The organism is Bifidobacterium catenulatum subsp. kashiwanohense JCM 15439 = DSM 21854 (assembly GCF_001042615.1).
In the GTDB taxonomy this organism is placed as follows: domain Bacteria; phylum Actinomycetota; class Actinomycetes; order Actinomycetales; family Bifidobacteriaceae; genus Bifidobacterium; species Bifidobacterium catenulatum.
In genome coordinates this window covers 1,845,484-1,903,154 of record NZ_AP012327.1, presented here as the reverse complement: position 1 = coordinate 1,903,154, position 57,671 = coordinate 1,845,484, and the positions used below count along the sequence as shown (strand labels likewise).

Sequence of the window (57,671 nt, the reverse complement as noted above, 5' to 3'; positions counted from 1 at the left end):
GGACGCGGGCATGTTGAACGTGCGCACGCTGGGGCGTGGCTACGCGTGGCTGGACACGGGCACGATGGATTCTTTGTTCGAGGCGGGGGAGTTCGTGCGCACCGTGCAGCGTGCGCAGGGCCTGCCGATCGCGATCGTGGAGGAGATCGCCTACGAGAACGGCTGGATCACTCGCGACCAGCTCATGGAGTCCGCGGAACGCTACGGCAAGAGTCCCTACGGGCAGCATTTGAAGGGCATCGCCGACGGAGAGATCATGCTCGTACCGAATCAGAAGAGCTGACTTGACGCAGTGTTAAAAACATTGCATCATTTGTCATCTGAACGAGAGATCCATGCAACTCATTCGTCGGTTGTACGGATCTCTCGTTAACGGAGTTTCATCACTCACATCGGACGTGGACGTGCATCGGTCAGCAGAGATTTGGTTATTTAACCTTTCGAGTGAGATTCTAAGTGGACGAAATCGGTAGTGCTTGGATTGTTGTGCGCTTATTATGGCCGTCCGTGGCATAATAACTAGTTTCCACGAGACAGTTGTTGAGTCGGATTGCGTCGTAGCGACACGTGGATCATTCGTTCGCAGTCACAGATCGGATGCGCCCCATGATCCTCTTCTGCGGGTCTTGAACTGCAATAGGTCATGCCTTGTGCAGATGGTCAGTTGTCGTCCCGAGTTTTTCTTGGATTTCTTCTCTCCCTCACTACAATTAATAGAACATATTATCCGTTTGAATTGAAGGCATATGAATACCTATGGCACGAAGCAACATTGGATTCCGGCTGCAGTACTTGGGCGATTTAGAGATTCTCAATCAAAGGCAAAGAAGCGTGTTCGGGAGAATGAAATTATCATTCGGAGACGCGGTCAAATTGGACTTTCAGTGAATAAAGCTGGGGCGATTTGTTTCAAGAAAGGGCTGTATGACATTAATCCTCAGACAGCCAAGATGTATGGTTTGGAACCTCAATCAACAACAGATCAATGGGATTATGAAGAAGGTCTTACCGAGATAATCGACGCCCTTGTGAAGGGAGCTGATTTGATTGATTTGGATTATTTTGTTCATGTTCTTGTTCCTTATGCCTCTGGATTATTCATGAGGGGACTTGACTATGGTGAACGGCAAGAAAATATCGACGTAATACGTTATCTGCGGGATAAAAATACGATTTTGACAGATAATACGGTTTTTTCTCGAATCATACACTTGCAAAGGATCTTGGCCATCGTTCTTGGTGCCGAATGGACCTTATATGAGGCAAGCCCAAGAGGGCAGTTCATTCAAAGTGATATGGGATTTTGTCCAGCGTCGGATCATGGCAAAAGATGTTGGATTGTACCACTTGATCCAAAATTAGTTTTAGTGAAATGTCGACTGTTTTCTTCTTCCATGTTATCAGTGCCGTCAATGCCAAAAATTGCTGTGCTGTTTTTGTAACTTCCATGTATATTGACTACCACAGGATCGACTTCAATGTTGTTGGAAATACTTATTTTGTCATTTTCATCTAAAGGGTCAGTGAAATTAAAATCAAGAATCGACACTTCTGTTTTGTAGTTATTTGGTAATCCCAATTGAATTATTCTAGAAAGCAACTCTTTTGCGCTTTTTTTATAATAATTTTCATGATTTTTCATTTCATAATTCAAATATTGGCAGAATGCTGACTCAAATCTATGGAGCTCCTGCATTAATAAGGAAGAAACGTCCTTTGGTGTCCAGCTGCGTTGATCTCCTAGTAGAGAACGCAGAAAATAAGCGACTTGAGTAATCGGTAAGCTGGATGATGATCTCACAATAATAGGTAAGTAATTATCTGTCGGAATAATTTCTGTGTTGATTTTGTCAGCAACCTTGCTATAAGGAGCAGGTGTAGATTTTTCTGATACTGTCATCCATTTTTTGATTTCTGCTTCAATGTTATACCACGTTTTTTTGTGAATTTGCTTGAAGGATAATGTCCCATACAGTTTTACCAGACCGGTAGTAAGCAGCGGGATCGAGATTGTCGTTACTTCGTCCAAAAATTTCAGCGTAAGAGGCCTTTAGCATATCTCGTACGTTGCATAAACAATTATTGTTAGTCACAAGTGCATCAAAGATATCTAGAAGTTTTTCAGAAGATTCCCAGACCTTGTGCTTGATTTCTCTTTCTTGTTTCTTCATCTTCCGAAGTGTGCGTACGGACTCTTCGAAATCTGTAGACAGGGATTCATCGAATGTGATATTTCCTGAATTTGCAATATATTCATCATGTTTATCGTAAGCTTCGTTGGTTTTATATTCTGCGTCAATGGTTGCTTTTCTGACGGCATACATTTCATCAAGCGCTTGCTGTAATTGTTCTATTGCTGAGCAGATTTTATCGTAATCTGTTTTAGAAACATTTTCTGCAACAGCGCTGTTTTCTGTGGGAGTGGCGTTTCTAAGTGACTCCCTCATCATCGTCCAAGGTCAATATTTCATGAAATCAGAAAAACGAGAATGAAGTCCACATTCGAGGTCAAAGCCGTTGCCAAGAATGATTAATTGATGATTAGAGGAGTATATATTTGTTTGTTGTCTAGATCTTACGTAGTTGTTTGAGATTTCGGACATTCTTTTTCCTGTCGATGAGAAGGTTGTTTTAGCAGAATAGAGGAAATTATAAATGAATCTGGTAGCGCCCCGAGGAGCCGTGTACTTTTGGATTATATCCGTCCGTGCTGCGATGCTCGGTTCACTAGCGTGTTGTTCTTGCCAGAGAAAGCAGCCGGCCGCCTGTGTGTGCTGCCCTGCATGACGAGTTGTAGGAGAAGATGCGTTCCGGCCCCAGGGGAAGTTTCAGCACGTTATAACCGTTATGGACGATGAAGTGGTGCATGAGAATCATAACATCGCGATGATGCGCAGCAGCTCGATGCTGGAATTTCGTTCCGTTGTTTTTTGAGTTCTGGAGTGTGCTGGTGCGGCATGTCTGACGCGTGCGCCGCTGCCGTTTTACGCTTTGGGTGCTCTCGTTCATGATTTTCTCCTCTGCCCTTGTTCACTTGCGTGAAGCGGCGGGGGGGGGGGCTGTTTCTGAGATTGAAATCTTCGGCTAAAAGGGTAATGGAATCAACGGTGGAATCGGCGACAACGTCGTCGTTGATTCCCCAGTGTTCATGGCTTATCAGGAAAGACGTTTATGGCATCGCGTGACATTAACCATCGATGGTTTGCTGGGCCTTACTGGATTGCGGTTTCAGCTGTCGATACATGACCTCGAGATGACGCCAGTAGTAAAAGCGAAATTCCTGCATGATGACGACCACGATAATGAACAGCAGCATGGCGACGGTAACGTCGGATTCGGGGAAGAATGCTGTGATTACCGTCTTACATTGAGGCCAGACACTACCAAGTCCAACCACCGCAGCGGATATGACGTTGAGGGATACGTGCCTGCTTCTGTTCGACTCCACATGAGTCTTAAGAAATTCTTTGGAAGCTTCATTCCATTCCATGACGGGTTTATCCCAGTCGACGCCTTCAGCGGACGTGAGGTTTTCTGCAAGCACGTGACGCCAGTATTGCAATGACAGCGGGGCATATACGTTCTTGTCGAGCCATCCTCCTGGTATGGGAACGGAAGTCAGCAGAAGAAAAATCCCGAGCCACGTTACGATTTCGCCGATATAGGTGAGTATTGAGGAATCCGTACTGTGTGCAATGTGGGAGATTATGATATCGACTGCCATCACACACAGACCGATTAAGATCATCTCACATGCGACTGTTGCCAGTAAATTGCTGTCGCTTTTGCGAAGATGAAGGGCCACGAAAAGCAGGACAAAGACAATGGTAATGTACAGCATTCCAAACCATTCTGAAGCAGTATTTGTTGCTTTGAGGCCGATTAGGCAAGTAAGCAAAAACTCTAAGGAAATGAAAAGGATGATGTACGCTGCTACTTTGAAAGTACTCCGCCAGCAATGGTATTCCTTCTGTGCGATGGAAGGATCCGGCATGTTATTGTGGTCAAGACCGTTCTTTCCCCTGTCGAGAATTGCCTTGTACTCTTTCCTGCACAGTAGTTTTGGAGGAATAAGTAACAATGCCGCGGGCATGACAACAATTAAATAGACCACGAGGAAAATCGTAACCTGCCACGATTGGAATATGAAACCGAGACAAAGCGAAGCAATGACCGCAGCTACGATGAAGCTAATCAGGCCTATGCAAACACGTCGATAGAGTTTCCTGCCCTGTTCTTGCGATTCTTGATTGGATTCCTCATGATTCGCATTGTGGGCTCATTTTCATAGTTCTTCTCTTGAAAGAAAAGTAGGTTGAGTTTAAGACTTTGAACAAAAATATTGAACAAATCCTTCACGATGGCAGGTATCATGAGTCGCTCCTTTCGCAAAAGCGATTAACATTTGTTACTGCAAGAAATATATCGAAGCCGATTTGATAGTGAAGACATTTTTCGTGTCGAACCAGCGAATCGATTCGATGAAGCGCCGTGGAGGCGGCCCATCGAATCGATTCCAGGAGCACAGTGTTCAGGGGAGGGAACTGGCCTCAATCATTTTTGCTGCCATGAGGCACGTTCCTCATCATCCCAGATCCAACAACTCCTGCGCGGTGGTTCGGATACTGTCCATGAGGTTGAAGGTGTTCTCGAACGCCTGGGACATTGGCCGCAGAGCAAAGACCATGTTGCCGATCATTCGCATAAGGCCGAGTTGTTCTCGAATATTTCCGCTCATAGTAAGCGAAAGCACTATGGACTGAAGTGCGCTATCGCATTGTTCTTGCGCCGAGCGTTTCTCGTCACCATCCGGCATTTGCATAATCAGACTTTTGTATGTACGCATGGCATCTGAAACGGTGTGCCATTGGTTGCCGAGCATCGTAATGGAATCGTTCAGGGTGCTTACGCGAGGGTCTATTTTCCGGGAGATGTCCTCACTCCACTGGATCATCTGCTGAGCCGAGGCGTCTGCAGGCATCGGATTGTCGTTCAACGTCTCGACGATGCTTGTCATCGATGACGTCATGGTGTTGACGGATTGATTCATCTTCGGCAGAGCCCTCTCGATATTGCCGAATTGGTGGATCAGATCGTCATGGCTCTTTTGGGGTTGCGTAATTTTCGTGCTGGGTTTTTGGATGGAGGTTTCCAGTGCTTTCCGATTCGCGTTGATGATTTCCTGCAGTTTTCTGGCGATGACTCGTGCCTGCTTCTTATACTCGGGCGAGGACGGCATAAGGTCCTGCAGAGAATCGACATCCAACCATTGCGTTCGCTTGATGCTGTTCAGAACGGGATCGGTACTGTTTTGGTCGAGATTGGGGATCCTCTGCCACATAAGAGGCAAGATTTTCTTTTGAGAGGTCTCTGAAAGCTTGGTCTCAAATTGCAGGTACTCTTCGCGGCAGGCTTTGCTGTTCAGATAATTGGGAGTCACCGCCGGCATGAAGAAATTCGTGGCATCAACGCTGCTACGCAGAGCACGTCGCCAATCGTCTCCCCAGTTGATTGATTCGGAGTCGATGAACAGCGATACATCGTGGCCGGTGATGAAGCGGTAGCTTTCGGCAATAGTCCTTGCCAGGTCAACGATTTTCCCGTCGAGGAAATCGTTGTCTGCGTGGCTGTAGCTGAGGAACAAATTGGCATCCGTCATTCGCTCTGTCTCCAAGATTGTGGCTGCTTGCGGGATCGCGTTCAATGCAGTGGTTTCTTTTTCCATTGCAAAAGCGCCTTTCTCCCAAAGTGCGGAAACCGGTATGGCCCACATGTCAGAGGAATGCTGAAGGATCTTATTTCCCGTGTATACGATGAAGCCTTTCCTGAATCGTGGGTCTTTGTTCTTGAGTGCCTCAAGCCCCTTGAAATCTCCCTGATGAAGCCGGCCCGAGCTTTTTACCTCGATGCCGATCAGCTCGTTGTCATGCACAAGGACAAGATCGACCTCATATGCCTCCTTGCCTGATGTCCTCCAAAAGAACAGGTCCGGATGGATCTGGGACCATTGGACTTCAGGAACGATCTGGTTTACCACGAAAGATTCGAAGAGCATTCCAAAAATCACCGGATCCCCCAAGGGATCTTTGCCGCTCCTTCGAATCGCCTCAACGCTTAGGGAGGTGTCGATGGGGTGTATCTTGGCGCGGGTCAGTGTCTGCTTCTGCCCGGTAAGCGCTAGGTTGGGCAGATAGGTGAGTAGGAAACGCCTCATGAAGATACTGATATACCGTTGAATCGTCCTTTTGTCGCGGTTCAGCGTACTGGCGAGTGCGCTGACGTTCAGCACACGTCCGGGGATGCAGAGCAATTCGTTGAGCAGGTCCTGCGCCAGACTTTTATTGAACTGCTCTTCGGGAAGAATGGTATCGCCAAGGGTGTTTTCGATGTCATCGCGGATGTACAGGCGCCTTTCCGAATCGGACATGATGGTTTGACTGATTGCATAGTTAGGGAATCCGCCGACTTTCATTCTTGCAAACAGGTCTTCCCTAGAGTTGTCCGTCGTCCATTCCAAGTTTGGATTGGCGTCCCACAATATGTCAACGATGCTCGTATCGGCATTACGGTTGATTTCGCGCACGGTCATCGGGCTGAGCGTAAACCTCTGCGAACGCCTTGTTAGAGGATCCTGTCCGTCAAGCCCCGTTCGGGTGATTGAAGCGGATCCCGTAAGAATGAACTGGGGGTCGGAGGCATTGGAGGCGTCTACGATTTCCTTTATGGCCAAGGGCAGGCCGCCGATTCGCTGCGCCTCGTCGATGACGATGGGGCGTGGAAGACGGGAGAGCCAATCATCCACGTTGCGGAGCGCATCATGGTACGTCAGGTTGTCGGCCAGGGTCACATAGTGATAGTTGCGTTTGTTCACCAGCTCGGTCTGGGCGAGCATGGTCTTCCCCACGGCCCTTGCGCCTTCGATGACTACTACTTTACGATGCGACCGACAGACCTGATCGGCAAGCGGCCTGTGGATGTATTTATCTGTCATAGGAATACATTGTACATTCTTGGAAAGAAAAATACATTATATGTATCCTTTTTGGTACATTTGCTAATGGAGGTAAGGGTAAAATGTCTATAAATACCAAGCGTTCCCTTGCTAGCGCTCGCCGGCGGCTTGGTCGGCATGCTGCTGGGCCTGATTCTGTGGGAGCGAAACGTCAACAAACACAACGTCGTCTGGTGGTCCGAAACGGCGGTGGGACTCGTGGCGTGGGGCATGGTGTGCGCCTGGAAATGCGGCCTCGTGTCGTTCAACGGAGCCGGCATGTTCCGTGCCTTCAACCCTGTTATGCTGCGGGGTTTCGGAATCTATCTACTCGCGATGAACTGCGTCACCTTGCTGGTGTTCGCTGCCGACAAGAGAATCGCGCTCGCCAACGGCGATGCGCCCCGGAGTCGCGGCAGGGGAGCGGGATCCGACTGATCTGGCGGAGGCGACCGGAGCAGGGTGCCCGAATCATGGCTGATGGGGCTGTCGTTCATGGGCGGCGCTCTCGGCGACATAATCGCTATGCGGCTGTTCAACCACAAGATCAGGGACTGGTATTTCGTGTGGGGGTTGCCCGTGTTCGTTGTACTGCAGACTGTGCTGTTCCTATATCTTCATGCGGGCGGGCTGTTCTAGGTTGTGCCGTTTTGCCTAGACGGTTGTGGTGCGGTTTGATTCTTCGACGAAAGTATGCGCATTGCTGAATATTTGTTTTCATCTGAAGCCGGTTCAATCCCCAATTCCTCTAAGTGGCTTGTTTGTGGCATCAAAACCGTGATATGGCGGGTATGAGCGGCGGAATTCCAACGCTCATACCCGGTGTTTCCGCGAAACGGTGCCACAAACAAGCGAAGTGGGTTTTCTGAACCCCCGGAATCTGCCGCAAACAAGCCGAATAGCACCCAAATCTTGTAGAAGAGCGAGAAAAGTCCATTCTCTTACATGTAGTCGGCTTCGCTGCCCTCCCGGATTCGTTGCATAGTCGCAGTGGCCATAAATGCGGCCATGGATATCGACGCTCGAGTAGGGTTGGTTGCGGAAAGGGGCGCATGTGATCCGATCGAACAATAGCGAACGCAAGATAGCCGCCAATATCAAGGCGGGCACCACCATTGACAGCGCCGCCGCACAGGTGCAAACGAGCGGCAGGCAGTCGGCAGAGCGCATCGTCCCATACCATCCGCTGCTACGATTCCTGGCAGCGCAGGAACGCAACGTCATTTGGCTGCTGCTGGCCATCGCTTTTCTTCCGATGGACGGCACCACGCTCGGTCTGTACGCGTCGTTCTGGTCGCCAATCAGTCCGGCGCTGTTCGCCGTGTACTGCCTATGCAATTGGCGTCAACTGCGCATCGCAGCCAACCGGTACCTGCCAATGTTCCTCCTGCCGGTGGCCTGCATAATCCTGTCCATCCCGGGATGGCTGAAATTCGGCATCTACCTCAACGCCGCGTTCATGAGCATCACCGGATTATTGGGCGTGCTCGCTACTTTGGGTGCGATCGCCATTGCGTTCGGCATCAAACGCATTCCGTGGCGTACGCCATTGCGGATTCTCATCGCTTCCTACTGGTTCTCCTTCGACGCGGGCGTGGTGCAATGGCTATCCATCCATCTGCATATCAAGCCGTTGACCGACTATTTCGCGCACCTCATGTACCGGCAGTACATCAATGAAAGCTCGGTGTGGGGTGGTGGTCGCCCGCAGTTCCTGTTCGCGGAGCCCAGCTATATCGGCATGCATCTGTTCGACGTATTGCTGCCGCTTATGTGGCTTATGCGTGGGCGCGACCGTATCTATGCCAAGCGGTTGCGCAACCTTATCGTTGTGTATGCGATTGGCGCTGTGCTGATGCAGGCCGGCACCCGGATCGTTCTTTGCGCGAATCTACCAGAGTCTTGACCCGATATGCGGGCTGCTCGCCCATCCGTGGACGGTGCTTACCGGATATGGCTCCGGCAACATCATCAACGCGGTATGGGCTGGTGCGAAGCATGCGGAACGATTGTTGAATGGCCTGGGTATGAATGGAAGTGCTGCGGTGGGATTCGCGACTGGCATGAATGCAGACACCGTATGGACGATGTGTGCGTATACCAGCGTCGTCGTCGAATACGGATTGGTCGGCCTGGTTCTGCTGGTCATCGCTTCCATAGTTTCCATGACGCGCGTCTTCGACACGGCAGCTGCCGAGCATGGTGTTTGGAACAAGACTGTTATCTGCTGGCTTGTCCTGATCGTGTACCTGTATATCCAGTGCGAGAACTACGCGTTCGCTGCGCTGCCATTGTTTATCTTCGCGGCAAGCAAGCTGCGCAAGTAACCATATTTGACGGGGTACGGATGTCTTCTTCTAGATAACTTACAGTTAGAGAAGCCGCTATCGCAAGTATTCTTTAACCTGTTCACAAGGCGGCTGGCATTAGCAATCATTTGGGTAGGTAATGTTCGACTGTTCAGTTTTTTGGGCCTTGCCGCTCTGGAGCTGCCATAAGCGAATGAAATATGTCGCGCAACTAGTGGTGAAATCAGTGATGGGGCCAATGGAATTCGTCGGGCTTGGCAAACGCTGTGCGCAGGTTATGCCTTATTTGCCTTACGGGTGGCGTATTTGGCCGGTGCAAAAATGTCATTTCGCTTATATGTGGCAGATGGTCGGCAGAGCTATACCCTCTAACTGCGGAATATGTACCCCCGAAGTGGCTTTTTCCTATTACGACCTGCCACATATAAGCGAAATGGAAGTTTTCATCTCCTGAAATCTGCCATATATAAGCGAAATGAGACGTGTTTCGTTGCTTAGGGTACAGTGGTCGCGGCCTGTTCGGACCGCAGCTCCTCGATACTTATATGCAAGACGGCAGTCGATGGCCGTCTATGCTGGGTGAAGTGATCTGAAGTAATTTACAAGCTGCGAATTTGCGAACCGAACGGCCACAAGGCCAGCTTGGCCATCTTGAACGACTGGATACCGAACGGAATACCGATGATGGTGACGCAGTTCAGCAGGCCGGCAAGTATGTAGCCAATCGCCATCCACAAACCGGCCAGTACGAACCAGATGATGTTGATCAGCACGGATCCCACGCCGCCGCCATACTCCACGGTCTTACCGAACGGGGTCAGCGTGAGTCCCGCCATCTTGAACGCCTGAATACCCAGTGGAATGCCCACAATGGTGATGCACAACACCAAACCGATAATGGCCCAGCTGGCGGCGAGCAACAACCCACCCAGAATCAGCCACAGAATATTACCAATAAGTCGCATACGCACATGATACTGACATGCCGTGCCGATGCCGACAAGTGGCAACGGATAACAACAAAAGATACAAAAAGCAGCAAAGCCATGTGGGAAGGATGCATTTTGCCTCGCCATAAGCAAAAATGGCGAGGTAGATTTATCGAACCTTAATCGAACCAAGTTTTAATACGGTTGCATTGCTTGGTGATGCCTCCGAATATATTGGCCACAATTTTTACTTTGCTTTCCGAGGTGTTGCTGGCAGCAACGTATTGAATGGATTTTTGCAGGCATTTAATTGATGCGGCTGTAAAAGCAATCGGTATTTTCTGGCTGAATTCTTTGAGTGCGGAGCGGCGGAAAACAAGATCTTTGATAAATGTCATGTAAAACTGCCCGACATCTGTTTGATCGAAAGCCTGCTACAAATCTGCCATAATAACGCAGATAGACCGGTTGAAATGGGAAAAAGCGCAGAGTGTGGGGCGTTCGCCTTGGAAACGGACGCCCCACACTTCTTGTGTGGGAATTTATAGCATTCCGATCAGCCCATGGTCGTGGCCGTCGCGCGCGAAGGCTGGGATTGTGTCTATTCCGGCGTCGACAGTGATTTTCTGCCCACCTTCATACACTTTACCGGTGCGTAGATCCGTCCATGTGATGCTAGCGTTTCCGGGAAGCGTCACCTCACGCGACCTAGCTCCGGCCTCAACTACGGGGGCTACTAGGATATCAGGGCCGAACATGTATTCATCGGCGATATCAGACACCGACTTGTCTTGAGGGAACTCGTAGAAGAGTCCGCGGACCAAAGGCTGGCCATCGATATGTGCTGATTCGAACAGTTCTCGAGTGTAAGGGCGCATTTTTTCGCGAATGGCAATGAACTTTCGGAAGATTTGCTCCATCTCGGGGCCATAGCTCCAAGGCTCATTGTCGGCACCACTTGGCGAACGGTGGTCTCCGGCCGAATTAGTGATGGCCTCCTTGCCGGTTGCCGTATGCAGACTACGATCGCCATGGTTGCGCATGACCGGTAGGAAGCATGAGAACGCACACCAGCGGGCCAACAACTCCTTGAAATCGTCCGAATCAATTATCCCATCATGGAAACCGCCCATATCGGTGGTGAACCAAGGGATACCGGCCATGCCCATGTGGATGGCGCAGGTAATCTGGGCACGGAGGTCGGCGAAGGTCGAACCAACGTCTCCAGACCAAACAAGAGAACCATAGCGTTGCGAACCAGCCCAAGCGCAACGGGTGAGGTTGACGATGTCACCATCCCTCCCTATGGTTTGTTGCCCCTCGTAGAAGCCTTTGTTATAATCTCTTGGGTAGATGTTTGCCACCTGCTGGTTTGGGCCGGCGTAATATCGATAGTTGTCGAAATCGTACGTGCCGTATTCAGGTTCCGCTTCATCGAGCCAGAATGCATCAACCCCAAGCTCGGCATAATTTGTTCGGCACTTCTCCCAAACATATTCGCGAGCTTTTGGATTGGTGGCGTCATAGAACTGGCTGGGACCTTCGAACATCATGCCGACGTCTTCACCCTTATCTGCGCGCACGAGAAGGTTCTTTGACTTCATCTCAACATAATTCTCTGAGGCGAGCGCGACCTGGGGCCACACAGATACCATGAGTTTCACTCCCATGCTGTGCAGCTCGTCCGCCATAGCTTTGGGATCTGGCCAGAATTCATTCTCAAAACGGAAGTCACCCATATGCGGCCAGTGGAAGAAATCTACAACGATGAGATCCAATGGAATATTACGCTGTTTAAACCCATGGGCGACGTCTAGGAGCTGACGTTGATTCCAATATCTAAGCTTGCACTGCCAGAATCCCAGTCCCCATTCAGGCATGTGAGGAGCGTGCCCTGTGGCTTCGGCGTAATGCTTCATTATCGAAGAAGGTGTATCGCCTGTGGTAATCCAGTAGTCAATCTGCTTGGCTGATTCAGCTTGCCATTCCGTACGGTTCTTGCCGAACGTAACGTTTCCAAGTGCCGGATTATTCCACAGGAAGCCATATCCGGCGCTGGAAACCACGAAAGGAATAGATGCCTGTGAATTGCGATGCGCGAGTTCGAGAGTACAACCTTTCAGATTGAGGATGTTCTGTTGGTACTCGCCCATACCATATAGTTTCTCATTTTCCGGTGTGGTAAAGGAAGCGACGATGGAATAGTCGCCTCCGGTGATCGGTTTGAACCATCGCGCTCGAAGATTTAGTGATCCGCCAGATGGTATTTCCTGAATGAGTGGTGTACCGTCTGCCTTATAGAAGCTCAGTAAACAGCGTGGCTCTTCATATCCTGATCCGGAGTACAGGCCGCAGGATGCTTTCGCTTGAACTACAATATCGCCATTGCGTAATTCGGCGGTTCTATTGGGCTTGTCAATGGTGATACCGTAGTTGTGGCTGTCTGAGGCCTGATTGTTTTGTGGTAGCAAAGCTCCTTCTTGTTCTTGTATCTCATGCATTTTCGAGGCGCGGACGCGGACTGAATTCTTTCCCCATGGTTCGATGCGAAGGTATTCGCCGTCCCCAGTCCACAACAGTGCATCTCCATCGATAGCAAAAGTTAGTTCACTCATAGCTGGTCCTTGTTAATTATGTATTTAAGGGTTAGATTAGTCTTTCACCGCTCCGGCTGTTACGCCGGCGGCAACGTATTTCTGCGCGAAAATCAGCAACAGTGCTGTTGGTACTGAGGCCAATACTGCGGTGGCCATCATTGGCCCCCATTCTTGGTTTTGCGAACCGATAAAGTCATATAGACCCATGGTGATTGGCCTCATCTTGCCGCCACCGGAATCGAGGGTCGAAGCAAACATGAAATCCGACCATGCCCAGAGGAAAGCGAATAGCGAAGTCGTGACAATGGTATTACGGGAGAGTGGAATCACGATTTTGGTAAAAACGCCCCACTGTGATGCTCCGTCGATTTGCGCTGCCTCCACCAGCGAGCGTGGCATACCAGACATAAATCCCGTCATCAGAATCACCGCGAACGGTACCGACAAAGTGGAGTCGGCAACGATAAGTCCCGGAATACTGTCGAGAAGGCCGATGTCATTGTAGATCTGGTAGAAGCCTAGAGACATAACGACCGCGGGAATCATCTGAGCAACAATCAACAGGAAGTTCATGGATTTTGAGCCTTTGAACTCCAGGAAAACAATGGCGTATGACGAAGGTAATGCAATTGCTAGAGTCAGGATCACGCATCCTATGGCAACCAGCAATGACGTTCCTAGGTAGGGGAGCTGTGAGTTTAACGCAGAAGCATAATTTTCGAGCGTGAAATCTTTCGGAAACAGATCACCTGAACGGATGGAACGACGTTGCGTGAATGATATGTTGATCATCCAGTATACGGGGAAGAGCATAATCAGCGTCAAAATGATGCCTATAAGTGTTTTCCACCATGATGAACGATGTTTCATTTTAGTTACCTCTTCTCTTCATTTCGCTGGGCCCACAGGTAAATCAGAGCGAAAATCAGTGCTACGACAATGAGAATCGTGCCCACAACGGATGCTTCCGAATACCGGATGGTTGCTGATGTGCCCTTTCCGAAAGCCATCTCATAAGCCCAAGTTGCCAAGGTTCTCGAAGATCCAGTGCCCTTGGTCATAATCCAGATGATGTCTACTGTTCGTAACGTGTAGACGAAACCTAGCAGGAGCGTGATCATCGATACCGGCTTGAGCAACGGGAAAGTAATCTTCCAGAAGCGCTGCCAAGCATTGCAGCCATCCAACGCGGCGGCTTCATACAAGTCGCCATTGATGTTTTGCAAGCCCGAATACAGAATTACGAGGTTGAAAGGAATACCAAGCCAAATATTGGCAATGATAACCGCCCACAAGGAATGATCGGCTTGCAGCCACCAAACTGGGTCCAAACCAAATAGTTTGAGGAAATTATTAATAACACCGCTGTCGGCGTCCATCATCCATTGCCAGATCGTACCGGAAATCATTGGCGGAAGCAGCCATGGTACAAGGAATGCGCCGCGCAAAGCCGCGGAAAGTTTGAAATTCTGATTGAAGAAAACCGCCAATGCCAAGCCGATAGAGTATTGGAAAACGATAGAAGCGAAGACGAAAATCAAAGTCTGTCCGAGAATAGTCCAGAACTGTTGATTGCTTAATATTTCCTTATAGATATCGAATCCAGACCAAGGGGCATCGCCGGTCACAAAAGTGCGACGTGTGTAGCGGTGCATACTCATGGAAATATTCTGAATCAGAGGCCAAACGTAGAAGATAAGCATGTAAATAATCAGCGGGGCCGCGAAACCAATGGCGGCCAATGTGGTTGGCTTGATTCGCCTTGGTTTATCTGCGGTGATTGTTTGAGACATAGTTCACCTGCCTGTTGATGGAAAAGATGGAATGGGGCGTCTGAATATCGCAATGAATGGCGGGCAGATGCCCCAGAAAAATATGAGACCGCGAATCAGCCCTTATTCAAGGCAGCCTGTAGATCTTCAGAAAGCTGTGCAGAAATGTCTTCGTATTCCAGACCAACGTCAGTGGTACGGCCTTCAGCATTTTCTACGGCGTCAACCCAAGGTGCCCAGGCACTGTTCTCTTCCACCTGCTGCTTGCGGACGTCACTTTTGGCGGCAAGATAAACCATCTCATCATTGGTCTTCTTGAGATTATCTCCGTCAATGAGGCACTGAATGACCTCCGCGGTTGCTTTCGTCTTGTCACTGTCTTTGGTTTTCTGGGCTGGAATGGTAATGAACTCGCCACCGCTTGGAACTGGGGCTACTCCGCCATCTTTGGCTGGGATGGAAATCATCTTGTAGCCTTTCTCGACGGCCGACTCCATCTGCCATGAACCATTTTCGGAGAAGCCGTAATCGCCGCCAAGGAACAGATCCCATGCAGCAGATTGGTTGTCCGTTGCGACCGATTTCGGAGCCCAACCTTTTTGGACCCAGCCGGATACCAGATCAAGCGCATCCTGCTCGGCACTGGAACCTGAAGCGTCCTTCAATTGACCGCCGGCTCCCCAGAACCAGGGAAGGAACTGGAATGTTCCTTCTTCGCCGGAAATGCCGGAGAACGTGATGCCCTTATATCCTGCGTTTACTACTTTTTCGATGGCACTGTTGAGTGAATCCCAATCGGTAATCGATTCTGGGTCGACGCCGGCCTTATTGAGGACATCGGGGTTTGTAATACAAGCCCAATGCGTTAGTGCCGTAAGAAACGCCATATTGTACGCCGTCGATGATGCCGGGGCCTTCGATATTCTTGTCGAAACCTGAAACGTCGACTCCTGCTGCCTCGATATCCGTGACAAGTCCTGCGTCGACGGCGGTAGGCATCTTTGGATTATCAATCAGGGCGATTTGGGGCGCGTTGCCGGCCTTGACGGCTGTTGTGAGATTGTTTAATAGGTCGGATTGCGCATAGCCGATGCGTTTTACGTTATATCCCTCAGGAGCACAATTGGTAACGTATTTCGCCCATGTGCTGCTATCGTTCTTCTGAGGGTATGGGTCCCAGAATTCGATTGTTTTGGAATCTTGACTCGAGTTGCTACCGCAAGCGGCGAGACTGACTGCCGCGGCACTTGCGGCGATTAAAGCTATCACGCGCTTCATATTTGAACCGATCATTTGGTATTTCCTTTCATTAACAGCGCACCTATGCGCCGAATGATTAATTTATTGCGTTTGGGAAGTTTTAATCCCAAACTGTTGAACCGGTTAAACAAGTTAAATAATAAACCCTGATCTTTGAAAAGTCAAATCGACGAACTTAACTAATGTAGAATCCCGCGGTTGTTTTCTGTGTGTAATCTATGTAGCTGCGCTGCTACGCGGGCTCTTGGGTTAGTGGATAATCAAGATAGCGGGTGACCGTCGGGGCTTTCGGATTGTTTATTCGACGCAAAAGGGTTCCCACGGCGGCTTCTGATAGTTGCGTAATATCCGGACGCACTGCAGAGAACGATATCTTCATTGATGTTGCTAGCTGTTTCGGGAAAACGGTTACGACCTGCAAGTCATCCGGTGTTCGGAGATTCCTGCGTGCCAAAACCTGAGGGGCAACGATTGTTGCCGGCTCGTTGTGCAGTATCAGAGCGGTCGCTTTGGTGTGCGTGTCTAGTGCCTGTTCAATGAGGGGTGAAGGATCCGAATCGTCGTCTTTCGGATATTCGACATGCATTTTCAGGTCAAGACGTTTGGCGGTCTCTATCGCTGAATCCAGAAAGCGCCAAGCGTAGCCAAGACCCTGATCAAATATTGTGTGTGACCATGAAATAAGAATCACCTCTTTATGTCCTTCAGAGGCTAAGAAATTCAAGATTGACGATGCAGCCTTGGCGAAGTCGGAATCCACCGTATCCAAACCGTGTGAGTTCTTTGGCGAGCCGAATGCAACGGTCGGAATGTTTTCTTTTGCGGCATAGTTGACTCGTGGATCCTCATCTTTGACGTCCATTAGGATGAACCCATCCACTTTCTTTGACGACCATGCTTCATGCATTGCCTCGAAGCCGTCGTTCTCGCCAATGAGCAGGGTGTCGTATCCTTTCTTTGTCGCTTCTTCGGATAGCAGGTACACGTACAGTCCAAAGAGGGCTGACAGATAGTTGCCGTGAAAGGCGGGGGAGACCACACCTATTGTTTTGGTTTTTCTTACGGATAGTGCGCGGGCTGCATGGTTAACCGTATAGCCTAATTCGTCAATCGCATGTTGCACCTTAAGTGTTGTAGCTTGGGTGATCCGAGGATCTCCCGATAGTACATACGAGACTGTTGCCTTGGAAACACCGGCTGCGTGCGCCACGTCAGAAATTGTTACCATATATCACCTGCTCTCGCTCCGTCGCTTCGCTAGGTTAAGCAAATAAGCAACATGAGACAAGTTTAGCGTTATCTGTTTGCGCGCGTCGCCATGATGGTCGGCGAAAGGCAATGACTCTATTCCGCGTTTTTTTCATCCAATGGAGGCGTGGACGGCCATGCGTGCGAGTATCCGCCAAACTACTGATGTTAGTGGTTTGGATTGAGTCCGTGCTATTGGCTTGGCGTATGCCGTTGACGGTGCGAACATTGGTGAGTTTGATTCGCGTCGGTGCTTTAGGCGATTAAAAGTACTTGCGTATGAAGAAAAATACATTGAACGCCGTAAGAAAAGCACATTGAACGCCGGGGTAGGACGAAGAAGCTTGTCTGCGGCTCGCATCTCGTCTATGTATGGCAGATTCGGAGGCCTGACCGGAGACATCTCGCTTATATATGGCAGACGCATGCGGTGAAAACCTCAAAAACGTACCCCCGAAGTGGCTGTTTTCGCAGGCGACGTGCCATATATAAGCGAGAAACCTCCGGACAAGAAGCAAAATCTGCCATACATAACGCAGATAGACCGGTTGAAATGGGGATATTGCGCGAAGTGATCTCGCGCGATTGCACGCTGCGGCTACAGCAGGGGAGCGGTGCGTGGTTTTGCGGTTGAGTTTCGTACTTGCAGCTGAACGGGGAATGTCTCGAATGGTTCCTCGATGGGTTGTCCTTCGATTAGCGCCAGAGCCTTTTGTGCCGCATCGATGGCCATGTCGTATGGGCGCTGTCGAACGGTGGTTAGCTCAGCTTCTTTGGCGAAGGTGCTGTCGTCAAATCCGGTTACGGAAATATCTCCAGGCACGGAAAGGCCGCTGCGTTGAAGGCGGAAGAGCAATGGAATTGCCTGTGAATCCTGATGGAAACACAATGCGGTGGGTGGGTTGTCTTGCGCCATGATTTCGGAAATTGCCGCATCCAGAATGCTGTCGCCTTTTTGCACTGCCAAAGTGCGGGCATTCAATCCGTCAATCGCATCGCAGGCTTCTTGGAATCCGGAAATGCGGTTAAATGAGCTGAATCCCAATGTGGAGGAAAAGCTTTCATATAAATACAGCAGGTTGCGATGTCCCAGCTTGGCGAGATGCCGAACGATGAGTTTGATGCCTTCTTTGTCGTTGATACCGACAGTTGCATCGAATCCTTCGCTGGTGGTATTGATGCCGATAATCGGAATTTTTGCGGTTCCGAGACGTTTGACCTCGTCGGGGCTGATGCCGAATGAGGAAACGAATACGGCATCCGCATTGCTGCGTACGGGAAGTTCCTCGAAGAATGCGTCACGCGCTTCCGACCCCTCGATGGGGTAGATGACCAGATCGTACCCGGCGTCACGCAAAACATCGTTAAGTCCGGCAATGATTTCGGCGGTGAACCATTCGATGACGCCGCTGCCGACCAATAATGCTATGCGATAGGTTCTACCGGATTTAAGAATTCCTGCCGATCTGGAAACGCTGAAATTCAACGCATCGGCTGCGGCCTGCACTTTCAACCGTGTTGCTTCCGACACCTGTTCAGGGTGTGCGAAAGTGCGTGAGACTGTAGCGTTCGATACGCCTGCCTTCAGTGCCACATCGCCGATGCTCGCTTTCATGGTGCCTCCGAAAGTTTTTCACTGTTTGTTTCAGCCTACCATTATTGCCGTCCTCGTGGTGACAAAGTTGAAAGATGAATGAAACGGGTTACGGTACGACACGCCGTATGAAATACAATATGTGCACGCTCACAGCGGTGAGATGAAACGGGTTTCAAATGAAACCGGTTACATTTCAAAAAACCTTGAATTGCCAATATGAAACCCTTGTCGTATGCTATTGCTTGTCCGCAAGGGGCGGATGAAGGCTTACGAGGACGTAAGGAGAGATATGAAAATCAACAAAGGTATCGCAGTGGCAGTGGCGGCCTTGAGCATCGTCGGCTTGGCTGCGTGTGGAAACAGCAATGCCACCTCCGGCACAACCGATACGAAAGCCGACAAAGGGCTTGACGTTATCGGCAATAACATCACCTACGACCCCAATCATCTCGTGAACGATGGCAAGCCAATCCAGCTCGAGTACTGGAGCTGGGGCAGCAAGGGCACGGATCCGGTCTACAAGATGATTGAGTCCTACACGAAGACGTATCCGAACGTCACCATCAAAACGGTGAATGTTTCATGGGATGATTATTGGACCAAGCTGCCGTTGGCTCTGAAAGGCAAAAACGGTCCTGCCGTTTTCAACATCCATAACTCTTACGATGCGTTGATTCGTCCATACGCAGCGGATTACGATATCGACACCAAGTCTCTGGAATCCGACTACTCCACCGCATCCGTACATGAAGATGAAAACGGTAAAGTCAAGTATATCGACTCCGTGATTAACACCGGCAACATCTACTACAACAAGACATTGTGGAGCGAAGCGGGCCTCACCGATGCCGACATTCCGACCACATGGGACGAATTCATCCAGGTCGCCCAAAAGCTCACCAAGACCGACGGCAGCAAGATGACGCAGGCCGGCTTCAACTTCAACGGCGACGCCTACAGCGCCATCTACCAAGGTCTGAACTATCAGAAGGGTGAACTGCTCTTCAGCGAAGATGGCAAGAAAGCCAACTACAACAACGAAGTGACCAAAGAAAACATGCAGTTCCTCAAGGATTTGTATGACAAGTACAAGGTCGGATCCGTTGACTTCGGTAACGATTACACCCAAAGCTTCGGTAACGGCCAGTCTGCGATGATCTACGCTTGGGGCCACATGGAAGGCACGCTGAAAGAAAAGTATCCAGATATTGACTACGGCGTGTTTGCCACCCCAACCTTCTCCAAAGACACTCCGTTTGCATACGACCGTTACAACGGCGAATCCACTCCGGGCGTCAACAAGAACCAGAGCAAGGAGCAGCAGGCCGTTGCTCAGGACTTCATCAAGTACCTGCTCGCCAACGATGATTATATTCGTGAAGCGGTATCCGAACTGAATTCCTTCCCAGCCAAGACCTCGCTGCAGAACGACAAAGACATTCTCTCCAAGCCGGTCATGGCCGCCATCCAGCCGCGCGTAGACCGACTGATCTGGCCGGGACCGGCACCGTCCACCGTTGAATCCAGCGGCACCACTGCTTTCCAGAACGTCTTCCAGAACGGCATGTCCATCGATAAGGCTCTCAAGGAGGCCCAGGGTCAGATGGATACCGACATGAAGAGCTCTGACTTCACGTCAATGGAAAGCAAGTACGCTTACTTCGACGAACATAAGTAATACCGATATATCCAATCCCTTTTCCAATCCGGGCAGTCGCGGTACGATTCTTCTTCCGCGCCGCGGCTGCCTTTTATCTACGAGATACGTTCAATCTTCTTATTCGATTCGATCTGACATTCTGTATTGCGTAACAAAACGGTCGAATCGGCTCACAGAGAGGCGAGATTCAATGAAAAATAAAAATGGTGAATCTCTGGTATCGAGAATTTTCACCCTACGCAACATGGCCGTTGCCTTCTTGGTGGTCTATTTCGCCATTTTCCTGGCCTACCCAATTTTTAAAGCCTTCGCGGGCAGTTTGCATAACTGGAATCCTCTGATTGGCACTTATGATTGGGTCGGACTCGACAACTTCAAACAGATCCTCACTGACAAACTCTTCTGGACTTCCATGGGGAACACGGCGGTATTCGCAGGTGTTTCCACACTCTTCCGCATTGTGCTTGGTCTCGGCTTGGCCCTGCTGCTCAGCGCCAAACTCGTCAAATGCAAAGACACCCTCCGAGGTCTGTTCTACATGCCGACTATCACTCCGCTCGTGGCAGTCTCTTTCGTGTGGATGTGGATGTTCGACCCGCAGTTCGGCATGGTAGACAAAATCACAGGACTCGACATCAACTGGCTGCACGACACCAAATGGGCCATGCCGGCAGTCATCATCATGACCATTTGGAAGGATTTCGGCTACGCGACCGTTCTATATTTGGCCGGTCTCATGAATCTTCCTCGAGACGTGTACGAGGCGGCCGCCATCGACGGTGCCAACTCAGTGCAGATTTTCTTCAAAATCACCCTGCCGTTGCTTAAATCAACCACCTTGTTCATTGTCATCACGTCACTGATCAGCTATCTGCAGGCATACGTTCAGATTCTCGTCATGACCGAAGGCGGTCCGGGCACGTCAACCTACACCATCAGCTATCTCATCTTTGATCAGGCATTCCAGAAATACAACTTCGGCGTCGCATCAGCTCAGGCAGTTGTGCTCTTCCTGTTCACTGGTGTGCTCACCCTCATCATGTTCAAGGTTTCTGGAGATTCGGAGGAACTGGCATGAAATCACGTAAAATTGGCGGCATCATTCTTACGATTCTGCTCTTCATCGCCGCCATCATCACCATTGTTCCATTTGTTTGGATGTTCATTTCATCATTCGCGCCAAATAGCGAAATCGTCAAAGTGACCGGAGGATTATTCCCTAAGCCATCCACGATTGACAACTATGTGAGCATCCAAGAAAAGTTCAATTTCTTGCGATTGTTCGCAAACTCGCTGATCGTAGCAGTACTGAAAACCGGTATTGCAATCTACACAAGTGCGGTGCTTGGTTACGTGTTCTCTAAAATGCGATTCCGTGGTCGCAACCTGCTTTTCGGCATCGTTATGAGCACCATGATGATTCCTTGGGCAGTGACCATCATTCCGCAATACGAAATGTTCACCAACTGGGGTCTGCAAGACACCTACACGTCGCTCGTGCTTCCTGGCATGATCAGCGCATTCGGTATCTTCCTGTTCCGCCAATCCATCTCGGGAATTTCTGACGAACTCATTGAAGCGGCGAAACTCGATGGCGCATCCGAAACCAGAATCTTCCATAGCATCATTCTGCCAATGAGCCATAACACCATCGCGGCGCTCGCCATCTTCACCTTCCTGTGGAATTGGGAAGACTACCTGTGGCCATTCTTGATGATTACCGACGAAAACAAGCAGCTGCTCGCTGTCGGTCTGAAGGCCTTCAACGGCCAATATGGCACCGATTACGGCGGATTGTTCGCAGCAACTTCGTTGGCAATTGTTCCAGTGATCATTGTGTATATGATTTTCCAGAAGCAGTTCATTGCGGGCATTGCGACTGGCAGTGGTAAGTAAGGTAGGAGCGGTATGACAAACAACGCATCAGATAACGCAACCGGCACGGTATTCGTCGACTATATGCGCAAGGCACGTCCGAAAATGCGAGAATCGTCGGTTTTACAAGGGGATCATTGGAGGATTGGCATTCTAACGGAATCGCTGATCCGCTTCGAATGGTCAGACTCCGGCGAATTTGAAGACAATCTCACGCAAATGGTAGTCAACCGCGATTTTGGCGCCGACCCGCAATTCACGGTGACGCATCGCGACGGACTGCTCATTGTTGACACCCCCGCGCTGTATGTGACGTACGATGGCAAGCCGTTCAGCAAAGAAGGCTTGAGCGTGGTCGTCAAGGGCGTGGCCGACACCCAGTTCAATACGTGGTATTACGGCGACGAGCCGAAGCATAATCTCAAAGGCACCGCGCGCACGCTCGACGAGGCGAACGGCGAAATTCCTCTGGACGATGGTGTGATTTCGCGAGACGGTTGGGCGGTACTCGACGATTCCGCCGCAAACGTGATCGTGGAAGCGCATGAAGTGAACGGCAAACCGAATCCGCTTGGTGCATGGGTTATGCCACGCGATCACGCGGAAACCGACTTCTACTTCTTTGGCTACGGCCGCCGCTACACCGAAGCGGTGCAAGACTTCTACAAGCTGGCCGGACCAACGCCTCTGCTGCCGCGCTTCGCACTCGGTAATTGGTGGAGCCGCTACTACCGCTACACGCAAGACGAATACCTGCAGCTCATGGACCGGTTCAAGCGCGAAGGCATTCCGTTCACCACATCCGTGATTGACATGGACTGGCACCGCGTGGACGATGTCGATCCGAAATACGGTTCCGGTTGGACCGGCTATTCGTGGGATAAGCAGCTGTTTCCCGATCATGAGGCGTTCTTGCGCGACTTGCACGAGCGTGGCTTGAAAGCCACGTTGAACGTGCATCCGCGAGACGGCGTGCGCGCGTTCGAAGACGACTATGAGGCGGTGGCCAAACGTGTCGGCATCGATCCCGCAACCGAAGAGGCGGTGGAATTCGACCTGACGAATCCGGATTTCGTAAGCGCCTACTTCGACATGCATCATCGTATGGAAGCCGAAGGCGTTGACTTCTGGTGGCTTGACTGGCAGCAGGGCGGTGTGACCCGTCAGCCGGGACTCGACCCGCTGTGGGTGCTCAACCACTTGCACTACCTGGATTCCGGGCGCTACGCGACTTCTTCCGAACGCAATGTAAATGAGAACTGCGAATGCGAAAAGTGCGCCGAGTCGGGCGCTCGCGATGAGCATGAAATGCATGTCGAGCAATCCAAACGTAACGTGAGTTGCACGGAACGCAACAACCGTTGGCCGCTCACCTTCTCGCGGTATGCTGGCCCGGGTTCGCACCGCTACCCGGTTGGCTTCTCGGGAGACACCATTGTTACGTGGGAATCCTTGCAGTTCCAGCCGTATTTCACTGCTACCGCGTCGAATATCGGCTACGGATGGTGGAGTCACGATATTGGCGGTCATATGTGTGGCTATCGTAACGAACATCTGGAAGCCCGTTGGTACCAGCTTGGCACGTTCAGCCCGATCAATCGCCTACATTCCAGCAATTCGCAGTTCATGGGTAAGGAACCGTGGAATTTTTCCGCGGAAGTGCGCGATTCCATGGTGGGTTCGCTGCGACTGCGCCATATGATGCTGCCGTACCTGTACACCATGAACTATCGCGCCGCGTTCGAGGGCATGCCATTGGTGGAGCCGATGTATTGGGCGGATCCGAACAATCCGCAGGCGTACGAGGTGCCGGATGAATTCCGTTTCGGTACTGAGCTGCTGGTTGCACCAATTGTTTCTGACAATGACGATTCCGCGCAGCTGGGTAGCACGGAAGTATGGCTGCCGCAAGGCGAATGGTATGACTTCTTTGACGGTCGCCGTTACGTTTCGGCAGGGAAGTCTGGTCGTCGTTTGGAAGTGTGGCGTGCGATCGACCGTATGCCGGTGTTTGCCAAGGCTGGCGGTATCGTGCCGTTACAGCAGCTTGGCGAGGGCAATAAGGTGAATGAGCTGGGCAATCCGGAGTCCCTGCAGGTGCTGGTGTTCCCCGGTACGAACGGTTCGTTCACACTCAAGGAAGACGACGGTTCTGTGGCTTCTGCTGCTTCCGGCTCTGCATCTGCCGAGTCTTGCGATGGCCAAACTCATGTTGCCGATACGTGCATGAGCTTCGACTGGAAGAATGCGGGCAATGCCACGCAGTTCACCGTCAACCCGGTGGAAGGCTGTGCTGAAGCCATTCCGGCACAGCGTAACTGGGGGATTGTGTTCCGTGGAGTTGCGCAGCCAGACACGCAGAACGTTCGTATCGAAATTGACGGTAAAGCTTGCGATACTGCAGAAATTACATACGATCAGCAGACGTTGAGTCTGTCGGTCGTTGTGCGCGACGTGCCGTCTGCCGCACGCTTGGATGTTACGATTACAGACGGACTGCAGATTGCCGAGAATTCAGTCGAACAGGACGTGCTTGACGTGCTCTTGCATGCGCAAATGCCGTACATTTCCAAAGAGCATGCGATGCAGGCGATTCGTGAGCAAGGAGTGCGTGCGCTTGGGGCTCTGCGCACCTTCGATACCGCGCCCCGTTTCAGCAACGAGCTGTTCGTCACATCCGGCATGCCCGATTCGGTGATCAGCGCCTTGGAAGAAATCCTCCTTCGAAGCTGATTCTGGGAGTACCGACATCCATCACCCTTCTATGCCATTCTAGGGTGGTGGATGTTACTCGGGGGGGGGGGTGGGTGTAATCTGCCCTAGAAGGATGGAGTGTAAGAGCTAGACTGAAGGGATTGGACATGCGAGGGAACTCCTGCGATTCGGATTCAACGTCAAAGACGGAGGAAATTCATATTGTTTCCTCTAACGCATGGCATCAGCAGCGGGCGCATGTTCAGGATCAAGCTCAAAACGTTTCACAGTTTGAACCGATGACATTCTCGAACACGCCGTTTCCCGTTGATGGGGACGGGCATAGCCGCATGAGAGCCAAGAAGCAGGTCGTTCCGGGGTGGAGGTATTCGTTCGTTGCCTGTCTGGTAATGGTCGACCTTGCCGTCATGCTGGTTTCTCTCGCGTTCAGCCTGTGGGCAAACAATTCTGCATATGAAGCCATCGGTAGTGTCATGCCATTCTGGCTATTTCTTGTTTGCTTCAGTGCCATCTGGGTATTGAGCCTTACGATCGTCGGTGCATACCATAGGCATGTGATGGCGGAAGGCTATGAGCTGTACGCGAAGATCATCAACGCTTCGCTGCTCACTATTATCACGTATTGCTCGATTGCGTTTATTTTCAAACTTACGCTTCCACGAACGGCGCTTATCATTGCCCCGATCATCGCGTTCTTTCTGGAAGTGATTGCCCGTTGGCAGATGCGTCAGTGGTTGCATCGCAGCCGCAAAAAAGGTTCTTACAAGTATAAGACCGTGGTGATTGGTTCTTCCGACGGTATTAACCGTGCGTTGCGTACCATGCAGGATTATTCCAATTGGGGGTATTCGCCGGTCGCAGTATGCCCGATCGAAGCTGACGGCAGCAAGAAAGATGCGTATGTGGTCACTTCGTTCGAGCCGGACCCCACCATTGAGGGTGCCGACATGCTGAAGGTGATTCCGTTTAATTCCGCGTTTCCCCGCACGTGCGAAAGCCTTTGCGCTCAAGAAGTGTACGTTGCCGACGTACTGTCTCGTGATTCCGAAATGCTGCATGGTATCTCTCTTGCAGTGGAATCTTTGGGCATGGAGCTTGCCTTGGCTGTGTCTTTGGCTGATGTGAGCGGGCACCGCTTGTATTTGCGTAATACTGCTGAGCAGCCGGTGTTGTTGGCGAGTCTGCCGCAATACACTACTGTTACTGCTGTGGTGAAGCGTGTCGTTGACATCATAGGTTCGGCTTGCGCGTTGTTGATTTCTTCGCCGATTATGCTTGGTGTGGCTATTGCCATCAAGCTCGATGATGGTGGCCCGGTGTTTTTCTCTCAGCAGCGCGTCGGGTTACATGGTAAGCCGTTCACCATGTACAAGTTCCGTTCCATGGTTACCAATGCAGAAGAGTTGAAGAAGAAGCTTGCGGAAGAGAATGGCCAGAGCGATCGCTTTATCTTCAAAATGAAGGATGATCCACGTATTACGAAGGTCGGCCATTTTATTCGTAAGACTTCGTTGGATGAGTTCCCTCAGTTCTTTAATGTGTTGAGAGGCGATATGTCTTTGGTTGGGCCGCGTCCGGCGTTGCCTGACGAGGTTGCCCGCTATGGCTCCTTGTATTCCACGCGTTTGCTGGTGAAGCCCGGCATTACCGGTCCGTGGCAGGTTTCCGGTCGTTCGGATCTTTCGCAGGAGCAGAGCGAGTATTTGGACGTTTCGTACATCGAGAATTGGTCCATCGCTGGAGATCTCGCGATTCTTGCGAAGACCGTGCTCGTAGTTTTCCGCGGTACCGGTTCCTACTAAGCTGCGTATTGCGTTGCATAAACTCGAAAAATCGCTTCCCTTTCTAGTAGAAAGGGAGGCGATTATTTTGCTGAGATTAAGTCAGTTTTGGTGCTTGCTCTTCTTTCGGCTTTGGCTCTTCTTGCCGCCCTCGTCGTAATAGTAATAGTAGTTGCCGTTCGAGGAGCTGGGAGCTACGGACTCCGCGGTGCGCTGCACCATGAAAAGCTTCACCGGCGACTCTTTGCTGGAAGCGTGCAGCGACTTTTTCACCACATTACTCAAGGATTCCGCCACGCTGTTAGCAATGTCGGAATCCTGCTTTGCGACGGGATTCCATCTTCTTTGATTGCGTTTGCGATGCTGTAACCGTGTAGTGTATGTTCCATTTCAATTGGAGTGTAAAAAGTACCAAGAAATGGCGAAATTTCAATGAAAATTGTTGCTGGGGAAACATTTAAAAAATGAAAATGATTACAAAAAGTGGTTGCGCGAGATGGCCTCATTAAGTTTTTCCGTATTATGTTGTGTTCTTAAAAATACGGATATGTATTCCCTAAGATTCGATTCGTTTTATTGCCGACAATGAGGTACAGTATTTTACGTAGTTATTTACAATAAAGGAGGGATTTACATGTCCGTTCTTGATGGTTTCAAAGAAGTTGGCGAAAGAACGGGTGGCAAGTTGACCATGACGGTCATGCTTGAATCTGTTCGTTTTTCCAAGGGTGTTTCCGAAGTGCTCGGCCGTCCGGAATTCGTCAAGCTGCTGGTGAATTACGAGCGTGGCAAGTTCGCGATCCAGGTGTGCGACAAGAACGACGATTTCGCGGTTCAGTTCAACGATCCGAACGCTGATCGTCCGGCTTCCGTGACCACTCGCAATCTTGACCTGCTTGTTGCAACGCAGAAGTTCTTCACTTTCCCAGAAGTGCCTGCAGACAAGATCGCCTACTTTGCCTTGGAAGGCGAATATCACAGCGATGAGCGCGTGATCCTCTTCGACGCCAAGAACGGGGTTCGTAGCGGCACCGTCGGTAAGCGCGGTCCGAAGGCCGGGCATGGCGGCCGCAAGCGCAGGAAGATCGACGATGTCAAGGAAGCTACGGTGATTGGCGCCAACAACGCTCTGTGAAACCGATAGTATCTTGGTGATATCTCGAATCACAATATAGTTTGAGCCCCGTAATATCTTCGAATATTACGGGGCTCAAACTATATGCGCTGAATTACGTAAATTGAATATTAATCACCAATCATTGTAAACATTTCAATACGAGCATTGCCATCTGATCGTGCTGAAATTAGCGTGACGAAGCATATCAGTAGCAGTGGTTGGCGAGCCAGTACGAATAGGCTCCCTGGATGGAACCGTAACGCTGCGCGCAATAGCCCCAGAACCACTTGAGCTGGGTCTGATAATTGGTGGCCCAATCGGCACCCTCGCTCACCATCTTGCTACCAGGCAATGCCTGGGGCAGGCCATAGGCGCCCGAACTCGGATTCGTTGCGGTGACACTCCAACCGGACTCGTGAGTGATGATGTATACGGTGGCGGTGAAATCGGCTTCGGTGTAGCCGTTCGACAGCAGATAATCGTGAGCCCACTGCTGCATTTCGCCCGCCGGCACAGTGGTGCCGATTGACGTGGAAGCGTTGGAGGACGACGACGAAGCGGAGCCGGTGCCGACGAGAATGACCTTGTCGGCCGGAGCCTTCTTCACATACGAGCTGATCATGTTGGAGGAAACCACGGTGTCGCCAGACTTGGTCACGAGGTTCGTGGTTTCCATCACGCCCTCTTCGCCTTCCGTCTCGACCTTCTCCTGGCCTTCCGGCAGGCTTGAGGTTTCCTTCTTGACGACATTGAAGCCGATGGCGGTGTCGGCAACCTCGACGCTTGCGCCGGCACGCTGAATGGTGATCACGGTTTTCTCATCGACCTTGGTGGTGAGTGAGGGGGAGACCGTGTCTTCCGGTTCGAGTGTGATGTCACCCGCGTCAAGCACGGATTTCACGTCGGTGAAATTGGTGCCGGGCACCACGCGCGACTTGCCGTTGACTTTCACGGTAACGTACGAGGTGTCTCCATTAAGCAGCTCGCGGGCATTACCACGAGACGCCTCCGCGGAATCTGTGACGGAGAAAGCTGTGGCCTGATTGGTTGTATTCTGCTTCGCGGACGTGTAAAGATTGCGCGACACAATGCCGCCGGTAGCCAACAGGCCCACCGCCGCGACCGTTGCGGCGATCTTCACCAGCGAGGACTTGCTCGGCATGACGAAGGTAGATGATCGGGCGTGTTTGCTGTGGTTAGCCATTCTACTCCTATACGCGCGTTCAGATCCTCGACGAATTCACGCATGCTCGGCATGCGGCGCGCTGCCACACGGGGCTTCGCCGGAAAGCGCGCATCTAATGGATGAGTTTACCTCACGCCATGGAAACCGGGCGGGCGTATATGTAACAGGCGGGCAAAGCAATCGTAAGCAACAGGTACGCAAAACAAAAGGTGCCGTTGATGCTTACCATCGAACGACACCTTTGAAATCATTGTAATTTTTAGCCTACTCTGCTTGCGCCTCAGCCTCTTCGGCAGCGGCCGCGTTGACGTCCAACGCCTTGGCCTGCGCAATCAGATCGTCCAGATCCGACGCACGCAACGCACCGGCCTGCTGGAACACAATCTGCTGATTCTTGATCACCATCAACGTCGGCACAGCCTGTACCTTGGCCGCGGAAGCGAGATCCGGATTCTGGTCGATATCGACCTTGGCGAAATAAATGTCAGAATTCGCTTCGCTCGCCTTTTCGAACGTCGGGCCGAATGCGTGGCACGGACCGCACCAGGTCGCCCAAAAATCCACGAATACCAGATCATTGGATTCCACAATCTGATTGAAATCCTTGGAAGTGACTGCATGCGTTGCCATGATTGCTCCTTGCTGTTCGTGCCATCGACGCGCGTGACGGGCTACGCCCTTCGTATGCGATTGCTTTGAAGTATATAACCGTGCCCCAACCCTACGTATTCCCGGCATGCGCAAGATCCGCTATCAGAGGAATCGTCTTCCAGCGCATGCTTTTCCAGCCAATTCACACAAGATGCGTGATAATGGGACTATGCCAGTGATGAATGATGAAGTGCCCGACAAGGGCGATTTCGATGCAGGCCGCCGTCGCGGAGAATTCGACGACATCACGCCGGAGGATTTCATCCGTGGAATAGGAAACCCTCCAGGATGGCTTGCTTCCGACGAAATCAACCGTATGCGCGGTGAAATGCCGATACCATACGTGCTCGTGGTGCCGGTGCGCACCGACGATCTGGGACGCGTCTCACAGGTCGGATCGCTGCTGCGTGTGTCTGACGACGGCCGCATCGAACGAACGCTGATCGCCGGCCGCGTGCTCTACCACGAATCGTTGCGTGAGGCCGTGGCGCGCAATATCGCCAAGGATTTGGGAGATATCGCGCTGCCGCAGTTGCCAGTGAGCCTACAGCCGTTCACCGTGGCTGAATTTTTCCCGACGCCCGGACTGTCCGACTATTTCGATTCCCGCCAGCATGCGATCGCATTGTGCTATGTGGTGCCGATTGCGGGCGATTGCAAGCCGCAGGACGAGACGCTCGACGTGGAATGGGTCAATCCGAACAGTGAGATCCTCGACACTTTCGTCAACCAGATGAGCAACGGATATGGCACGATTGTGCGTCAGGCGATCGCGTGGACCGGCAAATAGGCTGCGAATACATGCAACAACAGGGGAGAGCAACGAAGGAACGCATATGACGATCGAATTGCATAACAACGTGTATTGCGAGGGTGAGGGGATTCCCGTGGTACTGGTGCACGGGTTCCCCGTGGACCACCGCATGTGGAACGAATGCGCGGATGCGTTGAAAACGACCACTGCGGAACATGGCATGAAACAGTTCCCGATTTGGGCTCCCGACATGCCCGGCGCAGGAGAAGGACCGATTCCTTCCGACGAGAACAGTGGAGGCAAAGACGCGGACGGCGCTTTCCCCAATGGTTTGGACCGCATGGCCGACGCTTACGTCGACCTGTTGCACGCTGCCGGATACGACAAGGCGATTTGGGTGGGTCTTTCAATGGGCGGCTACCTGATTCTCGACATTCAGCGCTTGCACCCCGGAGCCGTCGCCGCACTGGCATTATGCGACACGAAGGCTGCCGCTGATTCCGAGCAGATGCGTGCGAAACGCATCGCGATCGCCGAGGAATGCGAATCGACAGGCACACACGAGCCGGTTATGGGATTCGCCGCCGCCACGCCTGAGGATTCAACCATCAAACAGTCGGACGCCTACCGCGAACAGTTCACTGCATGGATCAACGAGCAGCCGGCCGAAGGTATCGCCTGGCGTGAACGCATGGCGGCTGGGCGCCCGGACTTGAACGATGTGCTATCAACGATTACAGCGCCGGTCGCGGTGATCTGCGGCGACAAGGATCCGTCGAGCCCGCCGAGCGTGATGGCACCGATCGCCGATGCGATGACGGCTACGAGCACGGATATGACGGTGGTGTTTGATTGCGGTCATTTCAGCGCTTATGAGCATCCGCAGGCGGTCGCCGACGCGCTGCTTGCATTGGTGCGCAGAGTGCAGTAGACGATATTCCCGCAACTGCCGTCAATAGCGCAATCAGATATACAAAAAATATAAAGAAAATACGATGTATATAGAGAAATATATCTTCCATATATCGTATTCAAGGAAAGAAGCAATCGATGAGCGTGTTCTCGCCACTGGCGCTGACTCAGTCACTGCCGTTCCTGCCACTTGCACAAGGCGACATCGACTATGAGGTTTCAAGACGCGACGAACCCGACCTGTTCGACACGGTGCTGCTGGAACCTGCCACGAAAGTCATTCTCGTCAAAGACGGCATGGTGGCGGTGCCACGCGGACAAGGCGCCATCGCGGACTACGCCAACGTGCACATGCGTTTGGCGCAGCTGCCCGGAGCCTACGTGACGACGGAACTGCACACGCATCCGACGGCGCTCGCCATATTCCTCGGCTCATATGGTGGCAATCGTGACGAGCATGTGGTGGCCGTTGATGTGTCTCGTGTGAGGGCTGCGGAGCCGATGGCTGCGAGCAGCGAGCATATGGGAGCGGACGACGCGTTCGACGAACCGCGTGAGCCGGAAGAGAAAACGTCGAAATCGCTGTTGGAAAACGCGGCGGAACGATTCGACTGGGTTGACCTGCGTGGCTTCGCCCCGCATGCCAGCGCACGCGAAGCAGGCCAGGCCACAACGGCGATCTCGCTGGGCGTATGGCATGCGCGTCAACGCCATTGCCCCACATGCGGCGCCCCGACCGAACCCGCGTTGGGCGGATGGGCGCAGCGGTGCACCAGCGAAGCGGATGGCAAACGGCTGCTGTTCCCCAGGGTGGAGCCGGCCGTTATCACGGCGATTGTGGACCATGAGGACCGTCTGCTGCTGCAGCACAACAGTGCATGGCGCAATACCGGCCTGTATTCCGTGTCCGCAGGCTTCGTGGAGGCGGGCGAGAACCTGGAGCACGCATGCCGGCGCGAAGCCAAAGAGGAGGTCGGCATCGAACTGGGCGAACTCAAATATTTGGGATCGCAGCCATGGCCATTCCCAGCCTCGCTCATGATGGCGTTCAAAGGCGTGGCCGATACCACCGACGTGCATGTGGACGGCGACGAGACTCTGCAGGCGCGTTGGATGACCCGAGACGAATATATGAACGAGCTGGTAGCAGGGCGTATGGAATCCCCCGGAAAGGCCACCATCGCCCGCTACATGATCGAAGAATGGCTCGGCCACGATCTGCCATAACAAGTTTCGGTACAGCGCTATGGGAAATGCACGTGATTGACGTAGAATGAGCTTTCATGAGTGAAGAAAACGACAACAAGCCGAATCTGGACGTTCCCGAGCATCTCGAATACTCCGACGAGCATGTGTGGGTGGATGCTTCCACCGAACCGGCCATGGTGGGCATCACCGAATATGCGGCCGACCAGCTTGGCGAACTCGTATACATCGATCTGCCGGAAGTCGGCACCGAAGTGCAGGCCGGCGACGAAGTGGCGGAATTGGAATCCTCCAAAGCCGTTACGCCGTTGGTCACTCCAGTGGCTGGCGTAATCCGCTATGTGAACAGCGAAGCGGCCGACGATCCGGGCATCGTTACCGGTGACCCGTATGGTGAAGGCTGGATTTTCAAAATCGAGCTTGAGGATGACGAACCGGGACTGCTTTCCTCCGAGGAATACGCCAACATCGTGGCGGAATAAACGGCTCAGCAACCGTCTAGAAACATCTAGAAACAGGGAACCGCATGCGAAATCAGGTATGAAATCGTTACCGTTCCCTGAATAATCCCTGATTTTCACGGCTGGGACACCAGGCAGTTCGGCAATCGCCTTTATAGTGGGGATATGACCGAACCACAGCCGTTGCCCCAGCGTGAACCGGATGCCATATCCGAAGATGACATGCCGACCGTGCCCATTCCCGCACGCAAGGTGGTCACCACCTTCGATGCCGCTTCGAAACATGAGCGCATCGAAGTCAAGCCTCCGCTGACACAGCTGTTTCGCCGTGCCGTTACCAAGACCTTCGGTGGTTGGTTGAAAATCTCCACGCTAGTGGTGCGCAATTTCAACTGGTATCCGCGCGTGGAACCGTATGTCGGTTATGGTACCGAACATTACTCGCGCCTGATCTGCCGAACCGTGTACGGGCCCTTTAAACGCCAGGCTGGCCGCCTGACCCGAGGCATCCGCGCTATGCTCACTATCCCCTCGCCGCATACGAAGGTGCGCATCGCCATCGACGGCGTGCCCCTCGAAACCGTGCAGGTGGGGGCGTCGGAAGTGTATGACGAAGTGGATGCGCAGCGCAATGTTTCCAGCGAATTCGCCGCATCCGATTCCGCAGGCTATCTCGATCTCGTGGCCGAACATTTGCTCGAACCCGGCGTGCACGACGTGTCGTACAAGGTGCGCAGCCGCAAACCGGTCAAAGCCAACCTGTTCACCATTCCCAGTGGCACGAAAGTCGGTGTGATCTCCGACGTGGACGACACCGTCATGGTCACGCAGGCGCCAAGCCTGATGAAAGCGGCCTACAATCTGCTGCTGCTCGATCCGAAGAAGAAAATGCCGGTTGCGGGCATGAACCTGCTGTTCAACCGCATTGCGGACATGTTTCCGGACGCCCCGTTCTTTTACCTGTCGACGTCGCCGTGGAACGTGGAAAGCTCGATTAGGCATTTCATCGCCGACCATGGGTTCCCGGAAGGACCGCTGCTGCTGCGTGACCTCGATCCCCGCCCGAAAACGTTCATTCCTACCGGAGTGCAGCACAAACTCGAGTATGCCGAACAATTGATGGCTGATTTTCCCGATATGAAGTTCATTCTGATCGGCGATGATGGGCAGAAGGATCCGACCACGTACGCCACGATCGCGCGTCGGTATCCGGGTCGTGTGCTTGCGATCGGCATTCGGCAGCTGTCTCCACGCGAGGCCGCCGGTAATCTCGGCACCGTTGCGGGGCGTGCGTCCACGCAGCCGATTCCAGTCACCGACGTTCCTGTATTCACGGGAACGACCGGATCGAATCTGATGAGAACCATGTTGCCGTTCCTGAAACAACAGCTGGGCGTCTGACGTTTTTCTTTCAACTTACAGCAAGGGGGATGAGCGTTGCGCTGGATTGGGGCCGCGATGCCGGTATAATCGCCTGCATGACTGATTTTCGGGGTGAACAGGGCGCAACGCGCGCGCGGGAAAGCGGCAAGAGCCGTCAGGGCCGTCTGGACGAATGCGGGATGCCGATCGCGAAACGCGTGCCAACGGAGCGCGTGTTCCACGGCGACACCTTCATCGACGAGTACGAATGGCTGCGCGACAAGGAATCGCAGGACGTGCAGGATTACGTCGCCGCACAGAACCGATATTGCGAACAGCGCATGGAAGCGTTGAAAAACTTACGCACCACATTGTTCGACGAGTTCAAATCGCACGTACAGGAAACTGATATGTCCGTGCCGACTCGCATGGACGGCTACTGGTATTTCACACGTACCAAGGAAGGCCAGCAGTATGCGGTGCAATGCCGTGTGCCGATTCGAGGCGCAGACGATTGGGATCCGCCGACCATTGAGATCGGCGTGCCCATGGATGGTGAGCAAGTGGTGTTCGACACGAATGCCGAAGCGCAAGACCACGATTTCTTCCGCGTCGGCGGCATGGATATTTCCAAAGATGGACGTTGGATGTTGTACGGCACTGATACCAGCGGCGACGAACGTTACGATTTCCGTATTCGCAACATCGAAACCGGCGATGAGCTGCCGGAAGTGTTCGAAGGCATCGGCGGCGCCTGCTTCACACCGGACGCGCAATGGGTGTTCTATGTGCTGCTCGACGACGCATGGCGTCCATATGCGGTGATGCGTCACCGCGTTGGCACTCCCATCACCGACGATGTGGAGGTGTATCGCGAACAGGACGAACGATTCTGGGTGGGCATCGGCCTGTCGTTCGACGAACGCAATCTGGTAATCTGCACCGGTTCGAAAACCACCACCGAAGTGCTGCTGCTTTCCACCGACGATCCGGAAGGTGAATTCCGTGCGTTCATTCCGCGCGAGCCGGATGTGGAATACGATGTGAGCTTCAGCCGTTTTGAAGGTGCCGGCGAGCACGGCGAGGACATCCCGCTCGCTGTGGTCTACCATAATGCGTTGAACCCGAATTTCGAAATCGATGTGATCGACATGCGTTTGCATGAGCCCCCATACCGTTTGGGCGAGGGTGTGCGTGTGGCCGTTGGCTCGCCGTACGGATGCGAACATGGTGACGATGTCGAACCGGGCGCTTCTTCGATGCCGATTGGCACGCCGTATTCGAATCCTTGCAATCCCGCCATTTTGCAGGGTGCGCACGGTCTTGGCATCGAGGGAATTTCGATTCACCGGCATTATGTGGCGTTGCAGTACCGTGCGGAAAGCCTGGCGCATATCGCGGTGATGACGAAGGATGCGGCCGCGGAGGATTTTCTTGCAGGGCGACCGTGGCGGTTCACCGAGTTGGTTCCGCACGCGTTGGAAGGCGATTGGGATGTTGACGAGTCGGTGGACGAGATCAACGTGGAGCGTGCCGAAGTGTGGGGCGCGCTCGACCAGTTGGCCGCTGCGCAAGGCGAAGGGTCGGCTGTGCATGGGATTTCTCGCAAGGCGATGACCTCGTCGGATGGTGCGACCGCCGATGCGATGCCGGGGGAGACCAGGCGCTTGTATTCGATCGGTCTGGGAGGTAATCCTTCATATGATGCGCCCCGTATACGCTACTCGTTCGCCAGTTACACGCGCCCCGGCGAGCTGCATGATATCGATCCGGCAACCGGCGAGGATCGCCTGTTGAAGCGTGCCACCGTGCTTGGCGGATTTGAACCGCGCGAATATATGGAGCGTCGAGTGTGGGTTACCGCTCGCGATGGTGAGCGCATTCCCGTTTCCTTGGTGTGGCGTCGTGATGTGCCTGCTTGTGATTCGGCGATGTTCGTTACTGGTTATGGCGCGTATGAGATCAGTTCGGATCCGGGATTCTCGGTGTCTCGTATCAGCATGCTTGATCGTGGTGTGCTTTATGCGGTGCCGCACATTCGCGGCGGCGGTGAGATGGGTCGTGCTTGGTATGAGCAGGGGCATTTGCTCAATAAGAAGCATTCGTTTGAGGATTTCGTTGATGCCGTTCGTGCGTTGCAGCGTGCCGGTTTGGCGTCGCCTGTTCGCACGGTGGCCGATGGTGGTTCCGCCGGTGGCTTGTTGATGGGTGCTGTGGCGAATATGGCTCCTGAATGTTTTGCCGGTATTGAGGCGGATGTGCCTTTTGTGGATGCGTTGACGTCGATTCTTGACCCGTCGTTGCCGTTGACGGTTACGGAGTGGGATGAGTGGGGCGATCCGTTGCATAATGCGGACGTGTACCGGTATATGAAGGAATATACGCCGTATGAGAATGCGCCGGCTGATGCCAATGATGCTCGGGTTGCGGTTTTCCCGAAGATTTTCATCACCACGTCGATGAATGACACGCGTGTGCTGTATGTGGAGCCGATGAAATGGTTGGCTCGCCTGCAGCGTGCCGGTGTGGATGCTGTGGCGAAGATTGAGGTCGAGGCCGGTCATGGGGGTACGTCCGGAAGGTACAAGCAGTGGGAGGAGATCTCCTATGAGAATGCCTGGTGCCTTGGCGTGATGGGTATTACCAGCTGATTAGGTTGTGCGATTTGTGAGATTCGTATGATTCATGCTTTTCGTGTGTTTCGTACAGGAAAGCGGCATGGAGTGTCCATTAGTTGAGCGTTACGCGTCCACGTGCTGATTCGTTGACTAGAGTCGCGTGCTATGAGTGATTCTGCAAAGAAGTACACCATCGCCGTCATTCCGGGCGATGGCATTGGCAAGGAAGTGACTCCGTGGGCTCAGAAGGCTCTGGAGAAAGCGGCCGAGGGTGTCGCTGAATTCGATTACGAGAATTTCGATCTTGGTGCCGAGCGTTACCTGCGTGACGGTGCGATTCTTCCGGAAGAGGAAGAGGAGCGCATCAAGAAGACCGACGCGATTCTGCTGGGTGCCGTCGGCGATCCGCGTATCAAGGCCGGCATTTTGGAGCGTGGCCTGCTGCTCAAGCTTCGCTTCGATCTCGACCAGTACGTCAACCTGCGTCCTTCCAAGCTGTACAAGGGGGTGACCTCCCCGCTCGCCAATCCGGGCGACATCGACTTCGTTGTGGTGCGTGAAGGCACTGAAGGCCTGTACTGCGGTGCCGGCGGAGCGGTGCGTCGCGGTACTCCGAACGAGGTGGCCACCGAAGTCTCCATCAACACCGCCTACGGTGTGGAGCGCGTGGTACGTTACGCCTTCCAGCTGGCCATGAAGCGCAGGAAGCATGTGACCCTCGTGCACAAGAAGAACGTGCTCGTCAATGCGGGCGACATGTGGCAGCGCATCGTAGACAAGGTCGCTGAGGAATATCCGGAAGTCTCCCACGATTATCTGCATATCGACGCGACCACCATCTTCATGGTGTCCAATCCGTCTCGTTTCGATGTGATCCTCACCGACAACCTGTTCGGCGACATCATCACCGACGAGGCCGGTGCCGTGGTCGGTGGCGTTGGCTATTCCGCTTCCGGATGCATCAACGCTTCCGACGAATACCCGTCCATGTTCGAGCCGATTCACGGTTCCGCACCGGATATCGCAGGCCAGAACAGGGCCAATCCGACCGCCGCGATCCTTTCCGCAGCCATGCTGCTGCGCCACCTTGGATTCGACGAAGCCGCAGCCAAGATCGATGCGGCCGTCGAAGCCGACATTGAGGAACTGGGATCCACCACCCGCTCCACCGACAAGGTCGGACGCGACATCCTGGCACGCATGTGACGGTCATGATCCGGATTATATGATTTTGCTGGATCTGTTCGCCTGTTGAGATGCCCGTCGAATCGAGTTTCACGCTTGATTTGACGGGCATCACGCATATTCAGGGGATTTCAGGGATTGCTTTCAGGGTGGATGAAAGCAACAAGGCAAATTATGGGATATTGTTGGAACCATGAGTGACAACAATGCCGACTACAACGATTCCGGCCAAGAGAGCCAAGATTGATGAGCAGAGGCCTGTACAAGCAGCCGGGCGGCAAACTCGTAGGGGTTTCCGTCCGGCTTTCTGGTGCCGTTCCAGCATATTCCCGCGAAGGCGCAAGTTCCACCCAATCCGTGGAACAATGCCGGATCGACGGCGATTTCTTTCTTAACGGCGATGACAAGGATTCCCGCCGACTATTGCAGGATTGGGAAAACTTGCTGCAAAGCCAGCGAAGCGCGCCCGAACGCGACATTACACGACGATTGCAAGTGATTACCGCGAACTATCCGAACGTGCGATTGGTGGGTATGACGGAAGAAGGCATCGCCATCGCTTTCCTCCGCGCAATCACAGACAGTGAATCGCGCAATGCGGAAGATGCAACGAACAACGGAAATATCGCGCGGTCTACGAAACAATATTCCGGGAAACAACCGGAAATGCATAATGCGCTGACACAAGAGGAATATCTGGAACGCTGGCGGGCCCTGAAACCGACCGTCATCCACGACAAACCGCGAAATCCAAACGAACAAATGGAAACCGACATCGCATGGGCGCGCGAAGTGGCGGCAGGCAAACGCGAACCCACGCTGCGTATCTGGGAATGGGCCGCCCCGGCGGTGGTCATCGGCAAATTCCAGTCGCTCGAAGACGAAGTCAACACGGCGGTTGCGCAGAAGGAAGGATTCACCGTGGTCCGACGTTGCACCGGCGGCGGGGCGATGTTCATCGAACCGGGCAACACCATCACCTACTCGCTCTACGTGCCGCTCGATTTCGCCCAAGGCATAAGCATCGAGGAATCATACCGGCTCTGCGATTTCTGGCTGGTGCGCGCGCTTAAGGAACTCGGGCTCGACGTACGATTCGCCGGTCTCAACGACATCGCCACGCAATACGGCAAACTCGGCGGAGCCGCGCAACGTCGCTTCACGCCAGCAGGGGGAGGGCCTGGCGCCATACTGCACCACGTGACCCTCGCCTACGATATCGACGCGGAAAAAATGGGGCGGGTGTTGAACACCTCACGCGAGAAAATGTCGGACAAAGCGGTGAAATCAGCGGTAAAACGAGTCGATCCAATGCGCTCGCAGACGGGCATGAGCCGTGAAGACGTGGTTGAACGGCTGCTCGACGCCGCCAGGCGAGTTACAATGTAGCCCGATGGTCGAAGCCGCCCTGATGTCAAGGGCGATGAGAACGTTACGAAAGCTTGGTGTTCCGTGAGGGCATGTGGAAAGCAGCAAGCTTTCGAAGCCGCGGCAGCGCGCCCGGCAACACGCCTGTCGGCGTGCCCAGAGGATGTGCCTATGAACGGAGGTGTGACAAATGGCTACGCCAAACGAGACCAATAGTGGACCCAGTGGCGAAAGCGCGACGTTACTGCACACCGCGTTGTTCAAGCAGGTTTCCTCCGAAGAGGCGGAGGAACTGCTGCCGCATCTGCAGCATGCCGAATACAACAAGGGCGACTATATTTTCCGCGAAGGCGACACCGATCATCGCATGTATCTGCTGGAACGCGGGCGCGTCAAACTGATCCGGCAATCGTCCGATAGGCGCGTGCAGTTGTTGAGCATTCATGCGTACGGCGAAGTGCTGGGTGAGATTCCGGTGTTCGATCCGCACGGTGGGCCGCGCACCGCGTCCGCCGTGGCTATGACCAGTGACACGAAAGTCGTGTGGCTTGAACATGACGCCCTGTTCGCATGGCTTGACGAGCATCCGCGCGTGGCCGTCGACATGCTTCAGGTGCTCGCGCATCGCATGCGTGACAACAACGAGCGCATTTCGGAACTTGTGTTCATGGACGTGCCGGGACGTTTGGCGAAAACGCTGCTGAATCTGGCGTCACGTTTCGGCGAGCCGGTCGAGGCGGGATTGAAGGTACCACACGATCTGACGCAGGAGGAAATGGCGCAGCTGGTCGGTTCGTCGCGCGAAACGGTGAACAAGGCGCTGATGGATTTCGCCAACCGTGGATGGATTGCGCGTGAGGGCCGTTCCATCATCATCTACCAGCCGGGTATGCTTATTCGGCGATCGAGACGTTAATTATCGACTATTTTCCAGCGTTTTTTAAGTTTTACGGTTGTTTGTGAGAAACCCGTGACGCCTGCGGGCGAGCGGTTGATTAGTAGACCCACCACTTTAGAATGGGCACCATGCCCGAAAAGAAGACTTTGACCGTTCAACGTGTGCTCGCACTCGTGATTGCCTACATCACGCTGAGTGTGGGTGGCGGCGTGGCCGCCAGTTTGTTCCTCCTACCGGCGGTTTTCGGCGCGAACAGCGTCGCCAAGGCGGTTATTCCGTCGCTGTCGGTCGAAGGTATTGATTTTGATGTGACCAGCCTGCCGCAGAAGTCGACCATGTACGCTTCCGATGGCACCACGAAAATCACCGAATTCTGGGATCAGAATCGTGAAGTCGTGCCGTTGAAGAAGATTTCCAAATACATGCAGCAGGCCGTGGTCTCGCGTGAAGACAGACGATTCTTCACTCACGGCGGCGTTGATGTGCAGGGTGTGTTCCGTGCGTTCGTCCAAACATACATGAAGGGCGACCATCAGGGCGGTTCCTCCCTTACCCAGCAGTATGTCAAAAACGTGCTGATCCTGCAGGCGCAGCAGGATGACGATCCGATTGCGCAATACCATGCGTCGGAAGATACCATCGCACGAAAATTGAGGGAAATGCTGATTTCCGTGCAAATGGAGAAGCAGTATTCCAAGCCTGAAATTTTGCAGGGATATCTCAATATCGCACAGTTCGGCGGCAATAGCCTCTATGGCGTGCAGGCGGCTGCGAAGCGGTATTTCAACACCACCGCAGATCAGCTGAACATCGTGCAGTCCGCCACCATCGCGGCAATCACCAAGAATCCGAACGCGTACGATCCTTCCGTCGAATCGAACCAGCCGGAATCCGAGAAGCAACGCAATATCGTGCTGCAGTTGATGAACGAACAGGGCTATATTTCGGATGCGGAATATCAGGAGGCGGTCAATACTCCGCTCGCGGATACGCTTGATGTCCAGCCTATTTCCACCGGTTGCATGGCCGCGGATTATGATGCGGGCTATTTCTGCGATTACGTGGTGCATAAGATTTTGAATTCCAAGGAATTCGGCAAGACCAGCGAGGACAGGGAAAGACTGCTGAAAGAGGGCGGTCTGAAGATCGTCACCACGTTGGATATCGATGCCAACACCTTGTTGAACGAAACCGCGCGCAACACCATTCCACCGGAAGATTCCTCCGGCATGGAAATCGTGATGGCGTCCGTCAAACCGGGTACCGGAGAAGTGCTGGGCTTCGGTCTGAATCGAACGTATGATGCCACCGAAGCGGCGCAGAACGACCAGACCAGGGATTCCATGAACTATGCCGTGGACCGAGAAGACGGCGGCGGCATGGGCTTCTCCATCGGCTCGTCGTGGAAGCCTATCAATCTGGTGGCATGGATGGAAGCGGGACATTCTGTCAACGAGAACCTGCAGACGTCTACGAGGTATTCGACCTCGTTGTTCGCATGTGATCGTTATACCGGCGGCACCGATTCGTGGAACGTCACCAACGCAATAACCAATGGAACGGTGAACCCGGAAACGCCGGCATTGGCTTTGACAAGGTCTCATAACACCACGCAGGCTTCCATGGGATCCATCATCGGTTTGTGCAAGATCGCCGATACCGCAACTGAACTTGGCTATCATGATGCGAATACCGGTGAGACGCTCGACAAGACCTCATCATTCGTGCCTGCCATGATGGTCGGTAACGTCAACGTGTCCCCGCTGACGATGGCAAGCATCTTCGCTGTATATGCGTCCAATGGCGTGCAATGCAATCCGATCGCGCTGAAGCAGGTGACTGATGCGGACGGCAATGATATTAAGGTGCCTTCCGCGAACTGCCATCAGGCGGTTGATCCGGAAATCATTCAAACGCTTGCTTGGGCCATAAATCAAGGCGTTGTTCGTCCCGACGGCGCAAGCGGTGTGGCACAGTTGGCCAACGGACGTAAGACCTTCGCCAAGACCGGTACCCACGAGGATCAGCTAGTTACGACAGGTGGTTTCATTCCGAACCAGATCGCTACATTCGTGCTTGTCGGTGACGTGCAGAATCCGGTTGGACACCCGATTGCGAATATCGCTATCAACGGCCAATACCACGGCTACTGGGATGGTTCCACCATCGCGGCCCCGGCATGGCGTGACTTTATGAATGCTTATGCGGAACGCAAACAGCTGCCGATTGACAACGATTATGGGCAGCCTGCGGCCAAGTATTCCGCAACATCCAGCGCGGTCACCAGGATCGGCGGTGGAAAGCAGAATGCCACACAGCAGCAAAGCACAATCATTCAGCAGCAGAACCAGTCGCTTCAGCAGCAAAGCCAGCAGAACGACCAGCGGTCTAATCAGGATCAGTAGCAGACCGAAGATGAGTGACGCTTCCGCAATGTAATGAATGGAAGTGAACAATCAATGAACGCCCGCCACGCTCGGCGGGCGTTCTGCGTAGAATGCAGGTAGTGCCGGTTCTATGGCACGAGATTCCCAGAGAAGCCCAAGGGAAATACAAGAAGAAGGTTCAGCTGATCGGCATGGAGCCAGTAGATGCGACCGGAGGGGAGCTACTGCGATGAGCGAAGACGAAAAGAAAGCAAAGCAGTCGAAGAAGGCCAAAACCAATGGCACGGTTGGCCTGTTCGAGCCTATGACTTTGCGTGGCGTGACTGTGCGCAACCGCATCTGGCTGCCGCCGATGGACACGTATTCCGCGTTGGCCCAGGATGGCCTGCCCACGCCATTCCACTACCAGCATTATGTGTCGCGTGCCATGGGCGGTTTCGGCATGATTATCGTGGAAGCTACTGCAGTGGCGCCGGAGGGCCGTATTTCGCCGTGCGACTTGGGATTGTGGGCCGACGAGCAGATGGATGCATGGCGTTGGATTGTTGCCGATACGAAGGCCGCCGGCGCCACCATGGCGGTGCAGCTCAACCATGCCGGACGCAAGGCCTCCACCGGCTGCTTCTCCATTGGTTTCGGGCATGAGAGCGTGCCGGAGGAGCAGGGCGGTTGGAAGACCGTGGGGCCAAGCGCCAACGCGTTCGGCCCGCTGACCAAGCCTCGCGCGTTGACCGTTGACGAGATCCATGCCATTGTCGACCAGTTCCGTGATGCTGCTTGGCGTGCTTATGATATCGGTTTTGACGCGGTGGAAATTCATGCGGCCCACGGCTATCTGCTGTCTCAGTTCCTCGACCCACTGATCAACGAGCGTGAGGATGAGTATGGCGGATCGTTCGAAAACCGCATCCGCATGCTGGTCGAGGTCGTGGACGCCGTGCGTTCCGTCGTGCCCGACACTATGCCGGTGCTGGTGCGCGTTTCCGCAACCGACTGGGCCGCCGGCGGTTGGGATCTCGACCAGACGGTCGACCTTGCCAAAGTGTTGAAGGAACATGGCGTCGATCTGGTGGATGTTTCCACCGGAGGCATGATTCCGGGTGTGACCATTCCGGTCAAGCCCGGCTATCAGGTTCCGTTCTCGGAGCAGGTGCGTTCGCGCGCCGGAATCCCAACCACGGCGGTCGGTCTGATCACCAAGCCGAAGCAGGCCAAGAAGATCCTCAAATCCGGCGCCGCCGATGCCATCGAAATCGGACGTGCGGCATTGCGTGATCCGAACTGGCCGTTGCGTGCTGCAGCCAAGCTTGATATTCCGACCGAAAATGCGCCCTATCAGCCGCAATACGTGCGGGGCGCGTATTAAATGGAGCTGATAGCTCGGATTATCGTCAGATAAATATCAGATAAATAATAGGTAGCGATTGGCAATCGCAATACAGTAGCGCCCCGTACCATGGTATTGGTTGCGGGGCGCATTATTTTGCTGCTTTCGTTTATCGGGAAGCCGGCTGAAATCAGGCGTCGATGCCGACGGCTTGGCTGACGTGGTCGAAACCGTCGCGCTTGAGCAGTTCGGCGAGACCGCGCTTCAACACGGTGATCTGCTGCGGGCCGCGGTACATCAGCGAGCTGATGAACATCACCAACGACGAGCCGGAACGGATCTTCTCATAGGCCTGCTGCGGAGTGAACACGCCGCCGATGCCTGCGATCGTGAAACGGTCGCCGTACTCGCGGTACACCTGCTTGATGCGTTCGTTGCTGGCCGCATAGCAAGGCGAGCCTGACAATCCGCCTTCCCAATCACGCGGGATGCTCATGCCGGTACGATCCTTCTGCAGGTTCGCGATCGACAGGCCCTGCACGTTGTGCCCGGCAAGCACGTCAAGCAGTTCCTTGAACTCTTCCCAGCTCTTGTTCAACGGCAGTTTCACCAGTGTGGGCTGTGGGCGTTCGATCTTGTCGAGTTCGGTGAATAGTTTGTCGAGCGCCTCCGGGCTTTCGTTGAACGGTTCGCCGGCCATGGTGTTCGGACAGGAGATGTTCACTTCGACCATGGCGGTGCGGCCGGCGGCGCGGCGCATCGAAATGCAGTAATCTTCGATGCCTTCTTCCAAATCGCCGGTTTTGTTGTCGTTCGTGCGTGCGATGGACACGGAAATCTGCATGTCGCGAGCTTTTGTCCAAGCCTGCTCCGCACGAGGAACCACGATTTCCGATCCCTCATTGGCAAGACCGACGTGCACCATCATCGAATCATATTCAGGCAGGCGATGGAACCATGGCCTCGGATTGCCGGGGCAGGGGCGAGACGTGGTGGAGCCGACTGTTTCGAAGCCGAAACCGGCATTGTCGAGCAAGACCGGCATCTCGCAGTTCTTGTCAAGACCGGCGGAAAGACCGAACGGATTGACGAAGTCGATGCCCATCACATTGGTTTCCAGCACCGGGTCGGAATAGTTGAGCATTTCACGGCACGCCCACATCAGCGGAGGAATGTTCTTGGTGATCTTGCAGAACTGGATCATCTGGTCATGCGCCACATCGGGCGTTTGATTGAAGATAAAATACGGCTTGATGATGTGTTTGTAGCCGAAGGTGAAGAGATCGGTGGTGGCTTTGTTCACCGCATCGTGCCAAAAATTCTCAGAAACGTACGTCATGGTTCACCATTCTCGCACCGTTTGCCGCAAGAAGGCAACATGGTGATTGGTTGCGTTGATGGAACGTTGACGTTCGTTTTTGTGCGATTCGGAAGATTATGGGATATTCAAGTACATTTTTTGCCAGTAAAACACGCGAAACGCTCATCTCAGTTTTTATTTTGAGTGAACATGTGCGATAATGTTCGAATGATATCGTCACAACGTCAACATTTGATTTTGAGCAGGTTGCGTACCCGCGGTGCGGTGCGTATCACCGCATTGTCCAAGGAATTGGGTGTTTCCGCCATGACTATCCGTCGCGATATCGCCGATCTGGCCGACAAGGGTCTGCTGAAACGAGTGCACGGCGGTGCCGTCACCACCAGCACGCTGCTGAGCGAGCCGCTGTTCTCTGTAAAGTCGCAGATGGACATCGGCCTCAAAGACGCTATTGCGCAGGAAGCCATCAAATATGTGGCGCCCGGCGACGTGATCGCCGTCGGCGGCGGCACCACGGCATACGTATTCGCGCAACATCTGCTTGAATCGCAGCAGTCATCGGGCATCACCATTCTCACCAACTCCATTCCGGTGGCGGAACTGGTGCAGGCGCTGGAATCGAAAGACGTGGAAGTCATCGTGACCGGCGGCGTGACCACCCGATCCAACTCGCTCGTAGGGCCGATCGCTGACAAGGTGGTGGCTTCCCTGCGCGTCAACACGGTCTTCCTGGGCACGCATTCCGTGTCCATTCCGCGCGGCTTCCTCATGCCGAACTCGCTTGAGGCCGCGACCGATATGGCAATGATGGACATTGCCGATCGAACTATAATTTTGACCGATCACACAAAGTGGAGCTGCACATCATTGTCGCTTTTCGCACGCTTCGACCAAGTGGACACGGTCATTACCGATGATGGACTAGACCCCGATTCGGTTGGGAAAACAAGGGATTTGGTTAAAGAGCTCGTGCTGGCGCACCAGAACGAGCCTATTCAGGAAGGTGAATAACCATAATGAGTGAATTCGCAAACTACACTCCGGGAGAGTACGCGAAGGAACACATTCGCATCACGCCGACCACGCTCGCCGATGGCCGTGCGTTCTTCTACCTCGACGATGATCCGGAATACGTTTCCGGCGCGAAGACGCGCGAACTGAACGATCCTCGTCAGCTGGCATACCGCTTCTCCAACCAGCTCAACGCAGCCGGTGAGGAGGTGCCGTACGCCGCTCCGGAAATGCGCCGCGATCCACTGACCGGCGACTGGATTCCGATGGCGACCGCACGCATGAACCGCCCGATCACCGCAGGACCGGGCGCCACCGCCAAAGGCAACCCGCTGGCCGCGCGCAAGCCGGGCGACCCGTACCAGGACGGCGAAGTGCCAGACACTGACTACAACGTGGTCGTGTTCGAAAACCGCTTCCCGTCGATGGTTCGCGTGCCGGGCCGTTCCGAAGCCGTGGAATACGTCAACGGCAACCCGCTGTGGGAGAAGAAGCTCGCCGCAGGCCGCTGCGAAGTGATCTGCTTCGACCCGGACGAAAACGGCCTGCCGGCGGACCTGCCGGTCTCCCGCCTGCGTACCGTTGTGGAAGCATGGGCGTTCCGTACCGCCGAAATCTCCAAGATGGAAGGCATCGAACAGATCTTCCCGTTCGAAAACCACGGACAGGAAATCGGCGTCTCCCTGGCACACCCTCACGGACAGGTCTACTGCTATCCGTTCATCGCGCCGAAGATGGAAGCCGAACTCAAGCAGACCGAAGCCTACCATGAGAAGACCGGCGGCAACCTGCTCAAGGATCTCATGAACTCCGAAATCGAAGCCGGGGAGCGCATCGTCATGCGCAACCACAGCTGGGTGGCCTACGTGCCAGCCGCAGCCCGCTGGCCCCTCGAGGTGCATGTGGCTCCGGTGCGCGACGTGCTCACCCTCGACGAGCTCAACGATCAGGAACGCTGGGATCTGGCCGTCATGTACTCCACCCTGCTCAAGCGTGGCAACGCGTTCTTCGACAAGGGCGACGGCAAGGGCATGGACCTGCCGTACATCGCAGCATGGCACCAGGCTCCGATCCACGACGCACGCCGTGAAAACTACCGCCTGAACCTGCAGTTCTTCTCGTTCCGCCGCGCAGCCAACAAGATCAAGTATCTGGCCGGATCCGAATCCGGCATGGCCGCATGGGTTTCCGACACCACGCCGGAACTCATCGCCAAGCGCTTCCACGAGCTCGGACCAATTGATATCGAAGGCTGAAAGCCAATAAAACCCAAAGGACAAAACACCAATGACTGCTGTTGAATTCATTGAGCCGCTCTCGCACGACGAGGGTGTGAAGAACGCGACCGACCTGTTCCGTGCCACCTACGGTGAGGAACCGGCTGGCGTATGGGCCGCACCGGGCCGTGTGAACCTGATCGGCGAGCACACCGATTACAACGCGGGCCTGTGCCTGCCGATCGCACTGCCGCACCGCACGTTCATCGCGCTCAAGCCGCGTGAAGACACCAAGGTGCGCGTGGTTTCCGACGTTGATTCCGAAAATGTTACTGAAGCCGACCTCGACGGTCTGCAGGCCGGTGGCGTGGAAGGCTGGGCCGCCTACCCGGTAGGCGTTGCCTGGGCATTGCGCGAAGCCGGCTTCGATGCGGTGCAGGGCTTCGACGCGGCATTCTCCTCCTGCGTGCCGCTCGGATCCGGTCTGAGCTCCTCCGCAGCCATGACCTGTTCCACCGCCTTGGCGCTGGATGACGTGTATGGTTTGGGTTATGGTGCCTCCGATGCCGGTCGTGTGACGCTGATCAACGCCGCCATCAAGTCGGAAAACGACATGGCGGGTGCGTCCACCGGTGGTCTCGATCAGAACGCATCCATGCGCTGCACTTTCGGCCATGCGTTGCGTCTTGATTGCCGTCCAGAGCTGAGCCCGCTGGAGAATGTCTCCCAGCAGGAATTCGATCTCGACAAGTACGGTCTGGAACTGCTGGTGCTTGACACTCAGGCTCCGCACCAGCTTAACGATGGCCAGTATGCCCAGCGTCGCGCCACTTGCGAGAAGGCCGCCGAAATCCTTGGCGTGGCCAACCTGCGTGTCGTGGCCGACGAAATCGCTAAATCCGAGGATCCGTTCCAGGCACTCAAGGAAACGCTCGACAAGCTGGAAGACGACACGATGAAGAAGCGTGTACGCCACGTCATCACCGAAATCGCCCGTGTCAATTCCTTCGTGCGTGCCTTCGCCAACGGCAAGATCGACGAGGCAGGCCGACTGTTCAACGCGTCTCATGATTCGCTCGCTGCGGATTATGAAGTGACTGTGCCCGAGTTGGATATTGCCGTGGACGTGGCTCGTGTCAACGGCGCGTACGGCGCACGTATGACCGGCGGCGGTTTCGGCGGCTCCATCATCGCACTGGTGGACAAGGGCCAGGGCCACGAGATCGCACAGAAGATTGCTGACCGCTTCGAAAAGGAAGGTTTCAACGCACCTCGCGCCTTGCCGGCGTTCGCTGCGGCTTCCGCGAGCCGCGAGGCCTGATCGCAGAAGCTGATGTAAAAACGCGCGTTGGCGCACGTCCATGAAAAGGACGTGCGCCAACGCGCGTTTTTGCACGATCTACTTGTGGACCAGATGGCGCACAGCGTATCCCACGGCGATGACCAGCAGGTACGATGCCGAATGCTTCATCCCGGCTCCCGGTGCGGCTACGTGTTTGGTCTGGTGCTGTCTGTGATCGTATTCGTGCTCCCCTCCTCCTTCCTGAAGGAGGGGAGCATCTTTCGTAAGTAGCGACGTGTCGACTTGGTGGCCGTCCTGTGCGGCTACGTTTTTGTGCGTGCAGTGGATGGGCGGTACGTGTATTTGATGAAAAACGATACGTTATACGATTAACGGCGTGTCGCGATGTGGGTGATTCCGGTGTTCTGCAAGAACGGCGGTATGGAGCCGAAGTTTACGTTTGTGATGCTGGGGGGACTGGTCGATGAGAGTGTTAACTATTGAGATAAACGATTAACGATTTATAGTGTTAACCACCGCAAGGAAACAACCACAAAGCAAGTGGCTGACGGGGTCGTACCGGTGCGTCTTACATCGGTACGGGGAGGAAACATCAAGGAAGAAGGAGCCTAATCATGGCACGAAGAAGTGTTCGCCTGTTGGCATCAATAGCTGCAGTCGCGACTATGGTCACGACGTTTGCCGCCTGCGGCAACAAGCAGGCCACCACAGACGAGAACGGCAAGCCAATCGTCAACATTCTGGTTCGTCGCAACGTGACCGACCATCCGATGCAGGACACCCAGTACACCAAGGATCTGGAAGCCGCCTGCGATTGCACCATCAAGTGGCAGGAAGTCTCCGACAACGCTTGGGGTCAGCAGAAGAGCGCCAAGATGGCCGCCGGTGAATTCCCGGACATTGGCTTGAGCCTGTTCAGCATGGTGGATGCGGCCAAGTACAGCACCTATTTCGAGGATCTCAAGCCGCATCTGGACAAGATGCCGAACGTCAAGAAGTTCCTCAAGGCCCAGCCGGGCGCCGCGAAGTACGTTACCGATGGCACCAAGATCGCCATGCTGCCCTCCGACCGCGGCAAGGGTTACGAGGTTTCCGGCACTCACATGTTCATCAACAAGACCTGGCTGGACAAGCTGGGACTCCAGATGCCGACCACTTGGGACGAGCTCGAGAACGTGCTCGATGCATTCAAGACCCAGGATCCGAACGGCAACGGCAAGGCTGATGAGGTGCCGATGAATATCCGCAGCCTCGGTTTCGGCCTGTGGAGCCCTCTGACGCTGATGAACTCCGAAGGCGTGGTCACCTCCTTCATGGGCGGCGGCGCTTCCGAACAGGGCTATTATGTGGACAACGGCAAGGTTAAGAGCTATTACACCTCCGACGCGCTCAAGGACGTCGTCTCCTACCTGCACGGACTCATGGCCAAGGGCCTTATCCCGAAGGATGTGCTCACCCGCGACGCCTCGCAATACACTTCGCAGACCGTCAGTGACGGCAAGACCGCGCTGACCGGCGTCTCCTTCGGTTGGTCCAACTACGCCGAATACGGCAACGCGCTTGGCGACCAGTACGTCACCCTGCCGCCGCTGAAGAAGGACGCCTCCACGCCCGACTCCCAGGTCAAGTGGGATTATTCCCAGGACGCCTGCCGCTGGGCCTACTCCGGTTCCGGCCTGACCGTCAACCCGAACGCAGCCAACCAGGACGCCATCTACAAGGTGATCGACGCCATGTATGGCGAGAAGCTTTCCGTGGCTGGATTCTTCGGCTCTATTCCGGATATCGTCTCCGATGACGGCGACCACCAGTACACCATCGACAAGGCTAAAGCCTACGCCGAATATCCTGATACCCGCGCCGTCGCCCTGCAGGACCGCTTCGGTGGCTGGATTCGCGACGACGTGAAGATGGTCAACGACACCAACGCCGACCAGGTCACTGCGTCCGATTTGGCCATTCGTGAGGCGCGCAACCGCGTCGACGGCGTCAAGGATGTCGTACCGATTTACGTGCGCCCGGATACCGAGGACTCCAACACCCTGCAAAACAACAACACCGCCATCTCCAACTACGCGAACAACCAGATCGCGAAGTGGGTCCAGAAGGGCGGCATCGACAAGGAATGGGATGCCTACGTGAAAAAGGTGTCCGAACCGACCCTCGGCCTCGACGCCAACATCAAGATTTGGCAGAAGTGGTACGACAAGTACACCAAGTAGCCAAGTAATACCGCGGGGTCCATCGCACGGGTTCGTTTCTCTCCCGTGACTGCCGCCGGACCCCGCATTTTTGTTCCCTAGCAATCATCCTAAATTGGAGACCAACATGAGTGCACAAACATCGCAAGGCGTTGCTGCACGGACCGTGACGATGGAAGCGGCTCCCGACCGCAAGAAACCAGGTCTGCTCGATCGCATCGCCGACCATTTACGTCGCTACTGGCAGTTGTGGATTCTTTCCGCTCCGGCATTGTTCTTCGTGGGACTGTTCTCCTACGTGCCGATGTGGGGCATCCAGCTCGCCTTCCGCGAGTTCGATCCGACCAAAGGCCTGACCGGCGGCAAATTCGTCGGTTTCAAATACTTCCTGGAATTCTTCCACAACCCGCTGTTTGGCGAGATCATGACCAACACCATCCGCATTTCCCTTTGGACACTGGTCATGGGCTTCATCTTTCCGATTATTCTGGCCCTGCTGATCAATCAGATCGGTTCTAAGAAAATCAAGGGTTTCGTACAAACGATCACCTACATGCCCCACTTCATCTCCGTGGTGGTCATCGTCTCCATGCTCAACATCTTCCTGACTCCTGGTACCGGCATTCTCGGTCGCTTCTTCGGTGATGAATCACTGATGGGCTCCACCAGCGCCATCACCGCGGTCTATTGGATCTCCGAAGTCTGGCAGCATGTTGGTTGGAACTCCATCATCTACCTGGCTGCGCTCGCCGGTGTGAACACATCGCTGTACGAGGCGGCGAAGATCGACGGTGCAGGCCGTCTGCAGTTGATTCGCTACGTCGATATTCCTGCGATCATGCCGACATGTGCGATCCTGCTCATCATGAACATGGGCTCCGTGCTCAACGTGGGCTTCGACAAGATCTATCTGATGCAGAACTCGCTGAACATGCCGGCCACCGAAGTCATCGCCACATACACCTACAAAATCGGTATTATCAACGGCCAATACTCGTATTCGACGGCAATCGGCCTGTTCAACACCTTGGTCAACTTCATCTTCCTGATCACCGCGAATGCAATCGCCAAGCGCGTTTCCGATACGAGCATTTTCTAGAAGGGTTTTATCATGTCTGCAACAATTGAGGCTGTTACCCAGAACAAGAACGACATTCCCTGGAACAAGCACGTGCGCCAGAAGCAGAAGCCGGGTGACCTGGCGGTGTCGGGCATCATCAATGTGCTGCTGCTCCTGACCATTGTGGCGGTGCTCTACCCGCTGTGGTTCGTGGTCATCGCATCATTTTCAAATCCGAACGCCGTGGCCGGCGGTGAAGTGCTGCTACTACCCAAGGGTGTGACCTTCGTTGGCTATGCTAAGGTGTTCGCCAACCAGCGCATCTGGCAGGGCTATCTCAACACCATCATCTATTCAGTGGTCGGCACCGCGGTCAACATGGCAGTGACCATTCCCTGCGCCTTCGCGCTATCTCGTCGCGAGTTCAAGCCGCGACGCGTGATCATGTTCCTGTTCACCGTGACCATGTTCATCGCCGGCGGCCTGATTCCGAACTACCTGCTGTACAAGAGCCTCGGCATCAACAACAGCATGTGGGTGTTCATCCTGCCTGGCGCGGTTTCCGTGTACAACGTGATCGTGGCCCGCTCCTTCTTCGAAACCTCTATCCCCGAAGAGCTCTTCGACGCGGCCCAGATCGACGGGCTGAGCTACTTTGGCTACTTCTTCAAGATTGTGCTGCCGTTAAGCTCCGCGATTCTGGCTGTAATTGGTCTGTACTACTTTGTCGGCCACTGGAACGATTTCATGACGGGCCTTATCTACATCACCGACGACAAGAAGCAGCCATTGCAGGTGGTGTTGCAGCAGTTGCTACTGGTGGCGCAGGGTACTGGAACCAATGTCAACGCAGCTGCGCAGCAGCAGGCCGCCGATCAGATCAAGTTCGGCATCATCATCGTCTCTACTCTGCCTCTGCTTGTGCTCTATCCGTTCTTGCAGAAGTACTTCAACAAGGGTGTGATGCTCGGCGCGGTCAAGGGTTGAGTCAAACGCAATTCGACAAGAGACAACCAATCTAAAAGCCAGCCGATAGAAAGGATTCGCTATGCTTGCCCGCTTCTCTGTGGCCTACGAGCGGTTCTGCCGTCTGCTAGTCGCGATTTTCGTGGTCAACGTGGCCATACTCGCGCACACTCTGATGGGAGCCGTCGTGCTAGGATTTCTCCCCTCGTTCGCAGCTGCGCAGGCTACGTTCCGTGCGTGGGTGCTTTCTGAGGACCGTTCAATGCGGGCCAAGGAAGTTTGGAAGACGTTCCACGACTTCTGGAAAAGCGAAGTCAAGCGCGCGAATCTTTTCGGTTGGCCTTTGATTATTCTCTGGGCCGTGGTCATCGTCGACTACTACGTGATGAACTGGCATGCTCGCGGCGATTTCGACATCATGGTTTCCGGCGTGCTGCTGCTCATCATCGTAGTTTTGGCAGTGTTCTCGTCCTTGGTTTGGGTAGTGCGCGCGAACTATGAAGAGAGTCCCATCTGGATTGTTCGTACAACACTGGCGATGATTGTGGCACGCCCGTTGTGCAGCTTTCTGCAGGTCGGACTGCTGATTCTTACCGTGCTTGTATGGGTGCAATGGCCTGGAATTCTCATGGTGTTCGGCTTGTCGCTGCCGATGTTCTGCACAGCCTGGATTATTTATTCATTCGGTCGTCTGCCTGGAATGGACATTCATGACCGCATGGAACAGAGCACGGGCCACGCCCGAAACCAGACATCGTGACATGTTCGCAAAAAAAGGGGGGTGATAAAATGGCGCAGTCGTCAGTAAGGCAACGAGTGAACAGGTCCAAACGATTGGTATCCATCAAAGACATAGCTAAGGAAGCGGGTGTTTCCGTATGCACTGTGTCTTTGGTTATGAACAATAGGGATCACAATCGCGTCAGCAAGGCGGTTGCGCAGAAAATCCGTGCGACTGCCGAGAACATGGGGTACAAGCCCAATTCCGTGGCGCGTACCCTACGTACCAACAAATCCAACGCCTTGGGATTTGTGACCGATGAGATCGCCACGACCCCGTACGCGAGCAAGGTATTCGAAGGTGCGCAGGATGCCGCGAGCAAGCTCGGATACATACTGCTTACCACGAACACCAATAATGACGCTGAACTCGAGAACCAAGAAATATCCGCCCTGCTCCGATACAACGTGGATGGCTTCCTATACGCCATGATGTTCCACCGCAAAGTGGACATTCCCGAAGTCTTGGAAGGCAGCCCGACCGTGGTGGTGGACAGTGAGGATGCAGCGGGGCGAGTTCCCTCGGTCTACCCCGATGATGAACTGGCGGGGTATGACGCCACCGACCGTCTGATCAAAGCTGGATGCAGACGCATTGTCTACTACGGTTCCGCAACCCCCATCGTCGCGCAAGGTCAACGTCTGACTGGTTACCGACGTGCGCTTGCGGAAGCGGGCATTCCATTCGATGACGCTTTGGTCGTCAATGTATTGGAGACGACCAACGCTGCTGCTGAGGCGACGCGGGTGTTCGACGAAATCAAGCCGGACGGCATCTTTTGTTTCAACGATGTGCGCGCCACTTTCATCTACGAAGCCGCACGCGAACGCGGAGTGCGCATCGGCGCTGACGTGTCGGTGATCAGCATCGATAACCAGCCGTTCATCACTAATGTGATTAAACCATCACTGACTACGCTGGAACTGCCCCATTATGAGATGGGTTTTGAAGCGGTTCGGCAACTTGTCGCCATACTTGACGGCGACAAGGCCGTAGCTGATCTTGAGTCCGATCGTGGCATGGCGGTGCAGAGGCAACGTGATGGCAGCAAAACAGCATTGCGCTGCCGCATCATCGAACGCGATTCCATCGTGCCGTGACGGACGTTCCCTTTTTTCATATTTAGTTTTCCGATTATCTGTTTTTCAATGCGTAGCCACGTGATATCCGATCATGTGGCGTTGTGGAGGAGATTATTATGCCTGACAACTATTCCGTTGCCATCGAAACCGGCGGCTACCGTTTGCTGGAATTATTCGCCGAAAGATGCGGCGATGACGCTGCCGTCACCATTACAGACGGGGACGGCCATCAAATCGCCAGCCATGCCATGCCGGTGGCCGAGCGTCGCCACCATTTCTTGATTCCGGTGCCGACGAACGTGCGTATTACGGTGAGTGCGCTCCGACTGACCGTACGGTTCGCCTACTTGTCCGAGTGTGAGAATCTCCTTGATGAAGGCGTGCGTTTCATCAGCATGAATCCGTACGACAATGAATGGGATACACAGCCGACGCTGGAGCAGATCTATGATCGTTTCGCTCGTCCTGCGGCGCATTTCGAGCCATTCGCTCGCTGGATGAATGATCCTAACGGCCTGTGTCGTTTCCAAGGACGCTACCATCTGTTCTACCAATTCAATCCGTATGGTTTTGGCTGGGACAATATGCACTGGGGCCATGCGGTGAGCCGCGATCTGGTGCATTGGACGCACCTGCCAATCTTCCTCGAACCGCAGCCGGAGCTGCATATCGACGAACGCATCGTTGGTGGCGCGTTCTCCGGATCCGCGGTGACGGTGGATGCGTGTGACAATCCTTGCAAGGGTGATGATGCGGCCGCTATTCGCCTGTACCTGACCCGGCACCTGGAGACTCGCGGAGACGAATCGTCTGTTACTGAATACCAGACCACCTGCTTGTGTGAGGATGGCGTGCATGTGAGTGTCGAATCTCCGGTCGCGTTGCGCGTTAACGATGGTTTTGGCTTCGATTTCCGTGATCCGAAGGTGGAAACCGGCATGTCCGGCGAGGCGATCAATCCGGAACGCGCTTACATGGTGACCGCCACGAATCTGCCGGTCTCCGAATTCGATACTGATGCTGTGTCCTCCGCGGCGCCTGGCATCAGCGTACAGGGTACAGACGGCTGGTTTACGTGCGGTCCGCAAGGCAGGCCCGGCGCCGACAAGCCCAATATGGATACGGTGCCTGCCATGGCGCTCTTCTCCGCGAAGAAACCGCTCAAGCGCAACGTGACGTGGCAGTATGAAGGACCGGTGCTCGCCGATTTCGGCCACCAGCTATCGCGTACCTACGAATGTCCTGACCTGTTCCAGCTCGACGGCAAGACGGTCGCCATCGGCGCGTTGATGCACTACTGTGACAAGCAAGGTCGTTTCCAGCAGGTGCGTTGGTATGTTGGTGATCTCAAGGACACCGCCGAAGGTCCACGTTTGCAGGTAGGGAACAGTGATTGGTGTGATTTCGGTACCGGCTACTACGCGACACAAAGCTTTGCTGCCGACGACGGCCGCCGTATCGTATTCGGCTGGTATACCGACTTTCCCGCGATGCGTGTGGAAAAGCCGTGCATTGCCAACGGCATGATGTCGCTGCCACGTGAACTGCACGTGCGTGACGGCCGCTTGACCAGCCGTCCTGTCAAGGAAGTGTACGAGCAGCTGCTAGGCGATCGTTTGGAAGCGCATGCAGACGAAAACGGGACCTTCTTTATTGTGCCGAACAACGCGTATTACACGGACATGCATCTGGCTGACGATGACGATTTCACAATGCTCATCGCGACCGGTACTAATCCCGCCAATGGTAATTCGATGGAATTGCAGCTGCAGCGTCGCGATGGCGTGACCCGACTGGTCACGAAGGGAACAGTCGTGGACGACATCGATTTCGATAGCGGCATCGCCGATGTGCGTCGCGTCGAAATCTTCTTCGACCGTAATGTGGTGGAAGTCTTCCTTAACAACGGCGAAGCGGCCGGCAGCATGCTGTTCCAAGGTGCGGACGGCGATGGTGAGTTCCGTTTTGTTGCTAACGGCAAGGTCGATTGCGTGGATGTGCGTGTGCTTGATGACATCTGGCGGTGACATACAGCTGCTGCAGAGGCAGGTGATGACCGGCAGTCATCTCAGTATGTAAGGCAAATAGACGAAAGGCACGTGTTTTGGCACGTGCCTTTCCTATACTTGAGCACACGTCCGGCAATTTGCCGAGACGGTAACTGGATATTCGCACCTCACGTTTAGGGAGTTCCATGAACAAGGCAATCATCACCGTCGTCGGCCAGGATACTGTCGGCATCATCGCACGCGTCTGCACATACCTTTCCGAACATCAGGTCAACGTGCTTGACATTTCCCAGACCATCATCGACGGTTTCTTCAACATGATGATGATTGTGGATTATTCCAATGCCGACAAGGAATTCGGCGAGGTCGTGGACGATCTCGACAAGCTTGGCGAGGAGATTGGCGTGCGCATTCGCTGCCAGCGCGAGGAGATCTTTACTAAGATGCACCGCATCTGATCCGCGGCATACGTGAGTCACGCAAGTAATCAAAGCCACGAATCGTACTAATCGTAAGGAAAAACCATGCTGAATATCATGGAGGTCCACGAGACC

At 53.9% G+C, this 57,671-nt stretch carries 49 protein-coding genes and 1 pseudogene (2 of these 50 only partly in view); 33 read left to right on the top strand and 17 right to left on the bottom strand.

All coding sequences use genetic code 11. The features are described 5' to 3' along the window. On the top strand, window positions 1–283 hold the 3' portion of the coding sequence (gene rfbA / locus BBKW_RS08095; protein WP_033501678.1) for a glucose-1-phosphate thymidylyltransferase RfbA. 623 nt of this gene lie to the left of the window's left edge; only the last 283 of its 906 coding nucleotides appear in the window; its start codon lies off the left edge, out of view; it ends in the stop codon at window positions 281–283. A gap of 463 nt (window positions 284–746) precedes the next feature. Then, the gene (locus tag BBKW_RS11040; protein WP_033501669.1) at window positions 747–1,442 is read left to right on the top strand and encodes a hypothetical protein; all 696 of its coding nucleotides are present in this window, start codon (window positions 747–749) and stop codon (window positions 1,440–1,442) included. A 483-nt stretch (window positions 1,443–1,925) separates the two neighbouring features. On the opposite strand, the gene BBKW_RS08085 is transcribed toward BBKW_RS11040, so the two are convergent. The 4 genes from BBKW_RS08085 to BBKW_RS10590 all read right to left on the bottom strand — a co-directional run bounded on the left by BBKW_RS08085 (window position 1,926) and on the right by BBKW_RS10590 (window position 6,991). Further along, window positions 1,926–2,450: a hypothetical protein gene (locus BBKW_RS08085; protein WP_033501668.1), complete on the bottom strand. Its 525-nt coding sequence runs from the start codon at window positions 2,448–2,450 to the stop codon at window positions 1,926–1,928. Between the two features lie 277 nt (window positions 2,451–2,727). Beyond that, window positions 2,728–3,009: a hypothetical protein gene (locus BBKW_RS10755; RefSeq protein WP_162198773.1), complete on the bottom strand. Its 282-nt coding sequence runs from the start codon at window positions 3,007–3,009 to the stop codon at window positions 2,728–2,730. Window positions 3,010–3,187: 178 nt separating this feature from the next. Further along, on the bottom strand, window positions 3,188–4,114 hold the full coding sequence (locus BBKW_RS08080) for a hypothetical protein (RefSeq protein WP_033501667.1): 927 nt from the start codon (window positions 4,112–4,114) through the stop codon (window positions 3,188–3,190). A 471-nt stretch (window positions 4,115–4,585) separates the two neighbouring features. Beyond that, window positions 4,586–6,991, bottom strand: a complete 2,406-nt coding sequence (locus tag BBKW_RS10590) for a DUF4143 domain-containing protein (protein WP_070097857.1) — start codon at window positions 6,989–6,991, stop codon at window positions 4,586–4,588. A gap of 138 nt (window positions 6,992–7,129) precedes the next feature. On the opposite strand from BBKW_RS10590, the gene BBKW_RS11035 reads away from it, so the two are divergent. The 3 genes and pseudogenes from BBKW_RS11035 (at window position 7,130) to BBKW_RS08060 (ending at window position 9,318) form a co-directional block, all read left to right on the top strand. Beyond that, window positions 7,130–7,429 (top strand): hypothetical protein, encoded by a 300-nt coding sequence (locus BBKW_RS11035; protein WP_231858473.1) that lies wholly within the window; start codon window positions 7,130–7,132, stop codon window positions 7,427–7,429. A gap of 24 nt (window positions 7,430–7,453) precedes the next feature. Continuing rightward, entirely contained in the window at window positions 7,454–7,630 is a 177-nt protein-coding gene (locus BBKW_RS11030; RefSeq protein WP_231858472.1) for a DUF1294 domain-containing protein, read from the top strand. 496 nt (window positions 7,631–8,126) lie between these two features. Then, window positions 8,127–9,318: pseudogene (locus BBKW_RS08060) on the top strand (hypothetical protein). A 581-nt stretch (window positions 9,319–9,899) separates the two neighbouring features. On the opposite strand, the gene BBKW_RS08055 reads toward BBKW_RS08060, so the two are convergent. From BBKW_RS08055 to BBKW_RS08020, 9 genes are all read right to left on the bottom strand, one after another. Continuing rightward, the gene (locus BBKW_RS08055; RefSeq protein ID WP_022244535.1) at window positions 9,900–10,265 is read right to left on the bottom strand and encodes a YccF domain-containing protein; all 366 of its coding nucleotides are present in this window, start codon (window positions 10,263–10,265) and stop codon (window positions 9,900–9,902) included. A 143-nt stretch (window positions 10,266–10,408) separates the two neighbouring features. After that, complete coding sequence (locus BBKW_RS08050; protein ID WP_033501665.1) at window positions 10,409–10,627, bottom strand: hypothetical protein; 219 nt, start codon at window positions 10,625–10,627, stop codon at window positions 10,409–10,411. A gap of 144 nt (window positions 10,628–10,771) precedes the next feature. Further along, entirely contained in the window at window positions 10,772–12,844 is a 2,073-nt protein-coding gene (locus BBKW_RS08045; RefSeq protein ID WP_033501664.1) for a glycoside hydrolase family 31 protein, read from the bottom strand. Between the two features lie 36 nt (window positions 12,845–12,880). Beyond that, complete coding sequence (locus BBKW_RS08040; protein ID WP_033501663.1) at window positions 12,881–13,696, bottom strand: carbohydrate ABC transporter permease; 816 nt, start codon at window positions 13,694–13,696, stop codon at window positions 12,881–12,883. Window positions 13,697–13,701: 5 nt separating this feature from the next. After that, complete coding sequence (locus BBKW_RS08035) at window positions 13,702–14,619, bottom strand: carbohydrate ABC transporter permease (protein ID WP_033501662.1); 918 nt, start codon at window positions 14,617–14,619, stop codon at window positions 13,702–13,704. 95 nt (window positions 14,620–14,714) lie between these two features. Then, window positions 14,715–15,485 (bottom strand): extracellular solute-binding protein, encoded by a 771-nt coding sequence (locus tag BBKW_RS08030; protein WP_269446978.1) that lies wholly within the window; start codon window positions 15,483–15,485, stop codon window positions 14,715–14,717. Then, on the bottom strand, window positions 15,424–15,891 hold the full coding sequence (locus BBKW_RS11155; protein WP_253073111.1) for an extracellular solute-binding protein: 468 nt from the start codon (window positions 15,889–15,891) through the stop codon (window positions 15,424–15,426). Before BBKW_RS11155 ends, BBKW_RS08030 begins: the two co-directional genes overlap by 62 nt. A 199-nt stretch (window positions 15,892–16,090) precedes the next feature. Next, window positions 16,091–17,068 carry a LacI family DNA-binding transcriptional regulator gene (locus BBKW_RS08025; RefSeq protein WP_231858471.1) on the bottom strand — a complete coding sequence of 326 codons (978 nt, stop codon included), beginning with the start codon at window positions 17,066–17,068 and terminating at the stop codon, window positions 16,091–16,093. A gap of 636 nt (window positions 17,069–17,704) precedes the next feature. Next, a complete protein-coding gene (locus BBKW_RS08020; protein WP_033501660.1) occupies window positions 17,705–18,721 on the bottom strand; it encodes a LacI family DNA-binding transcriptional regulator in 1,017 nt (338 codons plus the stop codon). A gap of 271 nt (window positions 18,722–18,992) precedes the next feature. On the opposite strand from BBKW_RS08020, the gene BBKW_RS08015 reads away from it, so the two are divergent. The 5 genes from BBKW_RS08015 to BBKW_RS07995 all read left to right on the top strand — a co-directional run bounded on the left by BBKW_RS08015 (window position 18,993) and on the right by BBKW_RS07995 (window position 26,755). Continuing rightward, entirely contained in the window at window positions 18,993–20,381 is a 1,389-nt protein-coding gene (locus tag BBKW_RS08015; RefSeq protein ID WP_033501659.1) for an extracellular solute-binding protein, read from the top strand. Between the two features lie 172 nt (window positions 20,382–20,553). Beyond that, window positions 20,554–21,441, top strand: a complete 888-nt coding sequence (locus BBKW_RS08010; protein WP_033501658.1) for a carbohydrate ABC transporter permease — start codon at window positions 20,554–20,556, stop codon at window positions 21,439–21,441. Further along, window positions 21,438–22,259 carry a carbohydrate ABC transporter permease gene (locus BBKW_RS08005; protein ID WP_004221224.1) on the top strand — a complete coding sequence of 274 codons (822 nt, stop codon included), beginning with the start codon at window positions 21,438–21,440 and terminating at the stop codon, window positions 22,257–22,259. Before BBKW_RS08010 ends, BBKW_RS08005 begins: the two co-directional genes overlap by 4 nt. A 12-nt stretch (window positions 22,260–22,271) precedes the next feature. After that, window positions 22,272–24,971, top strand: a complete 2,700-nt coding sequence (locus BBKW_RS08000; RefSeq protein WP_033501657.1) for a glycoside hydrolase family 31 protein — start codon at window positions 22,272–22,274, stop codon at window positions 24,969–24,971. Window positions 24,972–25,099: 128 nt separating this feature from the next. Then, window positions 25,100–26,755: a sugar transferase gene (locus BBKW_RS07995; protein ID WP_048349538.1), complete on the top strand. Its 1,656-nt coding sequence runs from the start codon at window positions 25,100–25,102 to the stop codon at window positions 26,753–26,755. Window positions 26,756–26,836: 81 nt separating this feature from the next. Here BBKW_RS07995 and BBKW_RS07990 read toward each other — a convergent pair whose 3' ends face one another. Further along, window positions 26,837–27,031: a hypothetical protein gene (locus BBKW_RS07990; protein WP_048349537.1), complete on the bottom strand. Its 195-nt coding sequence runs from the start codon at window positions 27,029–27,031 to the stop codon at window positions 26,837–26,839. A gap of 337 nt (window positions 27,032–27,368) precedes the next feature. On the opposite strand from BBKW_RS07990, the gene BBKW_RS07985 reads away from it, so the two are divergent. Next, window positions 27,369–27,869 (top strand): hypothetical protein, encoded by a 501-nt coding sequence (locus BBKW_RS07985; RefSeq protein ID WP_033501655.1) that lies wholly within the window; start codon window positions 27,369–27,371, stop codon window positions 27,867–27,869. Between the two features lie 187 nt (window positions 27,870–28,056). On the opposite strand, the gene BBKW_RS07980 is transcribed toward BBKW_RS07985, so the two are convergent. Together BBKW_RS07980 and trxA are read right to left on the bottom strand one after the other, a co-directional pair. After that, entirely contained in the window at window positions 28,057–29,055 is a 999-nt protein-coding gene (locus tag BBKW_RS07980; RefSeq protein ID WP_033501654.1) for an aggregation-promoting factor C-terminal-like domain-containing protein, read from the bottom strand. A 246-nt stretch (window positions 29,056–29,301) separates the two neighbouring features. Next, window positions 29,302–29,667 (bottom strand): thioredoxin, encoded by a 366-nt coding sequence (gene trxA, locus BBKW_RS07975; RefSeq protein ID WP_033501653.1) that lies wholly within the window; start codon window positions 29,665–29,667, stop codon window positions 29,302–29,304. A gap of 190 nt (window positions 29,668–29,857) precedes the next feature. Here trxA and BBKW_RS07970 point away from each other — a divergent pair, with 190 nt between their 5' ends. From BBKW_RS07970 to BBKW_RS07920, 11 genes are all read left to right on the top strand, one after another. Then, a complete protein-coding gene (locus BBKW_RS07970) occupies window positions 29,858–30,478 on the top strand; it encodes an NUDIX hydrolase family protein (protein WP_033501652.1) in 621 nt (206 codons plus the stop codon). A 46-nt stretch (window positions 30,479–30,524) separates the two neighbouring features. Continuing rightward, window positions 30,525–31,373 carry an alpha/beta fold hydrolase gene (locus BBKW_RS07965; protein ID WP_033501651.1) on the top strand — a complete coding sequence of 283 codons (849 nt, stop codon included), beginning with the start codon at window positions 30,525–30,527 and terminating at the stop codon, window positions 31,371–31,373. A gap of 119 nt (window positions 31,374–31,492) precedes the next feature. Further along, complete coding sequence (gene nudC / locus BBKW_RS07960; RefSeq protein ID WP_033501650.1) at window positions 31,493–32,581, top strand: NAD(+) diphosphatase; 1,089 nt, start codon at window positions 31,493–31,495, stop codon at window positions 32,579–32,581. Between the two features lie 56 nt (window positions 32,582–32,637). Further along, window positions 32,638–33,042 (top strand): glycine cleavage system protein GcvH, encoded by a 405-nt coding sequence (gcvH, locus tag BBKW_RS07955; RefSeq protein ID WP_033501649.1) that lies wholly within the window; start codon window positions 32,638–32,640, stop codon window positions 33,040–33,042. Window positions 33,043–33,186: 144 nt separating this feature from the next. After that, complete coding sequence (locus BBKW_RS07950; RefSeq protein ID WP_033501648.1) at window positions 33,187–34,422, top strand: App1 family protein; 1,236 nt, start codon at window positions 33,187–33,189, stop codon at window positions 34,420–34,422. A 161-nt stretch (window positions 34,423–34,583) separates the two neighbouring features. After that, entirely contained in the window at window positions 34,584–37,034 is a 2,451-nt protein-coding gene (locus BBKW_RS07945; protein ID WP_193564547.1) for a S9 family peptidase, read from the top strand. A 132-nt stretch (window positions 37,035–37,166) separates the two neighbouring features. After that, the gene (locus tag BBKW_RS07940; RefSeq protein WP_033501647.1) at window positions 37,167–38,207 is read left to right on the top strand and encodes a 3-isopropylmalate dehydrogenase; all 1,041 of its coding nucleotides are present in this window, start codon (window positions 37,167–37,169) and stop codon (window positions 38,205–38,207) included. A gap of 225 nt (window positions 38,208–38,432) precedes the next feature. Next, entirely contained in the window at window positions 38,433–39,575 is a 1,143-nt protein-coding gene (locus BBKW_RS07935) for a lipoate--protein ligase family protein (protein ID WP_033501646.1), read from the top strand. A gap of 169 nt (window positions 39,576–39,744) precedes the next feature. Next, entirely contained in the window at window positions 39,745–40,470 is a 726-nt protein-coding gene (locus BBKW_RS07930; protein ID WP_033501645.1) for a Crp/Fnr family transcriptional regulator, read from the top strand. A gap of 101 nt (window positions 40,471–40,571) precedes the next feature. Then, complete coding sequence (locus tag BBKW_RS07925; RefSeq protein WP_033501644.1) at window positions 40,572–42,857, top strand: transglycosylase domain-containing protein; 2,286 nt, start codon at window positions 40,572–40,574, stop codon at window positions 42,855–42,857. 211 nt (window positions 42,858–43,068) lie between these two features. Continuing rightward, the gene (locus BBKW_RS07920) at window positions 43,069–44,205 is read left to right on the top strand and encodes an NADH:flavin oxidoreductase/NADH oxidase (RefSeq protein WP_033501643.1); all 1,137 of its coding nucleotides are present in this window, start codon (window positions 43,069–43,071) and stop codon (window positions 44,203–44,205) included. 151 nt (window positions 44,206–44,356) lie between these two features. Here BBKW_RS07920 and BBKW_RS07915 read toward each other — a convergent pair whose 3' ends face one another. Further along, a complete protein-coding gene (locus BBKW_RS07915; RefSeq protein WP_033501642.1) occupies window positions 44,357–45,505 on the bottom strand; it encodes a quinone-dependent dihydroorotate dehydrogenase in 1,149 nt (382 codons plus the stop codon). Between the two features lie 189 nt (window positions 45,506–45,694). Here BBKW_RS07915 and BBKW_RS07910 point away from each other — a divergent pair, with 189 nt between their 5' ends. The 11 genes from BBKW_RS07910 to BBKW_RS07855 all read left to right on the top strand — a co-directional run. After that, window positions 45,695–46,498 (top strand): DeoR/GlpR family DNA-binding transcription regulator, encoded by an 804-nt coding sequence (locus BBKW_RS07910; RefSeq protein WP_033501641.1) that lies wholly within the window; start codon window positions 45,695–45,697, stop codon window positions 46,496–46,498. A gap of 5 nt (window positions 46,499–46,503) precedes the next feature. Continuing rightward, on the top strand, window positions 46,504–47,754 hold the full coding sequence (gene galT / locus BBKW_RS07905; RefSeq protein ID WP_033501640.1) for a galactose-1-phosphate uridylyltransferase: 1,251 nt from the start codon (window positions 46,504–46,506) through the stop codon (window positions 47,752–47,754). Window positions 47,755–47,785: 31 nt separating this feature from the next. Continuing rightward, a complete protein-coding gene (gene galK / locus BBKW_RS07900) occupies window positions 47,786–49,036 on the top strand; it encodes a galactokinase (protein WP_003835405.1) in 1,251 nt (416 codons plus the stop codon). A gap of 596 nt (window positions 49,037–49,632) precedes the next feature. Beyond that, entirely contained in the window at window positions 49,633–51,240 is a 1,608-nt protein-coding gene (locus BBKW_RS07890; protein ID WP_033501638.1) for a type 2 periplasmic-binding domain-containing protein, read from the top strand. 106 nt (window positions 51,241–51,346) lie between these two features. Then, on the top strand, window positions 51,347–52,318 hold the full coding sequence (locus BBKW_RS07885; protein ID WP_033501637.1) for an ABC transporter permease: 972 nt from the start codon (window positions 51,347–51,349) through the stop codon (window positions 52,316–52,318). 12 nt (window positions 52,319–52,330) lie between these two features. Then, window positions 52,331–53,266: a carbohydrate ABC transporter permease gene (locus BBKW_RS07880; RefSeq protein WP_012578328.1), complete on the top strand. Its 936-nt coding sequence runs from the start codon at window positions 52,331–52,333 to the stop codon at window positions 53,264–53,266. Window positions 53,267–53,327: 61 nt separating this feature from the next. Further along, entirely contained in the window at window positions 53,328–54,005 is a 678-nt protein-coding gene (locus tag BBKW_RS07875; RefSeq protein ID WP_033501636.1) for a YesL family protein, read from the top strand. A gap of 29 nt (window positions 54,006–54,034) precedes the next feature. Beyond that, entirely contained in the window at window positions 54,035–55,126 is a 1,092-nt protein-coding gene (locus BBKW_RS07870) for a LacI family DNA-binding transcriptional regulator (protein ID WP_033501635.1), read from the top strand. A 98-nt stretch (window positions 55,127–55,224) separates the two neighbouring features. Next, window positions 55,225–57,135, top strand: a complete 1,911-nt coding sequence (locus BBKW_RS07865) for a GH32 C-terminal domain-containing protein (protein ID WP_033501634.1) — start codon at window positions 55,225–55,227, stop codon at window positions 57,133–57,135. A gap of 167 nt (window positions 57,136–57,302) precedes the next feature. Further along, entirely contained in the window at window positions 57,303–57,575 is a 273-nt protein-coding gene (locus tag BBKW_RS07860) for an ACT domain-containing protein (RefSeq protein ID WP_033501633.1), read from the top strand. Window positions 57,576–57,641: 66 nt separating this feature from the next. Continuing rightward, a protein-coding gene (locus BBKW_RS07855; protein WP_033501632.1) for a PFL family protein crosses the window boundary here: on the top strand, window positions 57,642–57,671 show its 5' end (the start). 1,335 nt of this gene lie beyond the right edge of the window; only the first 30 of its 1,365 coding nucleotides appear in the window; the start codon lies at window positions 57,642–57,644; the stop codon falls past the right edge of the window.

What these genes read in the sequence shown, in the direction of transcription:
- BBKW_RS11040 (WP_033501669.1), top strand. Translation starts at nt 747, where the DNA reads ATGAATACCTATGGCACGAAGCAACATTGGATTCCGGCTGCAGTACTT.
- BBKW_RS08085 (WP_033501668.1), bottom strand. Translation starts at nt 2,450, where the DNA reads ATGATGAGGGAGTCACTTAGAAACGCCACTCCCACAGAAAACAGCGCT.
- BBKW_RS10755 (WP_162198773.1), bottom strand. Translation starts at nt 3,009, where the DNA reads ATGAACGAGAGCACCCAAAGCGTAAAACGGCAGCGGCGCACGCGTCAG.
- BBKW_RS10590 (WP_070097857.1), bottom strand. Translation starts at nt 6,991, where the DNA reads ATGACAGATAAATACATCCACAGGCCGCTTGCCGATCAGGTCTGTCGG.
- BBKW_RS11035 (WP_231858473.1), top strand. Translation starts at nt 7,130, where the DNA reads ATGCTGCTGGGCCTGATTCTGTGGGAGCGAAACGTCAACAAACACAAC.
- BBKW_RS08055 (WP_022244535.1), bottom strand. Translation starts at nt 10,265, where the DNA reads ATGCGACTTATTGGTAATATTCTGTGGCTGATTCTGGGTGGGTTGTTG.
- BBKW_RS08050 (WP_033501665.1), bottom strand. Translation starts at nt 10,627, where the DNA reads ATGACATTTATCAAAGATCTTGTTTTCCGCCGCTCCGCACTCAAAGAA.
- BBKW_RS08045 (WP_033501664.1), bottom strand. Translation starts at nt 12,844, where the DNA reads ATGAGTGAACTAACTTTTGCTATCGATGGAGATGCACTGTTGTGGACT.
- BBKW_RS08040 (WP_033501663.1), bottom strand. Translation starts at nt 13,696, where the DNA reads ATGAAACATCGTTCATCATGGTGGAAAACACTTATAGGCATCATTTTG.
- BBKW_RS08035 (WP_033501662.1), bottom strand. Translation starts at nt 14,619, where the DNA reads ATGTCTCAAACAATCACCGCAGATAAACCAAGGCGAATCAAGCCAACC.
- BBKW_RS08030 (WP_269446978.1), bottom strand. Translation starts at nt 15,485, where the DNA reads ATGGCGTTTCTTACGGCACTAACGCATTGGGCTTGTATTACAAACCCC.
- BBKW_RS11155 (WP_253073111.1), bottom strand. Translation starts at nt 15,891, where the DNA reads ATGATCGGTTCAAATATGAAGCGCGTGATAGCTTTAATCGCCGCAAGT.
- BBKW_RS08020 (WP_033501660.1), bottom strand. Translation starts at nt 18,721, where the DNA reads ATGAAAGCGAGCATCGGCGATGTGGCACTGAAGGCAGGCGTATCGAAC.
- BBKW_RS08015 (WP_033501659.1), top strand. Translation starts at nt 18,993, where the DNA reads ATGAAAATCAACAAAGGTATCGCAGTGGCAGTGGCGGCCTTGAGCATC.
- BBKW_RS08010 (WP_033501658.1), top strand. Translation starts at nt 20,554, where the DNA reads ATGAAAAATAAAAATGGTGAATCTCTGGTATCGAGAATTTTCACCCTA.
- BBKW_RS08005 (WP_004221224.1), top strand. Translation starts at nt 21,438, where the DNA reads ATGAAATCACGTAAAATTGGCGGCATCATTCTTACGATTCTGCTCTTC.
- BBKW_RS08000 (WP_033501657.1), top strand. Translation starts at nt 22,272, where the DNA reads ATGACAAACAACGCATCAGATAACGCAACCGGCACGGTATTCGTCGAC.
- BBKW_RS07995 (WP_048349538.1), top strand. Translation starts at nt 25,100, where the DNA reads ATGCGAGGGAACTCCTGCGATTCGGATTCAACGTCAAAGACGGAGGAA.
- BBKW_RS07985 (WP_033501655.1), top strand. Translation starts at nt 27,369, where the DNA reads ATGTCCGTTCTTGATGGTTTCAAAGAAGTTGGCGAAAGAACGGGTGGC.
- BBKW_RS07980 (WP_033501654.1), bottom strand. Translation starts at nt 29,055, where the DNA reads ATGGCTAACCACAGCAAACACGCCCGATCATCTACCTTCGTCATGCCG.
- trxA (WP_033501653.1), bottom strand. Translation starts at nt 29,667, where the DNA reads ATGGCAACGCATGCAGTCACTTCCAAGGATTTCAATCAGATTGTGGAA.
- BBKW_RS07970 (WP_033501652.1), top strand. Translation starts at nt 29,858, where the DNA reads ATGCCAGTGATGAATGATGAAGTGCCCGACAAGGGCGATTTCGATGCA.
- BBKW_RS07965 (WP_033501651.1), top strand. Translation starts at nt 30,525, where the DNA reads ATGACGATCGAATTGCATAACAACGTGTATTGCGAGGGTGAGGGGATT.
- nudC (WP_033501650.1), top strand. Translation starts at nt 31,493, where the DNA reads ATGAGCGTGTTCTCGCCACTGGCGCTGACTCAGTCACTGCCGTTCCTG.
- gcvH (WP_033501649.1), top strand. Translation starts at nt 32,638, where the DNA reads ATGAGTGAAGAAAACGACAACAAGCCGAATCTGGACGTTCCCGAGCAT.
- BBKW_RS07950 (WP_033501648.1), top strand. Translation starts at nt 33,187, where the DNA reads ATGACCGAACCACAGCCGTTGCCCCAGCGTGAACCGGATGCCATATCC.
- BBKW_RS07945 (WP_193564547.1), top strand. Translation starts at nt 34,584, where the DNA reads ATGCCGATCGCGAAACGCGTGCCAACGGAGCGCGTGTTCCACGGCGAC.
- BBKW_RS07940 (WP_033501647.1), top strand. Translation starts at nt 37,167, where the DNA reads ATGAGTGATTCTGCAAAGAAGTACACCATCGCCGTCATTCCGGGCGAT.
- BBKW_RS07935 (WP_033501646.1), top strand. Translation starts at nt 38,433, where the DNA reads ATGAGCAGAGGCCTGTACAAGCAGCCGGGCGGCAAACTCGTAGGGGTT.
- BBKW_RS07930 (WP_033501645.1), top strand. Translation starts at nt 39,745, where the DNA reads ATGGCTACGCCAAACGAGACCAATAGTGGACCCAGTGGCGAAAGCGCG.
- BBKW_RS07925 (WP_033501644.1), top strand. Translation starts at nt 40,572, where the DNA reads ATGGGCACCATGCCCGAAAAGAAGACTTTGACCGTTCAACGTGTGCTC.
- BBKW_RS07920 (WP_033501643.1), top strand. Translation starts at nt 43,069, where the DNA reads ATGAGCGAAGACGAAAAGAAAGCAAAGCAGTCGAAGAAGGCCAAAACC.
- BBKW_RS07915 (WP_033501642.1), bottom strand. Translation starts at nt 45,505, where the DNA reads ATGACGTACGTTTCTGAGAATTTTTGGCACGATGCGGTGAACAAAGCC.
- BBKW_RS07910 (WP_033501641.1), top strand. Translation starts at nt 45,695, where the DNA reads ATGATATCGTCACAACGTCAACATTTGATTTTGAGCAGGTTGCGTACC.
- galT (WP_033501640.1), top strand. Translation starts at nt 46,504, where the DNA reads ATGAGTGAATTCGCAAACTACACTCCGGGAGAGTACGCGAAGGAACAC.
- galK (WP_003835405.1), top strand. Translation starts at nt 47,786, where the DNA reads ATGACTGCTGTTGAATTCATTGAGCCGCTCTCGCACGACGAGGGTGTG.
- BBKW_RS07890 (WP_033501638.1), top strand. Translation starts at nt 49,633, where the DNA reads ATGGCACGAAGAAGTGTTCGCCTGTTGGCATCAATAGCTGCAGTCGCG.
- BBKW_RS07885 (WP_033501637.1), top strand. Translation starts at nt 51,347, where the DNA reads ATGAGTGCACAAACATCGCAAGGCGTTGCTGCACGGACCGTGACGATG.
- BBKW_RS07880 (WP_012578328.1), top strand. Translation starts at nt 52,331, where the DNA reads ATGTCTGCAACAATTGAGGCTGTTACCCAGAACAAGAACGACATTCCC.
- BBKW_RS07875 (WP_033501636.1), top strand. Translation starts at nt 53,328, where the DNA reads ATGCTTGCCCGCTTCTCTGTGGCCTACGAGCGGTTCTGCCGTCTGCTA.
- BBKW_RS07870 (WP_033501635.1), top strand. Translation starts at nt 54,035, where the DNA reads ATGGCGCAGTCGTCAGTAAGGCAACGAGTGAACAGGTCCAAACGATTG.
- BBKW_RS07865 (WP_033501634.1), top strand. Translation starts at nt 55,225, where the DNA reads ATGCCTGACAACTATTCCGTTGCCATCGAAACCGGCGGCTACCGTTTG.
- BBKW_RS07860 (WP_033501633.1), top strand. Translation starts at nt 57,303, where the DNA reads ATGAACAAGGCAATCATCACCGTCGTCGGCCAGGATACTGTCGGCATC.